This is a genomic window from Mycolicibacterium arabiense, assembly GCF_010731815.2.
GTDB classification, from domain to species: domain Bacteria; phylum Actinomycetota; class Actinomycetes; order Mycobacteriales; family Mycobacteriaceae; genus Mycobacterium; species Mycobacterium arabiense.
The window spans coordinates 4,131,434-4,189,104 of sequence record NZ_AP022593.1 but is presented as its reverse complement, the minus strand read 5'-3'; the positions used below and the strand labels follow the sequence as shown (position 1 = coordinate 4,189,104).

The window sequence follows — 57,671 nt, the reverse complement described above, 5'->3', positions numbered from 1 at the left end:
ATCCGGCCGTCGACGCCCCGGCGTTCGGCGAGGTCGAGCAGTTCGTGAAAACCATCGAGAGCTGACCGCCAGCTCGTGAGTGCGCCCGAAGGGATTCGAACCCCTAACCTTCTGATCCGTAGTCAGATGCTCTATCCGTTGAGCTACGGGCGCTTGCATATTCAGTTGTCACGCTGGCGCGGGCCAGTGTGGCGGAGGCGAGAGGATTTGAACCTCCGGTCCGCTTTAAGGCGGACAACTCATTAGCAGTGAGTCCCATTCGGCCGCTCTGGCACGCCTCCCGAACGATCCGAGGGGCAAGCGTACACAGGCCAGCCAGACGAAGGCAAAGCCGGTAGAGCGAAGCCGATATCGGCGTTCCCTAGACTGACCGGGTGACCGCCCGCCTGCGCCCCTTGCTGGCCGATCTGCCCGCCTACACGCCGGGCCGAACGGTGCCGGGTGCCATCAAGATCGCGAGCAACGAGACCACCGACGGTCCGCTGCCCAGCGTGCGGGCTGCCGTCGCCGCCGCGATGGACACCATCAACCGCTATCCGGACAACGGCTACCTCGAACTACGCGACGTCCTCGCCAAGACGCTCGACGGCGGATCGTTCGCCCCGGAGCACATCGCGGTCGGCTGCGGATCGGTCAGCCTGTGCCAGCAGCTCATCCAGATCACGTCCTCGGTGGGCGACGAGGTGCTGTTCGGCTGGCGCAGCTTCGAGATCTATCCCCTGCAGGTGCGGACCGCGGGTGCGACCCCGGTGCAGGTGCCGCTGCGCGACCACACCTTCGACCTCGACGCCATGCTCGCCGCGGTCACCGACCGCACCCGGCTCATCTTCGTCTGCAACCCGAACAACCCCACCAGCACGGTCGTCGACCCCGCGGCCCTGGCCCGGTTCGTCGCCGCGGTACCCAGCGACATCCTGATCGCGATCGACGAGGCCTACGTCGAGTACATCCGCGACGACATGCTGCCCGACAGCTTCGGCCTGGCCCGCGAGCACTCGAACGTCGTCGTGCTCCGCACCTTCTCGAAGGCCTACGGCCTGGCAGGCCTCCGCGTCGGCTACGCCGTCGGCGATCCGGACGTCATCACCGCGCTCGGCAAGGTCTACGTGCCGTTCACGGCGACCAGCGTGTCCCAGGCCGCGGCCATCGCCTCGCTGGAGGCGGCCGACGAGCTACTGGCCCGCACCGACGTCGTGGTGGCCGAACGGAGCCGCGTGACGGCGACGCTGCGCGAGGCCGGTTTCGAGGTGCCGCCGTCGCAGGCCAACTTCGTCTGGTTGCCACTGGCCGAGCGGACCGACGACTTCGTCAACAGCGCCGCCGACAACCGTCTGCTGGTCCGGCCGTACGGCCAGGACGGCGTGCGGGTGACGGTCGCCGCGAAGCACGAGAACGACGCGTTCCTGGAGTTCGCCACCCACTGGATAGGACGAGAATGAGCCCCGCGCAGAAGACCTTCGCCGACTTCGTCGGACGTACCGACGAGATCGACGACACCGACCTCGACGCCTTCTGGGACACCCTGGAACCGACCACCATCGACTTCATGATCGGCGAGTGGCAGGGCGGCGAGTTCCAGACGGGACACCGCGCCAACGGCTTCATGAAGCGGCTCAACTGGTTCGGCAAGACGTTCGTCTCGGCGGCCGAGGCCAAGCCGCTGGTGTGCCTCGACGCCGACGGCAACAAGTTCTCCAACACCGAGGCGATGAACGGCGAGGCGAGCCTCTGGCTCGAGGAGTTCCGCGGCGAGGTGACGGCGTCGATGGTCTACGACGGCAAGCCCGTTCACGACCACTTCAAGAAGGTCGACGACGACACCGTGCTGGGCATCATGAACGGCAAGGGAGCCATCGACACGTCGTCGGGCGCCCCTCGCCACCTGTACTTCTACCTGCGTCGCGTCTAGCGCCTATCGTGGTCCAGATGAGGACCCGAGTTCAGGTTGCGGCGGCGGCAGTGCTCGTCGCCGGCGTGGTCGGCGGCTGTAGCCAGACCGTGCCGGGCACCGTCGCGATGACGACCGAACCCGGGGCCAGCACCAGCACCCGCGAATCGTCGCCTTCGACGTCACCGCGCACCACGACGCCCCGCACGCCAGGTACGCCGGGCGCACCGGGTGTGGCTCAGACCATCACGTGCGGCGAGTTCATGGACCTGTCGGCCGAGGAACAGGCCGCCGTCATCGGCGAGATCTTCGGAAACTACGGCGACATGGTCGGCACCGAAGAGATGGACACCATGCGGATGGCCGCCGATGCGATGTGCCAGTTCCTGCCGAAGGACATCGCGCTCAACGACATCCTGCTGGGCGGCTCGCCTCCGTAACGGGTTAGCCTCCCAGCCATGGCCGACACCTACGAATCCCTGACCGTCGACGTCGACGAGCACGTCGCCCGGGTCACCCTGACCGGCCCCGGCAAGGGCAACGCGATGGGCCCGGAGTTCTGGGCCGAACTGCCAACGGCGTTCGCGGCGCTGGACGCCGACCCGGACGTGCGCGCGATCGTGCTGACCGGGTCGGGCCGCAACTTCAGCTACGGCCTGGACCTGACGTCGATGGGCGGCACGCTCGCGCCGGTTCTCGCCGAGGGCGCGTTGGCGCGGCCCCGCGCCGAGTTCCACCGGGACCTGAAGAAGATGCAGGGCGCGATCACCGCGGTCGCGGACTGTCGCACGCCGGTCATCGCCTCGGTGCACGGGTGGTGCATCGGCGGTGGTGTCGACCTCATCTCGGCGGTCGACATCCGCTACGCCAGCGCCGATGCCAAGTTCTCGGTGCGCGAGATCAAGCTGGCCATGGTCGCCGACGTCGGCTCGCTCGCACGCCTGCCGCTGATCCTCAACGACGGGCACCTGCGCGAGTTGGCGCTGACGGGCAAGGACATCGACGCGGCCAGGGCGGAGAAGATCGGTCTGGTCAACGACGTCTTCGGTGATGCCGAGGCGTCGCTGGCCGCCGCGCACCAGACGGCTCGCGAGATTGCGGCCAACCCACCACTGGTGGTCCAGGGCGTCAAGGACGTCCTCGACGAGCAGCGCACGGCGCAGGTCGCCGCCAGCCTGCGCTACGTCGCAGCGTGGAACTCGGCCTTCCTCCCCAGCAAGGACCTCACCGAGGGCATCACGGCGATGTTCGCCAAGCGCCCACCCGAGTTCACCGGCGAGTAGCCGAAACGCACGTAGCGTGCTGTGCGCTCGCTTAGCATCGCTGGGTGCAGGTACAGCCCGCTGCGTTCTTTCGAACCACGCTGCCCATCGACCTCGAAGCTCTCGCGCGGGTCGACGACGGCAGGTACCACTCGGTCTGGCTGCCCGACCACATGGTCAGCTTCTGGCCCGACTCGATCTGGACGCCTGAGTTCACCGACCTCGCCGAGGCGTCGCCGTCCCCGCATCGCCACCTCGACGGCATGGCCGTCGCGGCCGCGGCCGCCGTCCTGACCCAGCGGGTCCCGCTCGCCACCAGCGTCGTCGACACCGTCCGGCGCCACCCCGTGATGCTGGCGCAGTCCGCGCTGACGATCGACCACCTCGCCAAGGGCCGGTTCATCCTGGGCCTCGGCAGTGGCGAGACCGAGAACGTCGTGCCGTACGGTTTCGACTTCGCCGCGCCCGTCAGTCGTTTCGAGGAGGCGCTGCAGGTGATCCGCCTGCTCTGGGAGAGCCACGGGCCGGTCGACTTCTCCGGCCGGTTCTACCAACTCCGACACGCCCGCCTCGACACCGAACCGTACGACGGGCACTTCCCCGAGATCTGGATCGGGGCGAGCGGGCCGCGGATGCTCGAGATCACCGGCCGCTACGCCGACGGGTGGTGGCCGGCGGGCGCCTGGACGCCCGACCACTACGCCGAGATGCTCGGGGCGGTGCGCACGTCGGCCGAACGCGCGGGCCGCGACCCTATGGCGATCACGCCGTGCTTCATCCAGGTTTGTCTGATCGGCGACGACGACGAACTCGCCGAGATCGTCGCGGCGCCGCTGGTTCGGGCCTTCCTGCTGCAGGTGTCGGCGAAGACGTTGGCGGACTTCGGTTTCGAGCACCCCTGCGGCGACCAGTGGCGAGGATTCCAGGACATCGACCCCGCCACCATGCCCCGCGAGCGCATCGTCGACTTCCTCGACCGGGTCGACCCCGCCGCCATCCTCGCCGTCGTGCCGCACGGCTCGCCGCGTCAGGTCGCCACTCGGATCAAGGAGTTCGTCGACGCCGGACTGCGCGTACCGAAGATCCTCGACTACGGTGCCATGGCCGGACGCCGCCACGCCGCGGCGTCGGCCGAACGCGTCCGCGCCACCGAGGACGCCCTGCTCGAACTGTGCGGGCAGTCATGAGCACCGCACTCGACGCCGCGGAGCTGCTGACCGCCGCCCAGGCCGCCACGGGTCTCGCCGACTTCGGTGATCCGACTCTCCCGCAGCGCTTCTCGCTGGCCGTCGAGCTTCTCGACGCCATCCCGATGGACGACGACGGCAGGCGCCGGGCGGCCGAGACGTGCCACTGGCTGCTGACGTCGCGCCTTCGATTCTTCGGCGATCGCAGTCGACTGCCGATCTCCGACGAGGTGATCGACCGGCCGATGTTCGCCACCGGCGAGCCGCGGTCGGGCACGACGCTCGCCCACGCGCTGATGGCCGCCGACCCGGAGTCCCGTGCCTTGCGGTTCTGGGAGGTGATGTACCCGTCGCCGCCACCGGGCACTACCGACGGCGCCGCCGACGACCGCCGAACGCGGGCCGACGACGACTGGCGCGAGATCAACGCGAAGATGCCGAAGTGGTTGCACAGCCACCCCTACAACGACATGCTCGGCGACGGACTGCCCGAGGACGAACGGACGTGGGCGTTCGACTTCAGGGTCATGACGCCGACCGCATGGTGGCGGGTACCGATGCCGACCGTCGTCGGCGGTCTGCCCACCGACGCCGCGGCGCAGTACCGGATCCATCGCGCGATGCTGCAGCAGTTCCAGTTCGGCAGGGCGCCCAAGCGGTGGGTGTGCAAGGGCTTTCACGGTTTTCGCCTCGCCGAGTTCTTCGAGGCCTACCCCGACGCCACCCTGATGTGGCTGCACCGCGATCCGGTGCAGGTCGCCGCATCCCGGACCATGATGATGGCCGACATCCTCGACGGCATCGTCGGACCGATCGACCTGCACGTGGAGACCCGAAAGCACCTCGAGATGACCAGGGCGGGCGTCACCAACACGATGACCAATCCCCTGGTCGACGATCCGCGGATCTTGCACGTGCGCTACACCGACTTCATCGCCGATCCGGTCGGCACCGTCGAGCGGTTCTACGCCTTCAGTGACCGGACGCTCACCTCCGACGGGGAGGCGGCCATGCGCCACTACCTCGCCAACAATCGCGGCGACCGGCACGGCAAGTTCCGCTACTCCACCTCGCTGCTCACCGACATCGGGGAGGATCTCGCGGCACTGCACGAGGAGTTCCGCCCGTTCCGCGAGAGGTTCGGCGTCGCGATCGAGAACCGTGGCTGACTTCGGGCGGCTCTCGGTGCACGGCGTCGGCATGCTCGGCGCCGCACCCGCCGAGTACGACGCCTACTGGCAGACACTGGGCCTCGGCCGGGTGAGCCTGGTCGACGACCAACTCCGCGACCCCGCCCTGGTGCCACTGGTCGCCCGCCGGGGCTACGTCGTCGACACCGTCTTCCACCTGTTCCGCACCCCGGAGGCGCTCGACGCCGTCCTCGATGCCGCCGCGGCGATCGGCGCCCGCTGCGTGTACATGCTGACCGGCGGTCGCGACGGTCTGACCTGGGAGCAGGCCGCCGAGCGGTTCTGCGACGCGGTCGCGCCGTGCCGCGACCATGCCAGGAAGGTCGGTGTCGCGCTGGCGATCGAGAACGCCTCCGCCCTCTACGCCGACATCCACATCGCCCACTCCCTGCGCGACACTGCGACACTGGCCGAGATGGCCGATCTGGACGTCGTCGTAGACCTGTTCCACTGCTGGGCGGAGGCGGACCTCACCGCACTGGTCGAGCGGGTCCTGCCGCGCACGCAGTCGATTCAGCTCAGCGACTACGTGCTGGGCGACCGATCGCTACCCGCCCGCGCCGTACCCGGAGACGGCGCGATCCCCATCGAACGATTCGTCCGGCACGCGATCGAGCACGGCTACCGCCACGGGTTCGACCTGGAACTCATCGGCCCACGCATCGACCGCGAGGGACCACTGGACGCGGCGCGGCGCGCCTGCGTGACCGTCGCGGCCATGCTGACACGGATCGGCTGAGGCGCAATGGCATTCGGCGACGGTGAGGACGACCTGGCACTGCACGACGCCTGGGCGGCGTTCTGCGACCGCCTCAAGGCGGCAGGCGAGCAGGCGTTCAAGGACCACAACCCGGGTTCGGGGCCGCACCGCGCCGACGCCTTCCGATTCCTGGCCCAAAACCTGGGTCAAGCCTTCGATCTCGGATTCGAGACCAGGGATTCCCGGTATCCGTTGCTGCACGCGTTCAGCCACCCGACCCGCAAGCTCGGCGGCGATTGCGGCGACTTCACCTACCATCAGGCCTGGATCGACGGCCGGTCGAGCTACCGCATCACCGGCACGCGGGGCACCGCCCCGTTCTTCAACGTCACTGTCCAGGGCGCCCGCCCCGACGGGCCGGGCGTCCTGCACGAGCCGTTCGGCGACGTCCCCGAGGCCAACCTGACCGGCGAGCGGCTGACGACGGTAAACGGCGAACTCGACTTGTTCATCGGCGGCCCGCACCGCAGCGCCAACTGGCTGCCCACCACGGCTCGGTCGCGAAAGTTGTTCATTCGACAGGGTTTCGACGACTGGGACGAGACACCGGCGCGGCTGACGATCGAACGCATCGACATGGACGCCCCCAGACCGGTACCCACTCCCGCGGCGATGATCGACGCCATGGAGTGGGCAGGCGACTTCGTCACCGGCGTGATGCGGGACTGGCCGGAGTTCCCGTTCGCCTACGGCGGCGTCGACGAGCACCGGCCGAACGCGTTTCCCGCGCTCGAGTCCGCCGACGGTGACGAAAAGCGCGGCCGCGCAGCGACGAACATGCACTGGGTACTCGGCCCAGACGAGGCCCTGATCGTCGAGTTCGACGCTCACGACGGGCTATGGATGCTGACGAACATGGGACCGTTCTTCACCAGCATGGACTACCTCTACCGGCCGGTGACCTACACGCCGAGCAGGACCGCGGTCGACGCGGACGGCAAGGTTCGGATCGTGCTCGCCCACGACGACCCCGGCGTGCACAACTGGATGGACACCCAGCGCTTCGAACGCGGCAACCTGACCTACCGGCACATGCTGAGCGGCAGCCCCGTGCCACTGCACACCCGCCTGGTGCGCGCGGCTGATCTAGACGCCGCCCTGCCCACCGACACCGTGCGCGTCAGTCCCCGCGAGCGCGTCGCACAGATGTGGCAGCGATTCGACGGCATTCGCCGGCGCTACGCGATGTAGCCGTCACCGTCCGGACTGACGGCGACTTGGCAGGTGATGCTCGGGCAACTGCCAGAGTCGTTGTGCCACTGCTTATTCCCCGATTCGGCGAATGTCTACATTCTCACTTCGAGGCATGTTTCCAGACTCGGCGCGGATCATCCGATTCCATGACCAATACAACGCACCGCACCACCACCGAACCGCCCGCCCGACACGGAACGGGCTCGCCGCGCATAGCGGGCACCGCCGTGGCCTTCACGCAGAACCGGCACACCCAGGACGACGTCGCACGCGAACTGATCGGCGTCGCCCCGCCGGGATTCGAACGCTTCGTGCGCACCAGCGGAGTAGACACCCGCAACCTCGCGTTGCCACTGGCGCGGTACCCAGAGATGAACGGCTTCACCGCCGCGAACGACGCCTACATCGAGGTGGCGGTGGACCTCGGAACACAGGCGGTGCGGGCCGCTCTCGACGCAGCGCACGTCGATCCCCGCGAGGTCGACGCCATCGTCTCGGTGTCGAGTACCGGCGTCGCGGTGCCCACGATCGACGCGCGACTGGCGTCGATGGTGGGCCTGCGCCGAGACGTCAAGCGCATCCCCCTGTTCGGACTCGGTTGCGTCGCAGGCGCGGCGGGCATGTCGCGCGTGCACGACTACCTCCGTGGCTATCCGGGCCACGTCGCCGTGCTGCTGTCGGTCGAACTGTGCTCGCTCACGCTGCAACGCGACGATTCCTCGATCCCCGCACTCATCGGGGTGTGTCTGTTCGGCGACGGGGCGGCAGCCGTGGTCGCCACGGGCGCCGATCGCGTTCCGACCTACGCCATCGCGCCGACCGGCCCCGCCGTCCTCGCTACCCGGAGCGCACTGTTCCCCGACACGGTGGACGTGATGGGCTGGAAGGTGGGCACCGGCGGCTTCGGTCTGGTGATGTCACGCGACGTTCCCCGCATGGCCGACGATCACCTCCGCGGCGAGGTCGATCGGTTCCTCGCCGACCACGGTCTCACCACCGCCGACATCTCGACCTGGATCTGTCACCCCGGCGGACCCAAGGTCATCGACGCGATCCAGCACGCGATCGAGTTGCCGCCCGCCGCGCTCGCGCACAGCAGGCAGTCCATGCGCGAACACGGCAACGTGTCGTCGGTCTCGGTGCTCGACGTCCTGGGGCGGACCCTCGCGCAGCCACCTGCGGCAGGCGATCTCGGCGTCATGCTCGCAATGGGCCCCGGGTTCAGCTTCGAACTCCTGCTCCTGAGCTGGTGAGCACGACCGTGTACTACCTGTTCATCCTGGCCGTCGGCGCCGAACGGCTCGTCGAGCTAATGGTGTCGAGGCGCAACACCGCGTGGTCGATCAGCAACGGCGGCAGGGAGTTCGGCCGCGGACACTATCCGGCCATGGTGGCCATGCACGGGCTGCTGCTGGCCGGTTGTGTGATCGAGGTCGCCGTCGCGCACCGGCCGTTCATCGGGTGGCTGGGTTGGCCGATGGTGGTCCTCGTCGCGCTCAGCACCGCGATGCGGTGGTGGTGCGTCGCCACGCTCGGGAAGCACTGGAACCCACGGATCATCGTCATCCCCGGTGCTCCGCTCGTCGACCGCGGACCGTACCGCTGGCTGCACCACCCGAACTACACCGCAGTCGCCGTAGAAGTCGCGGCCCTGCCGCTGGTGCACTCGGCGTGGGTCACCGCGATCGTGTTCAGCGCGGCCAACGCCGCCATGCTGAACGTGCGCATCCGCACCGAGAACACCGCACTGGGTTACGCCTGACGGCGTGCGACGGGCCGGGTCGACTGGCGGTGGCGGAGGGATTTGAACCCCCGGTCGGTGTTAGCCGACTCTCGCTTTCAAGGCGAGTGCATTAGGCCGCTCTGCCACGCCACCGTGGGACAGCCTAAGGCCTTCAGACCCGACCCATCCTCGCGGGCGGCGCGGCGTCGCGAAGCCCAGCGCCGATGCGTCGGCAGTTCTCCCCCATGGCGGCGATCTGCGTGCGGGACAACCTGCCGAGGAAGTGGGTGCGCACCCCATCCCCGTAGGTCACCAACGCGTCCTTCAGCAGTGCCCGGCCCTCCGGCGTGATGGTCGCCAGCACGCCACGGCCGTCGTCGGGACTCGAACAGCGACCGACCAGGTTCTGCGATTCGAGCCGGTGAATCTGACGGGTCACCCGGCTGGGCAACGACATCAGTTCCTCGGCGAGATCCCCCATCCGCGCCGAGCCCGTCGGTGACCGGTCGAGCAGGTCGAGTAGTCGCACGTCGTTGAGCGTCAGGTGGTGCGACTCCACCAGTTGTTTGTTCAACGTCGCATACAGCCGCAACGCGGCATCCAGAAAGTTTTGCCAAGATCGTTCCTCGGCAATGTCGAGCCCAGGCATGGCGCTCGCGGTTCGCCCTGCAATCATCCCCTCCATGGCGCCATAGTAGAACTCCCGACCGCAAGTAGTAGCGTTATTGACATGCGTGCTATTACAGCTGTCTCAGCCGACGATCTGCGCTGGGATGAGGTACCGGACGTCGCAGCTCAGCCCGGTGAAGTGATCATCGAAGTGGTGACCGCAGGCGTGAACCGAGCCGATGTCCTACAGGCTGCGGGCAACTATCCGCCGCCACCCGGCGCCAGTGACGTCATGGGCCTGGAAGTGTCCGGGCGGATCGCCGAGGTGGGCGAGAACGTTGCCGAGTGGTCGGTCGGCGACCAGGTTTGCGCTTTGCTGGCCGGCGGAGGATATGCCGAGCGGGTCGCCGTTCCCGCCGCCCAGGTGATGCCCGTGCCCGACGGTGTCGACCTGCACAGCGCGGCGGCCCTGCCGGAGGTGGCATGCACCGTCTGGTCCAACCTCGTCATGACCGCGGGGCTGACCGAAGGCCACCTCCTGCTCGTCCACGGCGGCGCGAGCGGCATCGGCACCCACGCGATCCAGGTGGCGCGTGCGCTCGGCTGCCGCGTCGCCGTCACCGCGGGCTCGGCGGAGAAGCTCGCGTTCTGTGGGGAACTCGGCGTCGACGTCGCGATCAACTACCGCGAGGACGACTTCGTCGAGGCGATCAAGCGCGAACCCGACAGCCAGGGGGCCGACGTGATCCTCGACATCATGGGCGCCTCCTACCTCGACCGGAACATCGATGCACTCGCTCCGGACGGGCGCCTCGTGGTCATCGGATTCCAGGGTGGCGTGAAGGCCGAACTCAACATCGGCAAGCTCCTCGCCAAGCGCGCCGGCGTCATCGCGACCGCACTGCGCTCACGTCCGGTGGACGGCCCATCCGGCAAGGGCGCCATCGTCGACGAGGTGGTGGCCAACGTGTGGCCGATGATCGCCGCAGGCAAGGTGCGCCCGATCGTCGGCGCCGAGCTGCCGATCACCGACGCGGCGGCGGCCCACCGCATGCTGACGGCCAGCGAGGTGACCGGGAAAGTGCTTCTGCGCGTACGGGACTGACGCTAGCCGAGCGAGGCCAACGCGCGGACCAACTGGTCCACCTCGGCCATCGTCGTGTAGTGCGCGAGGCCGACCGTGACCGCGCCGCCGATGTCGCTGACCCCGATCACGTCGAGCACCCGCGACGTCGTGTTGGACACCGCCAGCACGCCGTTGTCGGTGAGACGCTGGATCACCCGCTCCGCCGGGACGCCGTGCACGGCGAGGCTGAGCACGGGAATCCGGGCCTCGGGTGCTCCGATCACCATCACCAGCGGCAGCGAGCGCAGCGCCGCCAGCAGGTACTCGAACAGCCGGTCCATGTAGGCGCCTGCGGATTGCATTGACAGCGCCAGTCTTTCGCGGCGGGTGCCGGACGCAGCCTCGTCGAGGTTCGCCAGGTACTCGACGCTGGCGACCACGCCGGCGAGCATGCCGTACTGGTGCGCGCCGACCTCTAGGCGCGCGGCGCCGGTGGCCAACGGATCCAGCGCCACCGACCCGAAGGTGTCGATGAGCGAGGGGTCACGGAAGACCAGTGCGCCGATCGGAGGGCCGCCCCACGCCACCGCGTTCACCGCGACGACGTCGGCCTCGACCTCGTCGATGTCGATCAGGCGGTAGGGAGCCGCGGCCGAGTGATCGACGACGACCAAACCGTTGTTCTCGTGGACGAGCTTCGTCACGGGGCGCAGGTCGGTCACGGTGCCCAGCGACGACGACGCCGACGTCAGCGCCACCAACCTCGTGGGCTTGGTGATCAGGCTCTCCCACTGCCACGCGGGGACGTCGCCGGTCTCGATGTCGACCTCGGCCCACTTCACCTTGGCGCCATACCGATTCGCGGCGCGCAGCCACGGTGAGATGTTGGCCTCGTCGTCGAGGCGGCTGACCACGACCTCGTACCCGAGGCCCACCCGCGACGAGGACGCGTCCGCCAGCGAGGCGAGCAGGATCGCGCGATCGGCGCCCAGCACGACGCCGCGGGGATCGGCACCGACGAGATCGGCAACGGCCTGACGCGCGGCGGCGAGCACCGCGGCACTGCGCTTGGCGGCGGGGTGCGGGCCCACGTCGGTGGTCATCGAGCCGCGGAAGGCGGTCGACACGGTCGTCGCGACCGAGTCGGGAAGCAGCATGCCGTAGGGGGCGTCGAAGTGGACCCAGCCGTCGCCCAGCGACGGGTGTAGACCACGCACCCGGGCGACGTCGTATGCCATGCCACCCACCTTCGAGCGAATGAAAACCGCAATTTCCAACGATCTCGGGTGACCGACGGCATCTTCCGACGCCCGTGCCTTGATCAGACGGGGCCACCTCGGCAGCCATACTAGTGCAGTGAGCTTGGCCTTCGGCGTGCTAGTGGCGTGGTCGTTGCTAGTCATCCCGGGAGCAATCGTCGCCCGCACGGCCCAGCTAACTTGGCCCGTCGCCATCGCGGTCGGAGCGCCGCTCACCTACGGCGTGGTGGGTCTCGCCATCCTGCCGCTGGGTGCCGTGGGCGTTCCATGGAATGGCTGGACCGCGCTGGGGTCGCTGCTCGTGATCGTGACCGCCATCACAGCGCTGCAGGTTTCGCTCTCACGGTTCCGCGAGCGCCCCGCGCCGGGGAGCGCCATGTCGACCGGGCCCGCACTCGTCGTCGCGGCCGGAGTGATGCTGGGCGCGGTACTCATCGGGTACGCCGCCGCGCGCGGTCTTCCGCAGTGGCAATCGGTGCCGAGCAACTGGGACTCCGTGTGGCACGCGAACACCATCCGGTTCATCCTCGACACCGGCCAGGCCTCACCCACCCACATGGGCGAGCTACGCAACGTCGAGACTCAGGCGACGCTCTTCTACCCGTCGGCGTTCCACGCGCTGGCCGCCGTGCAGTGCCAGCTCACCGGCATCGCGGCAACCAGCGCATACACGCTGTCCTCACTGGTCGCCGCCATCTGGCTGTTCCCGGTCAGCGCCGCCGCACTGACGTGGTTCCTGCTGCGCGAACACGACCGGTGGCGGGCGGCGGGCTGCGCGGCCGCCGCCGCGGCGCTCACCGCGTCGTTCACCGCGGTGCCCTACGTCGAGTTCGACACGGCCTCGATGCCCAACCTCGCTGCGTTCGGACTGGCGGCGCCGACCGCCGTCCTGGTCGTCTCCGCCGTGCGGCACCGCGCCCTCATCCCGATCGCCGTCCTCGCCCTCGTGGGCATCTTCTCGGTGCACATCACCGGCGGCGTGGTCGCGGTGACGTTCGTCGCGGCGTGGTGGCTGATCGAGGGACTCTGGCGGCCGGTCCGGGGCCGGGGCGCCGACGCCGTGACCCTCGCCCTCGTCGCTGTACCCGCCGTGCTGCTGCTGCTCCCCCAGTTCCTGGGCGTCCTCGCCCAAGCCGAGATCATCGCCGGCCATGCCTACGTCACCCATCAGAGCCGCAAGCGGGTGCTGTTCGAGGCCGTGGTGCAGCACACCCGTCACCTCAACGACTACCCCATCCAGAACGCGATCCTGCTGCTGGCAGCCCTCGGCTTCCTGTATCTCCTCATCCGGCGGATCTGGTGGCCGCTGGCGGTGTGGTCGCTGCTGATCGTCTCGATCGTGCACTCCGCCGCCCCGTTCGGCGGCCCCCTCGGCGCAGTCACCGGGATCTACAGCGACCTCTTCTACAGCGACCCACGGCGGTTGTCGGCGGTCGTCACGATGCTGCTGGCGCCGATGGCCGGCATCGCACTGTTCATCGCAACGGCCTTCGTCGTGGAGCGCGGCCGAAGGCTCGCCCCCCACGTGCCGTCGCGGGCGTGGCACGCCGTGACCGCCGTCGTGCTCGTCGGCGTGACGGTCGGCCTGGCGTGGCACTACCTGCCCCGGCACCGTTACCTGATCGGCGAGAAGTACGACTCGGTGATGATCGACGCCAAGGACCTGCAGGCGTTCGCCCACCTCGCGACCCTGCCCGACGCCCGAGACACCGTGATCGGCAACGCCAACACCGACGGCACGGCGTGGATGTACGCCGTTGCGGGATTGCACCCGCTGTGGACCCACTACGACTTTCCACAGCAGCAGGGCCCGGGGTATCAGCGGTTCAACTTCTGGGCGTACGCCGATCAGGCCGACACCGATCCCCGGGTCGCCGAGGCGGTGCGGGCGCTCGACATCCGCTACGTCCTGACCAGCACACCGGTCGTGCGCGGGTTCGTAATGCCCGACGGACTAGTGTCGCTAGACGAGTCACGGTCGTGGAAGAAGATCTACGACAACGGCGAGGACCGCATCTACGAATGGCAGGGTTCCGGTGGGGCCGGCAAGCAGTAGGTCGCGGCTGAGAGGGAATGCAGAGGGCATGACACAGGACGACAGCGACTTCGAGATCATCAGCAACATCTCCGACCAGGAGGGTGAGGGCGAAGGCGGCGGCGACGGCAAGTCGCTGACCGACCTGGTCGAGCAACCCGCCAAGGTGATGCGCATCGGCACGATGATCAAGCAGCTCCTCGAAGAGGTGCGCGCCGCTCCGCTCGACGAAGCCAGCCGCACCAAGCTGCGCGACGTGCACCGCACCAGCATCGCCGAACTCGAGGACGGGCTCGCTCCGGAACTCCGCGAGGAACTCGAACGCCTCACGCTGCCGTTCGGCGACGACACCGTTCCCTCGGACGCCGAACTGCGCATCGCCCAGGCCCAGCTCGTCGGCTGGCTCGAGGGTCTGTTCCATGGCATCCAGACCGCGCTGTTCGCCCAGCAGATGGCCGCCCGTCAGCAGCTCGAGCAGATGCGCCAGGGCGCGCTGCCGCCTGGCGTCGGAGCGCCGGGCCCACGCGGCCCCGGACACTCCAGCGGGACCGGTCAGTACCTCTAGGCGCTGAGCGGACCGACACAGGTGGAACCACACATCTCGACCCAGAACGCCTGGGTCGAGTTCCCGATCTTCGACGCCAAGTCGCGGTCGCTGAAGAAGGCCTTCCTGGGCAAGGCGGGCGGCACCATCGGCCGCAATGCCTCCAACGTCGTCGTCATCGAAGCGCTGCGTGACATCACGCTCTCGCTGAAGATGGGCGACCGCGTCGGGCTCGTCGGGCACAACGGAGCGGGCAAGTCGACGCTGCTGCGGCTGCTGTCGGGGATCTACGAACCGACCCGCGGCTCGGCGACCGTCACCGGCCGGGTGGCGCCGGTGTTCGACCTCGGCGTCGGGATGGATCCCGAGATCTCGGGCTTCGAGAACATCATCATCCGCGGGCTCTTCCTCGGGCAGACCCGCAAGCAGATGATGGCGAAGGTCGACGAGATCGCCGACTTCACCGAACTCGGCGAATACCTGTCGATGCCGCTACGCACGTACTCGACCGGCATGCGCGTGCGCTTGGCGATGGGCGTGGTCACCAGCATCGACCCCGAGATCCTGCTGCTCGACGAGGGCATCGGCGCCGTCGACGCCGAGTTCATGAAGAAGGCCCGGACCCGGCTGCAGGACCTGGTGGCCCGCTCGGGAATCCTGGTGTTCGCCAGTCACTCCAACGAATTCCTGGCCCAGCTCTGCGACACCGCCATGTGGATCGACCACGGCACCGTCCGGATGGCCGGCGAGATCGAAGACGTCGTGCGCGCCTACGAGGGTGAGGACGCGGCACGGCACGTGCGCGAGGTCATCGACGAGCACGATCGCTGGGACACCCCGGGTGCCTGACGCGGTGATCGCGGTGGTGGTCACGCACCGCCGCGTCGACGCCCTCGCACGCTCGCTGACGGTGGTGGCCGGGCAGACCCGGGCGCCGGACCACCTGATCGTCGTGGACAACGACTTTTCCGACGGCAAGGGCGACCCTCGCGTCCGCGAACTCGTCGACGCGCTGCCGGTGCCGACGACTTATCTCGGCTCCCGGCGGAACCTCGGCGGCGCAGGCGGTTTCGCGCTCGGCATCCTGCACGCACTGGCCCTCGGAGCCGACTGGGTGTGGCTCGCCGACGACGACGGCCGCCCCGCCGACGAGGCCGTGCTGGAAACCCTGTTGGCTTGCGCCGCCTGGCATTCGCTCGCCGAGGTCTCGCCGATGGTGTGCGACATGGACGACCCCGCGCGCCTGGCGTTCCCGCTGCGGCGCGGTCTGGTGTGGCGGCGACTCGTGTCCGAGCTGCGCGTGGACGGCGCAGGCGACCTGCTGCCCGGCATCGCGTCGCTGTTCAACGGCGCCCTGTTCCGCGCCTCCACGCTGGAAGCCGTTGGCGTACCGGACATTCGGTTGTTCATCAGGGGGGACGAGGTCGAGGTGCATCGCAGGCTGGTGCGCTCCGGCCTCCCGTTCGGCACGTGCCTGGACACCGTGTACCTGCATCCGCAGGGCTCCGACGAATTCAAGCCGATCCTCGGCGGCCGCATGCACACCCAGTATCCCGCCGACGAGACCAAGCGCTTCTTCACCTACCGCAACCGCGGGTACCTGCAGTCTCAGCCCGGGCTGCGCAAGCTGATTCCCCAGGAGTGGGTGCGATTCGGCTGGTTCTTCCTGGTGTCACGCCGGGACCCGGCCGGCTTGCGGGAGTGGATCAGGTTGCGACGGTTGGGTAGACGCGAGAGATTCGGGAGGAAAAGCCGAGCATGACCTTCACCGACGCCGCCGCGCAGTCGAAGACGATGTCGCGCGCGTGGGGCGACCTGACGGCGGGCTTCGCCAAGCGCGAGCTGTGGCTGCACCTGGGCTGGCAGGACATCAAGCAGCGTTACCGACGCTCGGTGCTCGGCCCCATCTGGATCACCATCGCCACCGGCACCATGGCCGTGGCACTGGGCGGCCTGTACTCCAAGCTGTTCAACCTCGAACTGTCCGAGCATCTGCCCTACGTCACGCTCGGGCTGATCATCTGGAATCTGATCAACGCGGCCATCCTCGAGGGCGCGGACGTGTTCGTCGCCAACGAGGGACTGATCAAGCAACTCCCGACGCCACTTTCGGTGCACGTGTACCGCCTGGTGTGGCGGCAGGTGCTGCTGTTCGGGCACAACATCGTCATCTTCGTCGTCATCGCGATCATCTATCCGCAGCCGTGGAAGTGGACCGATCTGATGTTCATCCCGGCACTGGCGCTGATCGTCCTCAACTGCGTGTGGGTCGCGCTGTGCTTCGGCATCCTGGCCACGCGCTACCGCGACATCAGCCCGCTGCTGTTCAGCCTGGTCCAGCTGCTGTTCTACATGACCCCGATCATCTGGAACGACCAGACGCTGCGCGAACAGGGAGCCGGCGGCTGGGCGAAGATCATCGAGTTCAATCCACTGCTGCACTACTTGGACATCGTGCGCGCCCCGCTCCTGGGCGCCGACCAGGAACTGCACCACTGGGTGATCGTGATCGCGCTGACCATCGTCGGCTGGATCGTCACCGCGTTCGCGATGAAGCAGTACCGTGCGCGCGTGCCGTACTGGGTGTGACCCGGCGCCTCCCGCTAGCGGCGCGGCGCCTTCATCCGCGTCGCCACGTTGAACCGGTTCCAGGTGTTGATGGTGACCGCCATCGCGATCACCTGAGCCAGCTCCTTCTCGCTGAACACCTCGGCGGCCCTGGCGTAGACGTCGTCGGAGACGTGCCCGTGGTGCAGTTCGGTGATGGCCTCGGTCAGTTCCAGCGCGGCGCGCTCCCGGGCGCTGAACAGATCGCCGGCCTCCTCCCACGCGGCGATCAGCGCGAGGCGCTGCTCGGTCTCGCCGTGCTTGCGCGCGTCGGCGACGTGCATGTCGAGGCAGAACGCGCAGTGGTTGATCTGGCTGGCGCGGATCTTGATCAGTTCGCCGATGGTCGGATCGACGTCCTTGGCCGAGGCGTTGGACAGCTTCATCATCGCGTCGTACAGCTCGGGTGAGACCTTGTAGATGCTGAGCCGGTCGATCGCGGTGGGGTGTTCGAGTGTCTGCGTCATGACAACGACGCTAGGCGGCAAAGAACCGCTGCGATGGACTAATTCGAGGCAGGGTTCGTGGGCCAATCAGGACTGAGCGCTGCGGCCAGTCACCGCGTCCAGCGCTCGCTCCAAGGTGGGGTGCAGGCCGATGTGCTCCGTGACGCCGGTCGTCTCGAGCTGCCTGCTCGTGGCGGGGCCGTCGGCCGCCACTGCGAACCCGACGTCGGGTCCGAGCATCCGCATGGTGGTGATCAGCACCTGAATGCCCGCCGAGGTCAGCAGCTCGACCGTGGTGAAGTCGAAGACGAAGCCCTCGGGATCCTTCTTCACGGCCACCGCGGCGGCGCCGTAGAGCGCCGGCGCCGTCGTGGAGTCGATGACGCCCGTCGCAGTGAGCACCACCACCTGGCCATACCAGGTTTCCGATACCGAAAAGTCGCTGATCGCTCCTCCTCGAGTCGGCGGCCCAGCCCCGCGTTAGTTTCGCAGAGCCGCCAAGCGAAGGGACCGGCCGAAAGGCAATTGGAACCCTTCGGTGACCCGCTTGAGGCCACCCCGAGCCGCGACCGGAGTGCTTCAATTCGACGGTGACTTCATGGGCCAATACCGGCGCCCGCGACCTGCACCTCGAACTGCGCGGTGCCATCACCCCGGGCACCCGGGGCGTCCGTGAGCTGCTGCTCGATGCGCTGCGTGACACGGTGCGCAGCGGTCGCCTGGCTCCCGGCACCATGCTGCCGCCGTCGCGCACGCTCGCTGCCGACCTCGGATTGGCCCGCAACACCGTCGCCGAGGCGTACGCCGATCTGGTCGCAGAGGGCCTGCTCGGGTCACGGCAGGGCGCGGGCACGTGGGTGCTCGACGGCCGTCCCACGCCGCTGCCCGCCCGACCGCGCGGAGCACCGGGCACGCCGACGCACAACCTGATGCCCGGCTCGCCCGACGTCGCCGCGTTCCCCCGCAGCGCCTGGCTGGCCTCGACCCGGCGGGCGCTGTCGGCCGCCCCCACCGAGGCGCTGCGCATGGGCGACCCCCGGGGGCGCATCGAGCTGCGCGAGGCACTCGCCGAATACCTCGGCCGCGTACGCGGCGTCCGCACTTCGCCCGAGGAGATCGTGATCTGCGCAGGCACGCGGCACGCCGTCGAGATCCTGGGGCGCGCGCTCGGCGGGCCGTTCGCCGTGGAGGGCTACGGCCTGTTCCTGTTCCGCGACGCGCTGGCGGCCATGGACATCGGGACCGTCCCGATCGGCGTCGACGACCACGGTGCCGTCGTCTCCGACCTCGACCGAGTCTCGGCGACGGCGGCGCTGCTGACGCCGGCACACCACTTCCCCCACGGCGTCCCCCTGCATCCCGCTCGTCGCACCGCGGTCGTCGAGTGGGCGCACCGCACCGGCGGATACCTGCTCGAGGACGACTACGACGGCGAGTTCCGCTACGACCGGCAGCCCATCGGCGCCGTACAGGGCCTGGACCCCGACCGCGTCGTGTACCTGGGGTCGGCCAGCAAGAGCTTGTCCCCCGCCCTGCGCATCGGCTGGATGGTGCTGCCCGACCACCTGGTCGACCGCGTGGTCGCCGCGCTCGGCGGCCAGCAGTTCTACGTCAACGCCATCGCGCAACTCACCATGGCCGACTTCATCTCGACGGGCATGTACGACAAGCACATTCGTCGCGCCAGGCTGGCCTACCGGCGCCGGCGCGACCACTTGGTGGAGGCACTGGCCCCCTTCGACGTCGGCATCAGCGGCATGTCGGCGGGACTGCACCTGATGCTGACCCTGCCCGACGGCACCGAGGGAGAGGTCCTGCGCCGCGCCGGAGAGGCCGGCATCGGGCTGTCCGGGCTGGCGCTGCTCCGGCACCCCGACGCGAGAGCAGAGACACCGCGCACCGACGGGATCGTGGTCAGCTTCGGCACACCGGCCGAGCACGCGTTCACCGCTGCCGTCGACGCGCTGTGCGGTGTGCTGGCGAGCGTCGGAGCCGCCCGCAGACCCACTGGCTAAGCTCCACGCGTGGCCGAGCCCCCGATGTCGCCGAACCTGAGCCTGACCACCCAGATCTGGCGGTTCCTGGTCACCGGCGGGCTGTCCGCGATCGTCGACTTCGGCTTGTACGTGCTGTTCCTGCGGCTGGGGCTGCACGTCAACGTGGCCAAGACGCTGAGCTTCATCGCGGGCACCACCACCGCGTATCTGATCAACCGGCGCTGGACGTTCCAGGCGCCGCCCAGCCGGTCGCGATTCATCGCGGTCTGCGTGCTGTACGCCGTCACCTACGCCGTTCAGGTCGGCATCAACTACGCGCTGTACACGCTCTGGGACGACGAGCCGTGGCGGGTGCCGGTCGCCTTCGTCATCGCCCAGGGCACGGCCACGGTGATCAACTTCGTGGTGCAGCGTGCGGTGATCTTCCGGTGGGCAGGAGCGTAGCGACCGGGGAGTGATCCGGTTGAAGTAAGCGACGATCGGCAGGCGGTACCCTCGTCACGATGTTGGAGACCACGACCCGCCGGCTGACCGGCTGGGCCCGCACTGCGCCGACCGTGGCCCGGGTGTTGTCGACGCCCGACCCCGAGGTGATCGTCAAGGCCGTCACCGAGGCCGACGGCCGCGGCGTGATCGCGCGCGGGCTCGGCCGCTCCTACGGCGACAACGCGCAGAACGGCGGCGGGGTGGTCGTCGACATGACCGCGCTGCACCAGATCCACTCGATGAACCGCGACAGCCACCTGGTCGACGTCGACGCCGGCGTCAACCTCGATCAGCTGATGCGCGCCGCCCTGCCGCTGGGTCTGTGGGTGCCCGTCCTTCCCGGCACCCGCCAGGTCACCGTCGGCGGTGCCATCGCGTGCGACATCCACGGCAAGAACCACCACAGCTCCGGCAGCTTCGGCAACCACGTCCGCGCCATGGACCTGCTCACCGCCGACGGCAACGTGCACCACCTCACACCGGACGGCGACGAGGCGCAGCTGTTCTGGGCGACCGTCGGCGGCAATGGCCTGACCGGCATCATCCTGCGCGCCACGATCGCGATGACGCCGACCGAGACGGCCTACTTCATCGCCGACGGCGACGTCACGTCCGGCCTCGACGAGACCATCGCGTTCCACAGTGACGGCACCGAGTCGAACTACACCTACTCGAGTGCCTGGTTCGACGCGATGAGCGCGCCGCCGAAGCTGGGCCGCGCGGTCATCTCCCGCGGCTCGCTGGCCACCCTCGACCAGCTCCCGCCGAAGCTCCGGAAGGATCCGCTGAGATTCGATGCGCCGCAGTTCTTCACCGCGCCCGACGTGTTCCCGAACGGCTTGGCCAGCAAGCTGACGTTCGGCCCCATGACCGAAGTCTGGTACCGCCTGGGCAAGACCTACCGCGGCAAGACGCAGAATCTGACGCAGTTCTACCACCCGCTCGACATGGTCGGGGAATGGAACCGCGCCTACGGTTCCGACGGTTTCACCCAGTACCAGTTCGTGGTCCCCGTCGAGGCGGTCGACGAGTTCAAGCGGCTGCTGGTCGACATCCAGCGCTCCGGACACGTCTCGTTCCTCAACGTGTTCAAGCTCTTCGGGCCCGGTAACCAAGCGCCGCTGAGCTTCCCCATCCCCGGATGGAACGTCTGCGTCGACTTCCCGATCCGGCCGGGACTCAACGAACTGCTCAACGGCCTGGATCGCCGGGTGCTCGAGTTCGGCGGAAGGCTTTACACCGCCAAGGACGCGCGCACCACGGCCGACATGTTCCACGCCATGTACCCACGCATCGACGAGTGGATCGCCGTGCGCCGCAAGGTCGATCCGGACGGCGTCTTCGCCTCCGACATGGCCCGACGTCTGGAGCTTCTGTAAATGGTCTTCGATGCCACGGGCAACCCCCAAACCATCCTGCTGCTGGGCGGCACCTCCGAGATCGGTCTCGCGATCTGCGAGCGCTACCTGCGTGACGCGTCGGCACGGGTCATCCTGGCCGACCTGCCGGGCCACCCGCGCAAGGACGCCGCCATCGCCGCGATGACCGCGGCGGGGGCGAAGTCCGTCGAGTGGGTCGACTTCGACGCCGTCGACACCGACGCGCACCCCGCGGTGATGGACGCCGCGTGGGGCGAAGGTGCCGCCAAGCGGGACGTCGACGTCGCCATCGTCGCGTTCGGACTGCTCGGCGACGCCGAGGAACTGTGGCAGAACCAGCGCAAGGCCGTGCAGATCGCCGAGATCAACTACACGGCAGCGATTTCCGTCGGCGTACTGCTCGGCGAGCGGATGCGTGCTCAGGGGTCGGGCCGGATCATCGCGATGAGTTCGGCCGCCGGTGAGCGCGTGCGGCGGTCCAACTTCGTCTACGGCTCCACCAAGGCCGGTCTCGACGGCTTCTATCTCGGGCTCGGAGAAGCATTGCGCGAGTTCGGCGTTCGGGTGCTCGTCATCAGGCCCGGTCAGGTGCGGACGTCGACGACGATCGCGCACTGGGAGGCGACCGGCGCCAAGGAGGCACCGTTCACCGTCGACAAGGAGTACGTCGCCGAACTCGCCGTGAGCGCCTCGGCCAAGGGCAAGGAGTTGGTGTGGGCACCCGGCGCCTTCCGCTACGTGATGATGGTGCTCCGCCACGTGCCACGGCCGATCTTCCGGAAGCTGCCGATCTGACGTCACGGCGGGCAGGAGCGCAGCGACCCGGGGAGTTGAAATGCTAGTCGTAGCCGGCCGGGCGGCGGCCGCGATGGTCGGTGCCGCAGCCGTCGCGGTGGTCGTCGCCGTCGTCGCGTTGGCGGCGATCGCCAGGGTGGAATGGCCCGCGTTCAACTCCAGCAACCAGCTGCACGCACTGACCACCGTCGGCCAGTTCGGCGCCTTGGCAGGCATCTTCGCCGCGGGCTGGCTGTGGCGCCGGGGCAGGCAGTGGCTGGCCCGCGCCGCCGGCGTGACGTTCCTGGCCGCGTTCGCCGTCGTCACCCTCGCCATGCCGCTCGGAGCCACCAAGCTGTACCTGTTCGGCGTCTCGGTGGATCAGCAGTTCCGCACCGAGTACCTCACGCGGCTCACCGATTCCGCCGTTCCGCACGACATGACCTACATCGGCCTGCCGCCCTACTACCCGCCCGGCTGGTTCTGGCTGGGCGGGCGCATGGCCGCGCTGACGGGCATGCCCGGCTGGGAGGCGTTCAAGCCCTGGGCCATCATCTCGATCACCGCCGCAGTCGCCGTCGCACTGGCGCTGTGGGCGTTCATGATTCGCTTCGAGTACGCACTCGCCGTGGCGACCGCCACCACCGCGACCACGCTGGCCTACTCGTCGACCGAGCCCTACGCCGCCATCATCTCCGTGCTGCTGCCACCGGTGTTCGTGCTGGCGTGGTCGGGATTGCGGGGGCGGGCCAGGACCGGGCCCGGGTCGCGGGGGTGGGCGGCCGTGATCGGGGTCGGGCTGTTCCTGGGCTTCGCCGCACTCTTCTACACCCTGCTGCTGGGCTACGCGGCGTTCACGATCGTGCTCATGGCGCTGGTCCTCGTCCTGGCCGGCAAGGGTCGCGCACGATGGGACTCGCTGCTGCGGCTGGGCGTCATTGCCGTGATCTCCGGTGCGATCGCCCTGATCGGCTGGGGGCCGTACCTGCTTGCCGCCGCCAGGGGCGCACCCGCCGACCGCGGGACCGCTCAGCACTACCTCCCCGACGACGGTGCGCAGCTGACGTTCCCGATGCTGTCGTTCACGCTGCTCGGCGCGCTCTGCCTCCTGGGAACGCTGTGGCTGGTGGTCTACGCCCGCAGCTCCACCCGCGCGGGTGGCCTGGCGATCGGCGTAATCGCCGTCTACGCGTGGTCGCTGCTGTCGATGCTGACCACGCTCGCGGGCACCACGCTGCTCTCCTTCCGGCTGCAGCCGACGCTGACCGTGCTGCTGACTGCCGCGGGCGTGTTCGGGTTCATCGCGACCGCCCGGATGCTCGCCGCCCGCGTCACGCCGACGACGGGCAGGCGCGTGCTCGCTGGCGCCACCGTGGTCGGCGCCATCGGGGCGATGACGTTCAGCCAGGACATCCCCAACGTGCTGCGCGGCGACATCGCCGTGGCCTACACCGACACCGACGGCTACGGCCAGCGGGCCGACCGGCGCCCGCCCGGCGCCGAGCGCTACTACGCCGACGTCGACGCACGCATCACCGCGGCGACCGGTAGGCCGCGCAACGAGACCGTCGTCATGACCGCGGACTTCGGCTTCCTCGCCTACTACCCCTACTACGGCTTCCAGGGGCTGACGTCGCACTACGCGAACCCGCTCGCCCAGTTCGAGGAGCGGTCGGCCGTCATCGAGGGCTGGGCCACGCTGACCGACGCCGACGACCTAATTGCCTCACTCGACGGGCTGCCGTGGCAGCCACCGACGGTCTTCCTGATGCGGCACGGCGCCAACGACACCTACACGCTGCGGCTGGCCAGTGACGTCTACCCCAATCAGCCGAACGTCCGGCGCTACCAGGTCGCGCTGGACGCCGCGCTGTTCGACGATCCGCGCTGGAACACCGCCGACGTCGGCCCGTTCGTGCTGGCGATCCGCAAGTGAGCGACGAGCGCGAGACGCCTGCGGAATCCAGACCACTAACATCTAGCCCCGTGAGCCGACAGGGTGCCGCGGGGGTGTCGAACCACCGGACCGTGCGACTCATCGCCATCGTCGCCGGCCTCCTCGGCGCGCTGCTCGCCGTGGCCACTCCGCTGCTGCCGGTCGAGCAGACCACCGCAGAACTGAACTGGCCGCAAAACGGCGTCCTGACCAGCGTCGACGCGCCGCTGATCGGCTACGTGCCGACGTCGATGGACGTCAGCATCCCCTGCAGCGCCGCCGCGGGCCTCACGACTGGGCGCAACGTGCTGCTGTCCACGGTGCCCAAGCAGGCGCCGAAGGCCATCGACCGCGGCCTGCTGATCGAGCGCGTCGGCGACGACGTGCTGATGATCGTGCGCAACACCCCGGTCGTCAGCGCGCCGCTGGACGAGGTGCTCAGCCCCGCGTGCGAGCGGCTGACGTTCACCGCGCAGGCCGACGAGGTCACCGGCGAGTTCGTGGGCCTCGAGAAGGGGCCCGAGTCCGACGACCCGGGCGCACCGCTGCGCGGCGAGCGCGGCGGTTACGACTTCCGGCCGCAGATCGTCGGCGTCTTCACCGACCTGTCCGGCCCCGCCCCGCCGGGCCTGACGTTCACCGCCACGATCGACTCCCGCTACAGCACGTCGCCGACCCTGTTCAAGACGCTCGCGATGGTGATCGGCGTCGTGATGACGCTCATCGCGCTCGGCGCCCTGCACCGCCTCGACGTCGCCGACGGCGTCCGGCACCGTCGCTTCCTGCCGCCGCGCTGGTGGTCGCTGACGCCGCTGGACGGACTGGTCACGGCGGTCATGGTGTGGTGGCACATCGTCGGCGCCAACACCGCCGACGACGGCTACATCCTGACCATGGCCCGGCTGTCCGACAACGCCGGCTACATGGCCAACTACTACCGCTGGTTCGGCACACCGGAATCACCGTTCGGCTGGTACTACGACCTACTCGCCCTGTGGGCGCACGTGAGCACCGCGAGCGTCTGGATGCGGCTGCCCACCCTGCTGATGGGGCTGGCCTGCTGGTGGGTGATCAGCCGCGAGGTCATCCCTCGGCTCGGGCACGCCGTCAAGCACTCCCGCGTGGCGGCCTGGACCGCCGCCGGCCTATTCCTCGCGTTCTGGCTGCCGCTCAACAACGGACTGCGCCCCGAGCCGATCATCGCGCTCGGCATCCTGCTCACGTGGTGCTCGGTGGAACGCGGCGTCGCCACCAGCCGCCTGCTCCCGGTGGCGATCGCCGTCATCATCGGAGCGCTGACGCTGTTCTCCGGACCCACCGGCATCGCGGCGATTGGCGCACTGCTGGTGGCCATCGGTCCACTGAAGACCATTGTCGGCCAACACGTCTCGCGGTTCGGCTACCTGGCGCTGCTGGCCCCGGTGCTCGCCGCCTGCACGGTCACCATCATCCTGATCTTCCGCGATCAGACGTTGACGGCGGAACTGCAGGCGAGCGCGTTCAAGTCGGCAGTGGGCCCCAGCCTGAGCTGGTTCGACGAACACATCCGCTACGAACGGCTGTTCACCACCAGCCCCGACGGCTCGGTAGCCCGGCGCTTCGCGGTACTGACCCTGTTGCTCGCCCTCGCGGTGTCGGTGGCGATGTCGTTGCGCAAGGGCCGGATCCCGGGCACCGCACTCGGCCCGAGCCGCCGCATCATCGGCATCACCATCATCTCGTTCCTCGCGATGATGTTCACCCCCACCAAGTGGACGCACCACTTCGGCGTGTTCGCCGGCCTCGCAGGGTCGCTGGGCGCCCTGGCCGCCGTCGCCGTCACCGCCGCCGCCATGAAGTCGCGGCGCAACCGCACGGTGTTCACCGCCATCGTGCTGTTCGTCGCCGCGCTGTCGTTCGCGACCGTCAACGGCTGGTGGTACGTGTCGAACTTTGGCGTGCCGTGGTCGAACTCGTTCCCGGAGTGGCAGTTCGGCTTCACCACGATGCTGCTCGGACTGTCGGTGCTGGCGCTCCTCGTCGCGGCCTGGCTGCACTTCTCCGGTCGATCGGACACCGCACCCAGCAAGCCGCGACGATGGTCGCGGGTCGGGCAGGCGCCGCTCGCGATCGCCGTGTGGCTCGTCGTCATGTTCGAGGTCGTCTCGCTGACGCTGGCGATGATCGACCAGTACCCCGCATGGTCGGTCGGCCGGTCCAACCTCGACGCGCTCACCGGGAAGACCTGCGGACTCGCCAATGACGTCCTCGTCGAACAGGATCCGAACGGCGGTCTGCTCGAGCCGATCGGCGTTCCCGCCGCCGCCGCACTGGGTGCGACGACCACGCAGGGCTTCAGTCCCAACGGAATTCCCACCGACGTGTCGGCCGACCCGGTGATGGAGCCCCAGGGCAGCGACAACTTCGCCGACACCGACGACTCCGCGGCCAGCGGTAGCGAGCCCGGCACCGAGGGCGGCACCACGACCGCCGCGGGCATCAACGGCTCACGCGCCCGGCTGCCCTACGGCCTGAACCCGCGCCTGGTGCCCGTGATGGGCAGCTGGCGGTCGGGCAACCAGCAGCCGTCCCGGCTCCGGTCGGCGTGGTACCGGCTGCCGCCCGCCGACGAGCGCGGACCCCTGCTCGTCGTGGCCGCGGCAGGCCGCTTCGACCCGGGCGAGCTGACGGTCCAGTGGGCCACCGACGAACAGGCAGCCGACGACGAGCCCGGCGGCGGGCTCGGCCTCGCCGACGTGGGCGCGGTGCCCGCATGGCGCAACCTGCGCGCCCCGATGACGGCGATCCCCGACGACGCCACCCAGGTCCGCATCGTCGCCTCCGACGAGGACCTCGCACCCAACCACTGGATGGCGATCACGCCGCCACGCATCCCCGAACTGCGCACGCTGCAGGACGTGGTCGGCTCGACCGACCCCGTGCTCCTCGACTGGCTGGTGGGCCTCGCCTTCCCGTGCCAGCGGCCGTTCGGGCACAACAACGGCGTCACCGAAGTACCAAAGTGGCGCATCCTGCCCGACCGGTTCGGCGCAGAGGCCAACTCCCCGGTGATGGACTACATCGGCGGCGGACCGCTCGGCATCACCGAACTCCTGGTGCGCGCCAACCCCGTGCCGACGTACCTCGAGAACGACTGGTTCCGCGACTGGGGTGCGCTCCAGTCGCTGACGCCCTGGTACCCGAACGCGGAACCGGCGCGCATCGATCTTGGCAACGAGACCCGCAGCGGGCTGTGGAGCCCGGGACCGCTCAGATTGTCGTGACCCCGCCACCCGCATGGCGGCGCGGAGCACACGAGTGCGTCCCTTACCCTTGAGCGTCGTGCCCGCCCGGACCATTCGACTCATCGCGATCATCGCGGGCATCAGCGGGATCCTGCTCTGCGCACTGACCCCGCTGCTCCCCGTTCGCCAGACCACCGCGACCATCCTGTGGCCGCAGGCCCCCGGCGCCGACGGCCTCGTCACCGACGTCACCGCGCCGCTGGTGTCCGGTGCACCCCTGTCGCTCGACGCGTCGATCCCCTGCCGGGCGGTGGCCACGCTCCCCGCGGCGGGCGGCGTCGTCTTCTCCACGATTCCCGCGGGCGGCATCGACGCGGGCCGCAACGGGCTGTTCGTACGGGCCGACGCCGAGTCGGTCATCGTGGCGTTCCGGGACCAGGTGGCCACCGTCGCGCCGCGGCCCGCCGTCGAGAGCGGCGCCTGCAGCACGCTGCACGTCTGGGCCGACCCGGGCGGCGTCGGCGCCGACTTTATCGGCATCCCCGGTGCGACCGGCACCGTCCCGATCGAGAAGAAGCCCCAGGTGGCCGGCGTCTTCACCGACCTCGAGGTGGCCGCGCAGCCCGGGCTGAGCGCGCGCATCGACGTCGACACCCGCTTCATCACCACGCCCACGCCGATGAAGACCGTGCTGATGGTCCTCGGCGTGCTCGCGACCCTGGCGTCGATCGCCGCGCTGGTGCTGCTGGACCGCACCGCGGGCAGGCGCATCCCGCGGGCCGGACGGCGGTTCTGGCGGGCAGGTCTGGCCACCTGGATCGCCGACGTCATCGTGGTCGGCACGCTGCTGCTGTGGCACGTCATCGGCGCGACGTCCTCCGACGACGGCTACAACCTCACCGTCGCGCGGGTCGCCGACGAAGCCGGCTACGCCGCCAACTACTTCCGCTTCTTCGGCACCACGGAGGCGCCGTTCGACTGGTACCAGTCTGTGCTCGCCCACCTCGCCGCCGTCAGCACCGCGGGCGTATGGATGCGGCTGCCCGCCACGCTCGCGGGCCTCGGGACGTGGCTGCTGCTCTCCCGCTGGGTGCTGCCCCGCCTCGGGCGCCGGCTCAACCGCAACCGGGTGGCGGTGTGGACCGCTGGCGCGGTATTCCTCGCGGCGTGGTTGCCGTTCAACAATGGCCTGCGACCGGAACCGCTGATCGCGTTCGGCGTAGTCGCGGTGTGGATGCTGATGGAGACCGCGATCAGCACCCGCCGGCTGTGGCCGGTGGCGCTGGCCGTGGTCATCGTCGTGTTCAGCGTGACGCTCGCACCCCAGGGGCTGGTGGTGCTGGCGCCGCTGCTGGTGGGTTCGCGCGCGGTGTCGCGCATCATCTCCGCCCGTCGCCCCGTGGACGGACTGCTGGCCCAGCTCGTCCCGCTGATCGCCGCCGCCTCCCTGATCTTCGTGGTCGTGTTCCGCGATCAGACGCTGGCGACGGTCGCCGAATCGGTCCGCATCAAGTACGTCATCGGCCCCACCATCCCCTGGTACCAGGAATTCCTGCGCTACTACTTCCTCACGGTCGAGGACAGCGTGGACGGGTCGCTGCCCCGCCGCTTCGCCGTGCTGATCCTGCTGCTGTGCCTGATCGGCCTACTGATGGTGCTGCTGCGGCGCAGGGGCGTACCCGGCACCGTCAACGGACCCGTGTGGCGGCTGGCCGGATCGACCGTCATCGGCCTGTTCGTGCTCGTCCTCACCCCGACGAAGTGGGCAGCGCAGTTCGGCGCCTTCGCAGGCCTGACCGGCGCGCTGGGCGGGGTCACCGCGTTCGCGTTCGCCCGCGTCGGGCTGCACAGCCGACGCAACCTCGCGCTCTACGTCACCGCGCTGCTGTTCGTGCTCGCGTGGTCGACGTCGGCGATCAACGGCTGGTTCTACGTCGGCAACTACGGGGTGCCGTGGTTCGACAAACAACCCGTGATCTTCGGCCAGCCCGTGACGACGCTGTTCCTGGTACTGGCCATCGCCTGCGGCCTGCTCTCGGCCTGGCTGCACTTCCGCATGGACTACGCCGGGCACACCGAGGTCGCCGACACCGGACGCAACCGGGCACTGGCGTCCACCCCACTGCTCGTGGTGGCCATCATCATGGTGCTGCTCGAGGTGGGATCGATGGCCAAGGCAGGCGCCGGCCGCTACCCCGCGTACACCACCGCCAAGGCCAACGCCGACGCGCTCGTCTCGGGACTGTCCCGCGACAGCTGCGCCATGGCCGACGACGTGCTCGTCGAGGCCGACACCAACGCCGGGATGCTGCAACCGGTCCCGGGTCAACGCTTCGGCGAGTACGGACCACTCGGCGGCGAGGACCCCGTCGGATTCACGCCCAACGGCGTGAGCGACACCCTCGAGCCCGCCGAACCCGTGGCAGCCAACCCCGGGCTGGCCAACTCCGACGGACCCGTCGACAAGCCCAACATCGGCATCGGCTACGCGGCAGGCACCGGCGGCGGCTACGGACCCGAGGGCGTCAACGGCTCCCGCGTCTACCTGCCGTTCGGCCTCGACCCCGCCCGGACCCCGGTGATGGGCAGCTTCGACGAGAACACCGTCGCCGCCGAGGCGACCTCGGCGTGGTACCAGCTGCCGCCGCGTACGCCCGACCGGCCGATCGTCACCGTCGCCGCCGCAGGGGCCATCTGGTACTACGAGGAAGACGGCGCGTTCAGCTACGGCCAGTCCCTCAAGTTGCAGTGGGGGGTGCACCGTCCCGACGGCTCGTACCAGGCCTTGAACGAGGTGCAGCCGATCGACATCTTCGAGCAGAAGGCATGGCGCAACCTGAGATTCCCGTTGACCACGGCACCCCCGGAGGCGAACGTGGCACGGATCGTCGCCGACGACCCGAACCTGTCCGAAGACCAGTGGTTCGGCTTCACGCCTCCACGCGTCCCGGTGCTCACCACCGCGCAGGAGTTCCTCGGTACGCAGACCCCGGTCCTGATGGACATCGCCACGGCAGCCAACTTCCCGTGCCAGCGACCGTTCACCGAGCACCTCGGCGTCGCGGAGCTGCCCGAGTACCGCGTGCTGCCGAACTTCAAGCAGATGGTGTCCTCGTCCAACCAGTGGCAGTCGGCCGACGACGGCGGACCGTTCCTGTTCATCCAGGCGCTGCTGCGCACGTCGGCGATCCCGACCTACCTGCGTGACGACTGGTACCGCGACTGGGGATCCATCGAGCGCTACATCCGGGTGGTCCCGCGCGACGACGCGCCGAACGCATCGATCGAGGAAGGCTCCACCCAGGTGTTCGGCTGGAACCGCCGCGGCCCGATCAGGGCGCTGAAGTGACCATGGTGAAGGACGGCGAACGAGCCGCCGAAGTGCACTCGGCGAACGACACGAAGGTGGCCCGATGGGTCGCCGCGATCGCCGGTCTCATCGGCTTCGTGCTGGCCGTCGCGACCCCACTGCTCCCGGTCACCCAGACCACCGCCACCCTGAACTGGCCCCAGCAGGGCCAATTCGAGGACGTGACGGCACCGCTGATCTCGCTCGCCCCGGTCAGCCTCACCGCATCGGTGCCGTGCTCGGTGATCGCGTCGATGCCCCCCGAAGGGGGCCTGGTGTTCGGCACCGCGCCGCCCACCGGCCGCGACGCGGCGCTCAACGCCATGCTCGTCAACGTCACCTCCGGCAGGGGCCAAGGCAGCGGCCCGGCGAGCGGAAACGCCCGCGTCGACGTGATCGTCCGCAACGTCGTGGTCGCCAGCGTGAACCGCGACCGCATGGCCGGCTGCAGTCGCCTCGACATCACGTCGTCGCTGGACGGCACGTTCGCCGACTTCGTCGGCCTGACCCAGCTCACCGGTGATGACAAGGGCAAGCCGCAGCGCACCGGCTTCGCCGACCCGAACCTGCGGCCTGCCATCGTCGGCGTGTTCACCGACCTGACCGGACCCGCGCCGCCCGGCATGCAGTTCTCGGCGACCATCGATACGCGCTTCACCACGCACCCGACCGCGCTGAAGCTGACCGCCATGCTGCTGGCGATGGTCTCGACCGTCATCGCGCTCCTGGCCCTGTGGCGCCTCGACCGCGCCGACGGGCACCGGATGCACCGGCTCATCCCGTCGCGCTGGCGCACCCTGTCCGCGGTGGACGGCGTGGTCGTCGGCGGCTTCGGTCTCTGGTACGTCATCGGCGCCAACTCGTCCGACGACGGCTACATCCTCGGCATGGCCCGCGTCGCCGACCACGCCGGCTACATGTCCAACTACTTCCGCTGGTTCGGCAGCCCCGAGGACCCGTTCGGCTGGTACTACAACGTCCTCGCGCTCATGACGAGGATCAGCGACGCCAGCATCTGGATCCGGCTACCCGACCTCATCTGCGCGCTGGTCTGCTGGCTGCTGCTGTCCCGGGAAGTTGTGCCCCGGCTCGGACCGGCCGTGACGGCGAGCCGCCCTGCGCTGTGGGCGGCGGGACTGGTGCTGCTGGCGGCGTGGATGCCGTTCAACAACGGCCTACGCCCCGAAGGCCAGATCGCCACCGGCGCACTGATCACCTACGTCCTGATCGAGCGGGCCATCACCTCGGGGCGGCTGACCCCGGCCGCGCTCGCGATCATCACTGCGGCGTTCACGCTCGGCATCCAGCCCACCGGTCTCATCGCGGTCGCCGCGCTGGTCGCCGGCGGCCGCCCCATCCTGCGGATCCTCATGCGCAGGCGCCAGCTCTTCGGCACCTGGCCGCTGATCCTGCCGCTGCTGGCCGCAGGCACCGTCGTCCTGACCGTGGTCTTCGCGGATCAGACACTGGCAACGGTGCTGGAGGCCACCAGGATTCGCACCGCCATCGGCCCGAGCCAGGAGTGGTACACCGAGATCCTGCGCTACTACTACCTGATCCTGCCGACCACCGACGCGGCCATCTCGCGTCGCGTCGCGTTCCTGTTCACGGTGCTGTGCCTGTTCCCGTCGCTGTTCCTGATGTTGCGGCGCAAGCGGGTCCCTGGCGTCGCGCGCGGGCCTGCCTGGCGTCTGATGGGCGTCATCTTCGCCACGATCTTCTTCCTGATGTTCACCCCCACCAAGTGGATTCACCACTTCGGGTTGTTCGCCGCCGTGGGCGGTGCGATGGCGGCGCTGGCGACCGTGCTGATGTCGCCGATCGTGCTGCGCTCGGCCCGCAACCGGATGGCGTTCCTCGCCCTGGTCATGTTCGTGCTGGCGATGTGCTTCGCCTCCACCAACGGCTGGTGGTACGTCTCGAACTTCGGTGCGCCGTACAACAACTCCGTACCGCAGCTCGGTGGTATCACCGTCAGCGCGGTGTTCTTCGCACTGTTCGCCGTCGCGGCACTGTGGGCGTTCTGGCTGCACCTGTCGTCGCGGCACTCCTCACCCATCGTCGACGAGCTGACTGCGGCGCCGATCCCGATCGCGGCCGGTCTGATGGTCCTGGTGGGCGTGGCCTCCATGGTGATCGGCGTGGTGCGGCAGTACCCCACGTACTCCAACGGCTGGGCCAACGTCCGGGCCTTCGCAGGCGGCTGCGGGATGGCCGACGACGTACTCGTCGAACCCGACTCCAACGCCGGCTTCCTCAATCCGCTGCCCGGCGAGTTCGGTGATCTCGGACCGCTGGGCGGCACCGGGCCAACCGGCTTCTCCCCCAACGGGGTTCCGGACCGGATCATCGCCGAGGCCATCAGGCTGAACAACCCACAGCCGGGCACCGACGCCGACTGGAACCGGTCGGTGCGGCTGCCCCGGCCGGGTGTCAACGGGTCGAGAGTGCCGCTGCCCTACGGACTCGATCCGCGGCGCGTACCGGTCGCCGGCACGTATTCGACTGGGGCACAGCAGGAGAGCCGGCTCGCCTCCGCTTGGTACGGCCTGCCCGCCGCCGACGACGCACACCCGCTCGTCGTCATCACCGCAGCGGGAACGATCACCGGGCGCAGCGTCGCCGACGGCGTCGACACCGGCCAGAAGGTCGAACTCGAGTACGCGACGGCAGGGCCCGACGGCGCGCCGGTGCCCGCGGGCCGGGTCAGCCCGTACGACGTCGGGCCCACCCCGGCGTGGCGCAACCTGCGCTTCCCGCGCGAGCAGATCCCCGCCGACGCCGTCGCCGTACGGGTCATCGCCGAGGATCTCTCACTGGGACAGGGCGACTGGATCGCCGTCACCCCGCCCCGCGTGCCGGAGGTGCGGTCGGTGCAGGAGTACGTCGGCTCCGAACAACCGGTCCTGATGGACTGGGCGGTCGGGCTCGCGTTCCCATGCCAGCAGCCGATGCTGCACGCCAACGGCGTCACGGACGTGCCCAAGTTCCGCATCTCACCGGACTACTACGCCAAGCTGCAGAGCACCGACACCTGGCAGGACGGCCTCAACGGCGGCCTGCTCGGCATCACCGACCTGCTGCTGCGGGCGTCGGTGATGTCGACCTACCTGTCCAACGACTGGGGTCAGGACTGGGGCTCGCTGCGCCGCTTCGACACCATCGTCGACGCCTCGCCCGCCCAGATCGATCTCGGCAGTGAGACGCACAGCGGGCTCTACAGCCCGGGTCAGATCCGGATCGCACCCTAGAGTCGCCCCATGGTGGATCGGGTGCGGTTCGGCGACGCCACGGTGACGCGCGTGCCCGAGTGGGAGTTCGACGTCGCCACGGCGATGTTCGGCCAGACGCCACCGCAGGCGTGGGACGAGCACGCCGACCTCCTGGTGCCGTCGTTCTACGACCCCGCCGCCGGGCGGTGGCGCGTGGTGATGCAGACCTGGGTGATCGAGGTGGACGGGTTGACGGTGCTCGTCGACACCGGCGTCGGCGACGGGCGCGAGCGGCCCGGCATCCCGGTGCTGAACGATCTGGAGACCGGGTTCCTGGCCGCACTGGCCGACGCGGGATTCCACCCCGACGACGTCGACGTGGTGGTCAACACCCATCTGCACACCGATCACGTCGGGTGGAACACCCGGTCACGCGACGGCCAGTGGGTGCCGACGTTCCCCAACGCGCAGTACGTCATGCCCGAGGCCGACTACCGGTTCTTCGCGCCCGACGGCGACGGCGCCACCGATGCCATGCGAATCGTGTTCTCCGACAGCATCCTTCCCGTCGCCGACCAGACCCGGCTGTGGGCCGACGACATGGAACTCAGCGCGTCACTGCGGCTGCGACCCGCGCCCGGCCACACGCCCGGCTCGTCGGTGCTGTGGCTCGACGCCGGCAGGTCCGCGGTGTTCGTCGGGGACCTGACCCACTGCCCCATCCAGATTCCGCGACCGGCCGATCCGTGCGCGTTCGACGTCGACGCCGCAGCCGCCGCGGTGACGCGCAAGCGGGTGTTCACCGAGGCCGCGCGCGCTCGCGCCGCCGTGATCCCGGCCCACTACCCCGGCCACGGCGGAGTGACCATCGTGGCTCGCGGCGACGGGTTCGCCGTCGACGACTGGCTGGACCTGCCCGCGCGTTAGCGGGGCGGCTCCCCAACCCCTACGCGAGCGTGCGCAAAGTCGTGTTCTGCCTCGGCGTGTCGCCCGCAGACACGCACGCTCGCCGGAAGAGGTGAGGCTTAGATCGGGGTGAGGCCGTGCTTGCGGAGCACCTTGTTGGCCTGCTGCTTGTCGCGCAGCAGACGCAGCGAACTGCGCAGCAGCAGCCGCGTCTCGTGCGGCTCGATGACGCCGTCGATGTAGCCACGCTCGGCGGCGATCCACGGCACGGCGAGGTTGGCGTTGTAGCCCTCGATGAAGTCGGCGCGGATCTTCTGCACCTCGGGCGCATTGGGATCCGGGAAACGCTTGACCAACAGCTGGGCCGCACCCTCGGCGCCGATCACGGCGATGCGCGCGGTCGGCCAGGCGAAGTTGAGGTCCGCGGACAGCTGCTTGGAGCCCATCACCGCATACCCGCCGCCGTAGGCCTTGCGGACGACGATCGTCACCTTCGGCACGTCGGCCTCGACGATGGCGTTGAAGAAGCGACCGCCCCGCTTGATGATGCCGTCCTTCTCCTGCTCGACGCCCGGCATCGCACCGGGGGTGTCCACCACGAACACCAGCGGCAGGTTGAACGAGTCGCAGAACCGGATGAAGCTGGCCGCCTTGTCGGAGGCGTTGGTGTCGACCACGCCGGACAGGTGCATCGGCTGGTTGGCGATCACGCCCACCGGCCGCCCGTCCACCCGAGCGAAAGCCGTGATCATCGCCGGTCCGCGCTGCTCGGCGATCTCGAAGACGTCGCCGTCGTCAAAGATGCGCAGCAGGATCTCGTGCATGTCGTAGGCCTGGTTGTCCGAGTCCGGCACGATCGAGTCCAGCTCGAAGTCGTGTGGCGTGAGTTCGGGCTCGAGTCCTGGATTGACGATCGGGGCGTCGTCGAAGTGGTTCGACGGTAGGAAGCTCAGGTATTCGCGCACGTACTGGTACGCCGCGGCCTCACTCTCCACCACCTGGTGGATGTTGCCGCGCTGCGCCTGCACGTCCGCGCCGCCGAGTTCGTCGAACGTCACGTCCTCGCCGGTGACGTCCTTGATGACGTCGGGTCCGGTGATGAACATGTAGCCCTGGTCGCGGACGGCGACGACGAGGTCGGTCTGGATCGGCGAGTAGACGGCGCCACCGGCGCACTTGCCGAAGATCAGCGAGATCTCCGGGACCAGGCCACGCAGCATCTCGTGCCTGCGCCCGAGTTCGGCGTACCAGGCCAGCGAGGTCACGGCGTCCTGGATCCGCGCGCCTGCGGAGTCGTTGATGCCGATGATCGGGCAGCCGACCATGGCCACCCACTCCATCAGCTTGGCCACCTTGCGGCCGAACATCTCGCCGACCGACCCCTGGAACACGGTCTGGTCGTGACTGAACACGCCGACCGGACGGCCGTCGATCATGCCGTGCCCGGTGACGACGCCATCGCCGAACAGGGCGTTCGGATCACCGGGCGTCTTGGCCAGCGCGCCGATCTCGAAGAACGTGCCCGGATCGAGCAGCGCGTGGATGCGCGCGCGGGCCGACGGAATGCCCTTGCGGTCGCGACGGCTCTTGGCCTTCTCGTCGCCGGGATCCTTGGCCAGTTCCAGCTTTTCGCGCAGTTCGGCGAGTTTCTCCGCCGTCGTGTGCGCCCGGACCGGAGTGGGTGCTGCTGCGTCTGCCGTCACGTCGCTACGACCTCTTCTCGTCCCTGCGTCCCGCCTGAATGCGGTTGAGCGCCTCGCTCATGTGCGCTCCGACCTTCGCAATGTACGGCTCGTCGATCGCCTGGATGTGCTCGCCCCCGATCGGCACGATCTCGAGGTCCGACGCGAACTCGCCCCAGCCGCCATCGGGCTTGCGGGTCGCGTACGCGGGCTCGAACGTGATCGCGTCGTCGTGGTAACGGTCGGCCATGTAGAGCACCACGTGGCCGTCGTACGGCTGGATGTCCACGGTGTCGAGCGCGCGGTTGTCGAGGTACGACGTCCGCTGGTGCTCGATGATGCCGCCCGGGATCTGCACGCCTGCCTGGCTGACGATGTCGAGCACGTACTGCACCTGCTCGCCGTCGTCGAGCTTCTCGAGTTCCTCGTAGGGGATCTCGGGGATCTCCACGTTGAACGTCTTCTCGGCGAAGCGGGCGTAGCGGTCCCAGCGCTTCCGGGTCTCCTCCTTGGTGTGCAGGATCGGCTCACCCGGGCGCACGCAGTCGATGAGGCCGACGAACGGGACGTCGGCACCCGCCTGCTTCAGCCCGATCGCGCAGGCGTACGCCAGCGCACCGCCGAGCGACCAGCCGGCCAGCACGAACGGCTTGCCCGTGCGGCCGTCGGTCCAGCCGTTGATCTCGAGCAGCTTCGGCACGTACACCGCCGCGCGCTCCTCGATCGACCCCTCGACGCGCTCCAGCCCGATCATCGGGGTCGCCCCGGGCAGTCGCTTGAGCAGCGGCTCGTAGACCACCGTCGAGCCGCCCGCGGCGTGGAACACGAACACCGGCACGTCGCGGTCGTCGTCGGCCTTGCGCAGGGACCGCACGAAGCCGTCGAGTTCACCGGCCTCGAGGTACTCGCGCACCGTGGTGGCGAGTTCCTCGATGGTCTGCGCCTTGCGGACGTCGTCGGCGGTGATCGTGCCCTCGGCGCGTTCGGTCAGGCGCTGCGCCATCTTCTCGGCCGCCGCGTCGTCCAGTGCGGGCAGCGAGTTGAAGATGCCGCCCGGAGACTTGCCCGTGACGATGGCCCACGTCGCGAACGCCACCCGCTCGGCCGCATCGCGTGGCGGCACGTCGGAGTTCAGCGCCGCGGCGACGGCCTGCTGGTTCAGCACGCCCGCCGCGGCAGCCGCAGCGGACTGAGCAGGCTTGGCAGGGCCGGACGGGTTGGTCGGGGGTGCAGGCACGGCCGGGCCGGACGGGTTGGTCGGGGGCGGGGGCACTGCTGGGCCGGACGGGGTCGTGGACTTCGGCGGGACCAGCGCGGCGTCGGTCGCGATGGCGTCCGGCGTGATCTCCTGCACGGCCGCGTGCTCGGTGGCGATCGGATGCCCCGCCTCGGCCAGCTTGGCCTCCAGTTCGGCGACCGTGGACGCACCGCCCAGCAGTTCGGACTGCGCTGCGGCGATCTCCTCTGCCGTCTTGCCCTTCTGGTCCTCGGCGATCTGGTCGACCTCGTCGCGGTGCTCGATCGCGTACTGGATCAGCTTCTCCACCGCATACAGGTTGGCGTCGCGCACGGCGGTCAGCTGGATCGGCGGCAGGTCGAAGTCGTACTCGACCCGGTTCTTGATCCGCACCGCCATCAGCGAGTCGAGACCCAGCTCGATCAGCGGTACCTCCCACGGCAGGTCCTCGGGCTCGTAGCCCATGGCGCTGCCGACGATGGTGCCCAGTCGCTCGCCGATGGTCTCACCGGACTCGGGCGACCACTTCTTGAATCCGGCGGCCAGCCCCGCACCCGCGGTGAGGTTGTCCTGCAGGATCGCGGCGTCGTCCTCCTCGGGTTCGGCAGGCGCCTGCGCCACCGCGGAATCCGTTGCGACGGAACCGAGGTCGAGCTTTGCCCCGGCACCGACGGCTGCAGGCAGCGCACTGGCCGCACCGCCGCGGGACACGATGGCGTCGTAGACCAGGGTGAAGGACTCGTCGATGCGGGCGTGCACCTGGATCGTCGCGCCACCGGGATGGCGCGACAGCGTGGTGACCAGCTTCGCACCCTCGGCCGGGACCGCGCGCTGCTCGAACGCCGTCAGCTGCGCGTCCGGAAGCACCTGCGTCGCAGCAGCCTTCACCAGGGCCGCCAGCGCAGCGGCGTCGACCGCGCCGCGCGCCTGGTACTCCCACACGTGCCTGCCGTCGGGGGTCGCGACGTGGTTGCCGGGGATCACCGCGGAGCTGTCGCCGGTGAAGTGGGCGTCGAGCCAGTGCGGCTTGCGCTTGAAGCGGGTCGGCGGGATGTTCGCGAATCCACCCTTGCCGAACAAGGTGCGGAAGTCGAGGTCGTGGCCGTACACGAAGAGGTTGGCCATCGCCGAGGTCATCGAGTCGACCTCGTCCTGCTTGCGGGCCAGCGTGGGGATCAGCTGACCGTCGTGCAGTCCGGCACTGGCCGTCGTGAGACCAACCTGCATGAGCGCCACCGGGTTCGGTGCCAACTCCAGGAACGTCGTGTGCCCGTTGTCGACGGCGTTGCGGATGCCGTGCGTGAAGTACACGCTGTGCCGCAACCCCTTCTTCCAGTACTCGACGTCGTGGATCGGGTCGGCACCGGCGCGAACCAGGCTGCCCTCGTGGACGGTCGAGTAGTACGCGACGTCCAGCGGGCGGGGCTCGATGCCCTGGATCTCGGCCGCCAGCTCCCCGAGCAGGGGATCCATCTGCTGGGTGTGGCTGGCGCCCTTGGTCTGGAACTTGCGGGCGAACTTCCCTTCCGACTCGGCGCGGGCGATGATCGCGTCGACCTGCTCGGGCGGGCCACCGATCACCGTCTGCGTGGGTGCGGCGTAGACGCACACCTCGAGGTCCGGGAAGTCGGAGAACACGGTCTTGATCTCCTCGGCCGAGTACTCGACCAGTGCCATCAGGCGGATGTACTCCCCGAACAGCATCGCCTCGCCCTCACCCATGAGGTGTGCGCGCGAGCAGATGGTCCTGGTGGCGTCCTCGAGCGACAGTCCACCGGAGAAGTAGGCGGCCGCGGCCTCACCTAGCGACTGACCGACCAGCGCACCGGGTTTCGCGCCGTGCGCCTTGAGCGTCTCGCCCAGGGCGACCTGGATCGCGAAGATCACCGTCTGGGTGGTCTCTATGCCGTAGTCCTGCGAGTCGTCGAGGATCAGTTCGACCACCGAGTAGCCGCGCTCGTCCTGGACGTAGGCGTCGACCTTGTTGATCCACTCGGCGAAGATCTCATCGCGCAGGTACAGGCTCTTGCCCATCTTGCGGTGCTGCGCACCGAAACCGGCGAGCACCCACACCGGGCCGTTGGTCACGGGACCGTCGGACGAGATGACCAGGGGGCTCTGCTTGCCCTCGGCGACGGCCCGCAGGCCCTTCACCGCTTCATCCTTGTCGTGTGCCAACACCACCGAGCGCGACCGGCCGTGGTTGCGCCGCGACAGCGAGCGGCCGATGTCCTCCAGCGACGACGCCTGCCCCTCGGGGCTCTCGATCCAGTCGGCCAGTTCGGCGGCCGTCGCACGCTTGCGCGACGTCAGGAATCCCGAAACCGCAAGCGGCACGATGGGAGTGGGCGGGTTCTCGGCCTCGGCGGCCTCGAGTTCCTCGCGGGCGATCTCGAGCAGGCGCAGGGCCTCGTCGGTCAGCCCGGGCAGCTCTGGTTCGACCTCGCCGTTGCTCGCGGTGACGCTGAACTCGTCCTCGCCGGGTTCGTCGTCGTGGATGAACTCGCCGTACTCGTCCATCCGCACCCCGCCGACGTAGACGACGTCGGCTTCGTCGGTAGCCGGCTTGACCACGACGACGTCGGGCTCGGCCTCCGGCTCGACCAGATCGCTGGGTAACACCTCGCGCACCACGAGGTGCGCGTTGGCGCCGCCGAAGCCGAAGCCGGAGACACCTGCCACGGCGTAGCCGCCGTATCGCGGCCAGTCACTGACGGTGTCGACGACCTTGAGGTGCTCGCGGTCGAAGTCGATGTAGGGGTTGGGGCCCGCGTAGTTGATCGACGGCGGCAGCTTGTCGTTCTTGAGCGACAGCGCGACCTTCGCGAGGCTCGCGGCGCCCGCAGCCGACTCCAGGTGACCCACGTTGGACTTCACTGCGCCGAGCAACGCCGGACGGTCGGCCGCGCGGCCACGGCCGATGACGCGGCCGAGGGCGTCGGCCTCGATCGGGTCGCCGAGGATGGTGCCCGTGCCGTGCGCCTCGACGTAGTCGACGGTCTTCGGGTCGATGCCTGCGTCGTGATATGCCTTGCGCAGCACTGCTTCCTGCGCGTCGGGGTTGGGCGCGAGCATGCCGTTGGATCGGCCGTCGTGGTTGACCGCGCCGCCGGCGATGACCGCCAGGATGTCGTCGCCGTCGCGGCGGGCATCCTCGAGCCGCTTGAGCACGACCATGCCGCCGCCCTCGGAGCGCGCGTATCCGTCCGCGTCGGAGGAGAAGGACTTGATCCGGCCGTCGGGCGCCAGCACGCCGCCGACCTCGTCGAAGCCCAGCGTCACCAGCGGAGTGATCAGCGCGTTGACGCCACCTGCCACCACGACGTCGGCGTCGCCTGCGCGCAGGGCCTTGATGCCCTCCTGTACGGCGACGAGCGACGACGAGCATGCGGTGTCGATGGCCATCGAGGGCCCGCGGAAGTCGTAGAAGTACGACACCCGGTTGGCGATGACGGCGCTCGAGTTACCGGTGATGGCGTACGGATGCGCGACCGCGGGATCGGCGACCGACATGAACATGTAGTCGTTGACCGAGCTGCCGACGAACACGCCGACGTTGGCGCCGCGCAGGCTGGACGCGGGAATCCTGGCGTGCTCCAACGCCTCCCAGGTCAGCTCGAGCGCCATCCGCTGCTGCGGGTCGATGTTGTCGGCTTCCATCTTCGACAGGGCGAAGAACTCGGCGTCGAAACCCTTGATGTCCGACAGGTAGCCGCCCCGGGTGCGGGCCTTGGCCACGCGCTCGGCGATCCGCGGTTCGGACGTGAACTCCGACCAGCGTCCCTCCGGCAGATCGGTGATCGCGTCGCGGCCCTCGAGCAGCGCCTCCCACATCTCGTCCGGGGTGTTCATGTCGCCCGGGAACCGCGTGCCGACGCCGACGATCGCGATGTTCGTCCGGCCCTCGTCGACCTGACGGGACCAGTCCTCGTCGCTGGCCTCCTCCATCTCGGGTTCGCCCTCGACGATCAACGTGGCGAGGGCCTCGATCGTGGGATGCCGGAAGGCCATCGTGGCCGTCAGCGTCACCCCGCAGTAGTCCTCGATGTCGCTGGCCATCGCCACCGCATCGCGCGAGGCCAGGCCCAGCTCGATGAGCGGCGCGTTCTCGTTGATGCTGTCGGGCGACTGACCCGTCGCGTTGGCCACCCAGTTGCGCAGCCACTCACGCATCTCGGGCACCGAGACGTCGACGCGGTTCGGCTGGTCCTTGTCGGCCGCGACGGCCTCGGAGAGGACCGGCGAGGGTTCGACTACCGCGTCCGGCGACGTCGGTTCGACTGCCGCCTCCGGCGAAGGAACGGAGGCGTCCTGGGATTCAGACATGTGCACTGTTCACTTTCGCCGTCGGGCGGCCGAGGAGGCCGCCGGTGTTCGCGTTACTCGGTCGCGTCCGGGAAGTCGTTGGCGACCTTCCCGGCGCGCAGGCTGCCGTCGAGGTAGGCAGCCCGGCAGGCGCGCCTGCCGATCTTGCCGCTGGAGGTCCGGGGGATGGCCCCGGCCGGGGTGAGGAGCACGTCGCGGACCGTCACGCCGTGCCGCACGGCGATCGCCGCGCGGATGTCGTCGATGACGGGTCCGGGATCGAGCTTGTGGGCACCCGGTGCCCGCTCCCCCACGATCACCAACTGCTCGCTGGAGTCGTCCGGGTCGCGCTTGAGACCCGCGTGCGCGTTGTCGAAGACGTGGTCGGGCAGTTGGTTGGCTGGCACCGAGAACGCCGCGACGTAGCCGGTACGCAGCGCCTTCGTGGCTTCCTGCGCCGAGTACTCGAGGTCCTGCGGGTAGTGGTTGCGGCCGTCGATGATCACCAGGTCCTTGACGCGGCCGGTGATGAACAGCTCGCCGTCGTGGAAGGCGCCGTAGTCACCGGTGCGCACCCACGTCGCGTCGTCCGCCGCACCTTGGGCGTGCGAGGGGGTGGTGCGCGACTTGAGGATGTTGTGGAACGTCTCGACCGTCTCCTGGGGCTTGCCCCAGTAGCCCTGACCCATGTTCTGTCCGCTGATCCAGACCTCGCCGATCTGCCCGTCGGGCAGCTCGGTTGCGGTCTCGGCGTCGACGATGACGGCCCATTCGGCGATGCCGACCTTGCCTGCACCCGCCTGCGCGACGGCGGTGGGCGAGTCGTCCGGCACCTCGACGAACGTGCCCGTGTTCAGCGCCTCGCGGTCCACCGACACGATCTTCGGGTGGTCGCCCATCGGCGTCGTCGACACGAACAGCGTCGCCTCGGCCAGGCCGTAGGACGGCTTGATGGCCTGGGGCTTGAAGCCGTACGGGGCGAACGCCTCGTTGAACCTGCGCACGGTGGCGGCCGAGATCGGCTCGCTGCCGTTGAGGACCGCCTTGACCTTGGACAGGTCCAGCGGCGGCTCGTCGTCCTTGGGCAGGCCGCGCGCGGCAGCGTGATCGAAGGCGAAGTTGGGCGCCACCGAGATGACACCGCCGGTGTCGTCGGGGCGGGCCGACATCTCGCGCAGCCACCGGCTGGGCCTGCGGACGAACGCGGCCGGGGTCATGAACGTGAAGTAGTGCCCGATCATCGGTGCCAGCAGCGTGGTGATCAGACCCATGTCGTGGAAGAACGGCAGCCAGCAGCAACCGCGGTCGCCCTCTTCACCGTCGAGTGCCTCGATGATCTGCACCACGTTGGTGGCCAGGTTGATGTGGGTGATCTGCACGCCGGTCGGGACGCGCGTCGAACCGGAGGTGTACTGCAGGTAGGCGACCGTGTCGAAGTCGACGTCGGTCTGCACCCAGGTGGCGCCGACCTCGTCCGGGATGGCGTCGACGGCGATGACGCGGGGACGCTCCTTGGCGGGGCGGCTACGGAAGAACTTGCGGACGCCCTCGGCGGCCTCGGTCGTCGTGAGGATCGCCGACGGCTGGCAGTCGTCGAGCACGGCGTGCAGACGGCCGACGTGGCCGGGTTCGGACGGGTCGAACAGCGGCACTGCGATGCGGCCCGAGTACAGCGCGCCGAAGAACGCGACGATGTAGTTCAGGTTCTGCGGGCACAGGATCGCGACCCGGTCACCGGGCTCGGTCACCTGCTGCAGGCGCGCACCCACGGCACGATTGCGCGTGCCGAAGTCGGCCCAGTTGAGTTCGCGGGCGATGCCGTCACGCTCGGTCGAGAAGTCCAGGAAGCGGTAGGCGAGCTTGTCGCCACGCACCTTCGCCCACTTCTCGACGTGCTTGACCAAGCTGCCGTTGTCCGGGAACTTGATCAGCCCGTCCTTGAGGAACGGATTGTGGAATCCCATCAAACTCTCCTGTCAGACCGCATGGTCGCGAAGTGCCGTGTCTCGCAGCGGCTCGTCCGCGGGCGGCCATCGACCGATCGTCGAAACACAGCCAGGCCCCGCAGATGCCAAACCTTGGAAATCCTACCGGGCTTTACCGGTCGGTTCCCCGATCGACGGATCGACACGGGCGCAGTTCGGCGAACCGCTTGTTTCTTACGTTTCTCTTAATGTTAGGTGACCTGCGGGACGCTGGCCAAATCCCCCGACCGATGGTGCCCGATCGTGACTCAACCGTGCTTGGGCCGCGGAGCGTTCTCGATGAGATTCCGAGCCCAGTTCTGCGTCCATTGGGTGGACGTCTGGCCGTCGAGCTGCCAGAAGTCCGGGGTGTTGTAGAGCGCGTGGACCGGGCGGCCTGCGGCGCCGATCAGCGTCTCGAGCGTCTTGGGCAGGTTGAAGACCGAGAACGCCTCGGAGGGCGCGGCGCAGATCAGGTCACCCTTGGCGCAGATCTCGTTCGTGCGGTCGTTGAGCGCACCGAAGCCACCCGGCCGCGGCCCGGTCATCTCCAGCCCGAGGCCGTCCAGGATCGGCACCTCGTGCAGCGTGATCTCCGCTCCGTGCCCCGGCGGGTTCGGACCGATCTCCTTGCCGACCCCCTCCTGGCGCCTGCCGTCGGCGATCAGCGTCACGCCGAGCACCAAGTCCTGGTCGATGGGTCCGCGGCCGTTACCGATGTCACTGGCGATGTCACCGGCGATGATCGCGCCCTGGGAGAACCCGACCAGCACGAAGCTGGTCAGCGGGCAGGCCTCGTTGACCCGCTTGATCTCGTCGACGGTGACCCGCATGCCCTCGGCACGGCTGTCGTCGTAGCTCATCTGTCCGTCGCGGGAGAACGGGTTGTGGAACTGCGCGGTGTACGGCGTGGTCCACACCGAAAGCCTGCCGTCGTCGAACGCACCCCGGACTGGGTTGCTCACGTTGAGCAGCAGCGCGATCGGGAACTGCACCGGGTTCAGCGGATCCATCTGCGGTGACGACTCCCACGTCCCTGGCACCGAGATCATCTGCACGTCGGGGCAGCTGGCGTCCTGGAACTCCGGCCGCGGCTTGGACGGGTTGGACGGCGCGCCGGTGGGCGGGACCCCCGTGGGCGGAACCGCGGTGGGTGGGGTGTCGGGCGCGCGTAGCCACACGACGACGGCGGCGATGACGACTGCGACGAGCACGGCGACGGCGCCTGCTGCCGCCAGGGCGAGGATGCGGTGGCGGTTACGACGGGGGGCGGCCATGAGGTGGTGGATTCTCCTGCTAGCAGAGGCGTTCGGTGGCGATGCGAATGTAGTCGGCGGTCACGGTGTCGACTTGGCCGGCGGGTGGCGCCTCGTCACCCGGCAGCGAATCGTGCACGTCGTCGCGCACCATCGGCAGGACGAAGTCCCACACCGCCTGATCGCTTTGCTCGGCCGCATGGGCCTGACAGACGTAGGAACCGATGCTCAGCGCCACCAGCTCGTTGGAGGTGTGCACGCCTGCGTCGTCGAGCGCGTCCAGATACCCGCGCTGCTCCGGGGTGACGTGCATCGCCGTCGCGGAACCATCGGCGCGTGGCAGCCGGGGTGGGAGCCCCTGCACCTCCGCGTCCGGGCCGGCAGTCTCCGTGGACGGCAGCCCGATGGTCGCGATCACGTCGTCGCTGGTCATCCCACACGCACCCGTCGAGACGGCAGCGAAGGCGACCATCAGCGACATCGGGAGCGCAGCACGCGACCGCGGATGACGCCGAGAACGGCATCGTCGCTTAGCCGGACCCGTGATCGGGCCTACCGAGGGAGGCACGGATTCCAAGGTACCGGCTACCCGACCGGCCCCCACCGAACCGTTTGCCGGCGCCGGTCCTACCGGATGGTGGCGACCAGCTCGCCCGACATCGCGGCGAGCTGCGGCGCCCAGGTGCCCCAGTCGTGCTGACCGTCGGGCGGGAAGTCGAAGTGGGCGTTGTGCCCACCGTTGGAGCGGTAGCTCTGGTAGAAGAACCGGTTGCTGCCCTGGGCCAGGCTGCAGTGGCCGATCATCGCGGCGGGGTCACTGCATTCCTGCGTCGCCGGGCTGAAGATCCACAGCCGAGTGTTGTTGTTGGCCAACAGTTGTGAGTGCACGTTCGGCGAGTGCCACTTCCACCGGCCGAGCTGCGGCAGTCCCCACATGTTGCGGATGTCGACGCCGCCGAAGCGGGCCAGCCCGTCGGTGATCGCGCCGTCGTAGCCGGTGCGCTCCGGGGAGAGGAAGCCCGACAGGGAACCCGCGTAGCGGTACCGGTCGGGGTGGAACGTCGCCAGCGCCACCGCGCCGTAGCCGCCCTGGGCGGCACCGACCACACCGTGACCGCTGGGCGCCAGACCCTTGTTGGCGGCCAGCCAGTTCGGCAGCTCGTCGGCCAGGAAGGTCTCCCACTGCCTGCTGCCGTCCTGCTCCCAGTTGGTGTACATGCTCCAGGCGCCGCCCGCGGGCGCGACCACGGAGATGCCCTTGCCCGCGAGGGTGTTCATCGCGTTGCCCGCGGTGACCCAGTTGCTCACGTCGGGTGCGGCGTTGAACGCGTCCAGCAGCACCACCGCGTGCGGGCCGCCACCCTGGAACGCCACGGGGATGTCACGGCCCATCGCGCCCGAGGGCACCATCAGCATCTCGACGCCCTCGGCCCTGGCGACCTGCGGGCCCGCCATCCAGAGGCCCGCCGTCAGCGTCACGGCGCACATCGCGCGGAACAGGACAGAAAGGACCCTCATGCCAACCTCGTCTTCGTTCGTCTGCTGTGCTTTGCCACACCCCGCTGACCCGGGTTGTAGTGAATCACATCACGACAGGCGCTGGCGCCGGATCACGGTCCCGTCGCCGGTAGGCCGGTGTACGGCGGCGCCTTCAGCGGCGGCACCGGCAAGTCGCAGCGTGCCAGCTCGTACAGCGGCACGCGGTCGATCCGGTAGGAGTTGAACTCGAAGGAGTTCGCGACGTTCGACAGGAACCGGCGCGGCCCCATCGGCGCGCGCACCGACGTCAGCATCGCCTCGGTCTCCGGGCACTTCAGCGCCGCCACGGCCTGGATGATCCAGTCTTCGTCGAGGTAGGACGGGATGAAGGGGCGCTCCTTGAGGAACGGCCCCTCGGCCACCACCCAGTCGGGGTACAGGTTCTTGTCGTGCCCGATCCGGCCGTCCTCGATGCGCGCGGTGTGTGCGGCCAGCGGATTGGCCAGCCCGATCTGGTCGATCACGCGGACGTCGAGCCCGACGTTCATCCCGACCATGCCCAGGTTGGTGAAGTACACCCACTGCGGGCCGCGGTAGTCCCGCAGCGGGGGTTCCCCTGGCGGCGGGGGCGGCGGCGGAATCGCAGGTACCACGTCCCACTGGTCGTAGTTGCCGGACGGCAGCCACAGCGCCCCGTCGGGCGTGTTCTCGATCGCCTTGAGCACGGCGCGCATGCGCGGATAGTCGAGGTAGTCGGACGCGGTCAGCGGGTGCGCGTGGCCGGTCGCCTGGGCGTAGAAGCGGCGCTCGTCGACGATCCCGGTCGCCGTGACGCGGGTGGCGTCGGAGCCCATGCCCGACGAGTTGGCCGCCCACAGCGACCATCCCACGACGGCCAGCCACATCGCGGTGGTGGAGCCGGCGAGCAGGTAACCGCCGACCCGGGTGAACCGGGTGCCGTCGGGCAGCACCACGGGGATCACCGCGATCGGGATGAGGAGGCAGAACAGCGGGGTGAGTAGCACCCTGCCGTGCATGAAGTCGCCGCCCTGGCGCACCCAGTAGACGGCTTGGAGCGCGCCGCTGACGAGCATGAAGACGACGACCGCGGGCGGGCTCTGCACCGTACGGGCGAGCCGGCTCACGCCTTGGGGCGGCTGGTGGGTGGTCCACCACGGCATGGTCCTCGTGGCGAACATCACCAGCCCGACCGCGGCGAGCAGCATCAGTGGAATGAACAGCAGGTAGGGCTGATTGAAGTTGCCGAGGTAGGTCAGGCCCTGACCCCACTTGGCGCCCGTGGCGTCCTTCGCGATCGCGGTGTTCGGGACCAGCAGCCCGTAGTAGCCCATCCGGAACACCTGGTAGCCGACCGGGACCAGACCGCCGGCCACGACGATCAGCGTTCGCCGTCGCCAGTCGGGTGCGGCCACCAGCATCATCACCAGCGCCACGCCGCCGATCAGCGCCAGCTCTGGGCGCACCAGCACGCTGAGCCCGGCGACGAACGCCAGTGCCAGCTCGAACGGCCTCCCGATGGTGCTGACGTGGGGCCTGCCCGGTTTGGGCTGTGCCCGCCAGCCTTGCGACCAGTAGACCATCATCCACCAGAGCAGGCCGAGATAGGCCAGCACCAAACCGTTCTCGAGGCCGGACGTGGCGAAGTCGCGTGCGGGTGGGATGGCGATGTAGACCAGCACCCCGGCGGGCAGGAGCAGCGCGCGCCGGCCGCGCAACCCCGGCGCGTAGAGCCGCCCGGTGCCGAGCATCGCGAACACCACGCCGAGCACGCTCAACGTCAGCGCCAGTCCGAGTGCGACGTACTCCAGTTGCACCGAGCCGCCGACCCAGGCGAACAGCGTCACCAGGTAGCTCCACACCGTCGAGGTGTTGGCCTCGACCCGCTCGCCTGCGTTGAACACCGGGCCGTTGCCCGCCAACAGGTTCCGCACGGTGCGCAGGACGATCAGGCCGTCGTCGGCGATCCACCGGCGCTGCCACCCGCCCCAGGCGAACAACGTGGCCACGACGATCACGCCGAGCCACAGGCTGAACCGCACGCCGGGGCCGTAGGGAAAGGCCGCTCCCCGCGTCAGTCTGTCCGCGACGCCGGTGATGCGGCCGTCAACTGAAGATGACTGCCGCACCGATGGTTCCGATCCAAGCCACGGCGAGCAGTTGCAGGACGCGGTCGCCGAACGCTATCTCCTCCGGCTCGCCTGCCAGGCCGCCGTCGACGTCGACCGCGTAGCGCAGGATCGCGATGGTGAACGGGATCATCGAGACCGCGAACCAGGATCCGCCCGCGGGTCCGTCGCGGTAGAAGGCCCACAGCCCGTAGCAGACCACCACCGCGGTGGCCGATAGCGTCCACACGAAGCGCAGGTAGGTGCTGGTGTAGCGCTCCAAGGACTTTCGGATCCTGGCGCCGGTGCGCTCGGCCAGCTGCAACTCGGCGTACCGCTTGCCGGCGGCCATGAACAGCGACCCGAACGCCATCATCAGCAGGAACCACTGCGACAGCGGGATGCCCGCCGCGACGCCGCCGGCGATGGCGCGGATCAGGAAGCCCGAAGACACGATGCAGATGTCGAGGACGGCTTGATGCTTGAGGCCGAAGCAGTACGCCAGCTGGATCGCGATGTAGATCGCCATCACGATCGCCAGGTTCGGGGTGGACAGGAACGACACGCCGAGCGAGGCCAGCGCCAGCACGACGGCCAGCGAGTAGGCCATGGTCACCGGCACCACGCCCGCGGCGATGGGCCGGAAGCGCTTGGTGGGGTGCTGGCGGTCGGCCTCGACGTCGCGGGCGTCGTTGATCAGGTAGATCGACGACGCCGCGAGGCAGAACGCGACGAACGCGATGCCGACGTTGCGCAGCACCTCCGGGTAGTCGAGGTCGGCCTCGACGCCGAGCGCTGCCAACGGCGCGGCCAGCACCAGCAGGTTCTTCACCCACTGCCGGGGGCGTACCGCCTTGACCAGTCCGCTGGCGAGGCTCTTGGGCGGGCCTGCGACTTCTTGGGCTTCCTCGCTCACGCAGTCGTCTCCTTCGACGCCATGGCTGGGTCGACGCGGTCCGCGACGACGCCGACGGTCTTGGCGACCGCGGCACCGACCACGACACCGGTCAGCACGTCGGTCGGGTAGTGCACGCCGAGCACCAGTCGTGACAGCGCCATCGGCGGGACCACGAGCAACGGCAGGCGCGACCCCGTGGCACGGGCCAGCAGCAGTGCGGCCGCGGCGGTGGAGGTGGCGTGCGCGGACGGGAAGCTCAGCTTGCTGGGGGTGCCGACGTTGACCGCGATGGCCGGGTGGTGCGGGCGCTTGCGCCGCACTACCCGCTTGATGACGACGGCGGCCGCGTGGGCGACGAACGCTCCTGCTCCTGCGGTCAACCACTCCCGGCGGCGGCGCGGGTCGACCAGGGCGCCGAGCAGTGCGAGCCCGACCCAGCCCGCGCTGTGCTCACCGAAGTGCGACAGCGCCCGCGCGCCGGGCAGGACGCCCGCGCGCCCGGCGATGCCGTGCTGCACTGCGACCAGCACCGCGTCCTCGCCGCGCGGCGGCTGGTAGGTGTCGAGATTCATCGGGCAGGTCTGCTCATCGGCCACATGCTCTTCGCGCAAGCGCTCATCGCGAAACGACTTCTGCCGTCGGCAGCAGGACGGTCTCCCACTTTTGCTTGCTGGTGAGCACCGGCATGGCCTCGCGGTACACGCGGCGCATGCGCTTGAACTTGCGGGCCAGCGTCAGGTGCTGGCGCAGCGACGTACGCAGCAGGTCGAACATCTGCGCCCGGTCGCGCTGGCGGTACACGACGCCGCGCCCGTCGGCCGTGGTGACGGTGACGCCGTCGACCCGGCACAGCAGGAACCAGCGCGCATCCTGGGTGGCCACGTTGAGCTGCGGCCGCTGATGGTGCGCGGGATCCTCCTTGCGCAGTTGGTGGACCACGCCGCGTGCCAGGCGAATGCCGATGGCGGGCAACGACACCGGTGGCTTGTGCACCTTGCGCCTGCCCGACGGGGTGGGCAGCGAGGTGGCACCGGGCAGTACGACGGCATCGGGGAACTCGGCACGCATGGCGCGTACCTCCGGCAGCGCGCTCTCCAGGATCGAGAAGATGTGCTCGGGCCCGGCGAGGAAGTCGGCGATCGCCTTGTTCTGGATGGCCACCGTCGAATACTCGAGACACAGCAGGTGTTTGACGGTTGCCTTCAGCGAACTGCGCAGCAGGCCCTTGGTGTCACCGTCCCAATGCATCGCCGAGACGACCAGCCGGTTGCGCAGGTGGAAGTACGCCTGCCAGTCGATGGCGTCGTCCTTGTCGCTCCACGCCATGTGCCAGATGGCCGTGCCCGGCATGGTGACCGTGCCGTAGCCGTGCTCGGCGGCGCGCAGACCGTACTCGCAGTCGTCCCACTTGATGAACAACGGAAGCGGCTGCCCGAGTTCCTCTGCAACGGCGCGAGGGATCATGCACATCCACCAGCCGTTGAACTCGGCGTCGATGCGGCGGTGCAAGATCGTGCTCCGCGGATTGTCGTCCGCCAGTGGGTACTTGGCGAAGTCGTGGTCGTACTCGGTGTACGGGGCGTTGGTCCACATGAAGTCGTCGCGGTCGACGACCTCGCCCATCACGTGCAGGTGCGAGGGCTCCTGCAGGTTCAGCATCTGACCGCCGATCAGCGTCGGCGTCTTGGCGAACCTGTTGAGCGCCAACGCCCGCAGGATCGAGTCCGGCTCGATGCGGATGTCGTCGTCCATGAACAGGATCTGTTCGCAGTCGGTGTTCTTCAGCGCCTCGTACATGACCCGGCTGTAGCCGCCGGAACCGCCGAGGTTGGGCTGATCGTGGATCGACAGGCGGTTGCCCAGAGGTGCTGCCGCAGCGGCGAAGTCGGCGTGGTCGCGTGCCTTCTTGTTGCCCTGGTCGGAGACGATGACCGCACCGACCACCTCGTCGACCAACGGGTCGGACGTGAGTGCCGCGAGCGCGTTGACGCAGTCGGACGGGCGGTTGAAGGTGGGGATGCCGACCGCGATGTTGGCCCGGCCCGGCGCCGGCTGCGGGGCGTACCAGCCCGCGCTGTGCACCGTCACCTTGGAGTCGGTGGTGATGTCGAACCAGATCCAGCCACCGTCCTCGAACGGATCGAGGCCGATCTCGAACTCCGCCACCGCGGTGCTCGACGCGTCATTGCTGGAGACCTCGTCGCCGCTGACGGTGATCCGCGCACCGGTGGCCTTCGACCGGTAGACGTCGACCCGGGCGCTGCCGGTGAGTTCCACCCGCAGCACCACCGAGTCGAGTATCGACCAGCGCCGCCAGTAGCTGGCGGGGAACGCATTGAAGTAGGTGGCGAACGACACCTCGGACTCGGCGCCGATCTCGAGGGTGGTCCTGGTCGGCGCGTGCGCGCGCCGGGCGTTGGTCGTCGACTCCTCGATGTAGAGCTTGCGCACGTCAAGCGGCTCGCCTGGCCGCGGCAGGATCACGCGCGACAGCAGGCTGACCGCTCTGGTCTGGCCGGCGTCGAGCGCTCCGGACGGAATGTCACTCATGCTCGGTCGCTTTCGTCTCGCGTCAGGGGCGCACCGTCTCGCAGGTGCGGCGCCAGGGTGTTGTCGTACGTGTTCAGCGCACTGGCGATCGCCATGTGCATGTCCAGGTACTGATAGGTGCCGAGCCGTCCACCGAACAGCACCTTGGCCGAGGCGGTCTCGGCCTTCGCGCGGGCCCGGTAGTCCGCGAGGGTCTGCCGGTCGGCCTCGGTGTTGATCGGATAGTAGGGCTCGTCGTCGTTCTCGGCGAAGCGCGAGAACTCACGCATGATGACGGTCTTGTCCGTCGGATACGCCCGCTCCGGGTGGAAGTGCCGGAACTCGTGGATGCGGGTGTAGGGCACCTCGGCGTCGTTGTAGTTCATGACCGGCGTGCCCTGGAAGTCACCGGTGTCGAGCACCTCGAGTTCGAAGTCGAGCGTGCGCCAGCCGAGCCTGCCGTCGGCGTAGTCGAAGTAGCGGTCGAGCGGCCCGGTGTAGACGACCGGCGCGTCGGGGCTCTGCGCCCGCAGTTCGTCGCGCACGTCGAACCAGTCGGTGTCCAGACGGACCTCGATGCGGTCGTCGGCCGCCATGTTCTCCAGCCACGCGGTGTAACCGTGGACCGGCAGACCCTCGTAGGTGTCGTTGAAGTAGCGGTTGTCGAACGTGTAGCGGACCGGCAGCCGGGCGATGTTGGCCGCGGGCAGTTCCTTGGGGTCGGTCTGCCACTGCTTGGCCGTGTAGTCCTTGACGAAGGCCTCGTAGAGGGGGCGGCCGATCAGGGAGATCGCCTTCTCCTCGAGGTTCTGCGCGTCCTCGGTCTTGATCTCGGCGGCCTGCTCGGCGATCAGCGCCCTGGCCTCCTCGGGCGTGAAGTACCTGCCGAAGAACTGCGACACCAGGCCGAGGCCCATCGGGAACTGGTAGGCCTGCCCGGCGTGCATCGCGAAGACGCGATGCTGATAGCCGGTGAAGTCGGTGAACTGCCGCACGTAGTCCCACACCCGCTGGTTGGACGTGTGGAAGAGGTGGGCGCCGTAGCGGTGCACCTCTATACCCGTCGTGGGTTCGGGTTCGGAGTAGGCGTTGCCCCCGATGTGGGGCCGCTTCTCGACGACGAGGACGCGCTTGTTCAGTTGCGTCGCCGCGCGCTCGGCGATCGTCAGGCCGAAGAATCCGGAGCCGACGACGAAGAGGTCGAACGAGCCGGAAGCGACCTGGGGATCAGGCGCTCCGGAGGGCTGGAGCGGAGCGACCGGGGAATTAGACGAGGTCATCGGCAGCAAGGGTATCCGACGGGGACGCCGTGACCCGCATTCGGCTGCGTGCCGGGTGAGCCGTCCGACGGCGCTGCGCAGCACGCTGGGAGACCGCACGGCAGGTCGCGATTAGCTCACGATTGCGCATCGTCACTCCAGTCTCACCTGTCACGTACGTACCATCGACCTCGTCGGTATTGGCGTATTCGAACCCGAGTTCAGCCGCCGCCGACAGACCGAAGACCTAACACACGTACTTGATGTAGCGGCATTACTTCGAATGGAGACTTCAGTGCCAAACCGACGTCGACGCAAGCTATCGACGGCCATGAGCGCAGTCGCCGCCTTGGCCGTCACGGGTCCTGTTGCAGTGGCCGCCATGTCCGATGTGGCCACCCAGGACGCGCAGCCCCAACAGCGTGAGTTCGTCCAGGCCGCGCTGGTCACCGACCTACCCAACGAGCTGATGTCCGCGCTGTCGCAAGGCCTCTCGCAGTTCGGCGTCAACCTGCCGCCGCTGCCCACGGGCCTGCTGACCGGGTCGGGCGCCGCGCCGTCGGCGCTGACGGCACCCGGCCTCACCTCGCCCGGGCTCACCCCCGGACTCGGAGCACCGGGCCTGACCTCGCCAGGTCTGACCGCTCCCGGGCTCACCCCAGGGCTGACCACCCCGGGGCTGACGCCGCCGAGCGGCCTGACCACTCCTGGGCTGACCGCTCCCGGACTGACGCCGGCGACCGCCACCACTCCGGGCCTGACGGCGCCGGGCCTGACCGTGCCGGGAGCCACCGCGACCACGCCGTCGCTGACCGACGCCGGCCTGACCAGCCCTTCGCTGACCACGCCGGGCCTCACGACGCCGGGCCTGACGACGCCGGGTCTGACCACACCGGGTCTGACCACACCGGGCCTCACGACACCAGGTCTCACCACTCCCGGCCTCACGACGCCAGGCCTGAGCACGCCGGGGCTGACCCCGGCGTCGAGCAGCACGGGACTGGGCCTACCGGGTGAGATCCCGATCGCCGATCCGATCGGGCTCGATCCCATGGGCGGCACCTACCCGATCCTCGGCGACCCGTCGCTCGGCCTGCCCGCCGCGGCCCCGGCCAGCGGAGGGTTGCTCGGCGATCTGTCGAGCGCCGCGGAGACGCTCGGTGCTGGCCAGGCCATCGACCTCCTCAAGGGCATGGTGATGCCCGCGATCATGTCCGCCGTCCAGAAGGCAGGCCCGGCGGCAGCAGCCGCAGCGCCCGCCGCCGCGGCGGCCGCACCCACCCCCTAGTCCCTCAACGAAACGGCACCGCAGAAGCACTCGAGGCTCTGCGGTGCCGTTGCGTGACGACGACCCGCGCATTGCTCGACGTGTTTAGTGTGTCGAAACACTGGTAACACCCGACTCATACGTAACATCGGGCCGTGCCGAGTCTCGGGTCTGTGCCGTCGCTGCTGTTTTCAGCGGTGCTAGCCACGATCATCGTGTTGCCGTGGGCCGTCGACGGCTCACTCGACGGATCGCCCGATCAGCCGCGGACCCAGGCCGTCGATCCACTCCTGCTCGTCGAGAAGCCCCTCGACGACGTCGGTGGCGGCGAGACCGTCCGCGACGTCCGTCAGGACACCCCCTTCTCCATGGTCGCCCTGACCGCGACCGACCTCGCCGGAACGTCCGCCCGGGTCCGGGCGCAGAAGGCCGACGGTTCGTGGGGCCCCTGGTACGAGGCCGATCCCCTCGAGGGCGAGGGTGACGGATCGTCGTCCACGCACGGCACCGAACCCGTGTTCGTCGGACAGACCACGCACGTGCAGATCGCCGTGACCCGACCGGTCGGGGCCAGCCCCACCGGCATCCGGACCGAGGGCAAGGGCAAGACCGGGCTGGGCTACGTCCCCGCCAACGTCGAGGCGCCGACGGTACCCAACTTCAATGCCATCCTGATCAGCCCGCCGGAAGCCCCCGTCGACGTGCAATTGCCCGCCGCCGCAGCCGCGCCCGGCCAGGCTCCCGCCATCATCGACCGAGGGCTGTGGGGCGCCGACGAGAGCCTCAAGTGCGGAAGCACGCGGTACGACAACGGAGTTCGCGCCGGGGTCGTGCACCACACGGCAGGCAGCAATGACTACCGCCCGGAGGATTCGGCAGGCATCGTCAGGTCGATCTACGAGTACCACACCCGCACACTGGGCTGGTGCGACATGGCCTACAACGCACTGGTCGACAAGTACGGCCAGGTCTTCGAGGGCCGCGCCGGAGGCATCGACCGGCCGGTGCAGGGCGCACACACGGGAGGATTCAACGAAAACACTTGGGGCGTCGCGATGATGGGCGACTTCGGGACCGTCCCGCCGACCCCCATCCAGCTACGCACCACGGGCCGGCTGCTCGGCTGGCGGCTCGGTCTCGACCACGTCAACCCCAAGGGCACCGTCGTGCTGACGTCCGAAGGCGGCCACTTCACGAACTTCCCCCGAGGCGCCGCACCCACGCTGCCCACGATCTTCAGCCATCGCGACGTCGGCAACACCGAGTGCCCCGGCAACGCCGCCTACGCCGAGATGGACCTGCTGCGCGACACCGCCGCGCGGTTCAGCGCTCCCCCGGGACCGCAGACGCTCGTCGACACACTGCGGGGCGGCGCGATCTTCGCCAAGTGGTCCTCGATCGGCGGCGACGCCAGCGCGCTCGGATCACCGAGGTCGCCCGAGGCATCGGGCGCAGGCAGCTCGCGGTACGTCAACTTCGCCAACGGCGCCATGTACTGGTCGCCCGAAAGCGGCGCGGAGCCCGTGACCGGGGCGATCTACGAGGCGTGGGCTGGACTCGGATTCGAGCGCGGCGCGCTGGGACTGCCGACCAGCGGCGAGATCCAGGAACCCCTGTGGATCGTGCAGAACTTCCAGCACGGCACGCTGAACTTCGACCGGGAGAAGGGCACCGTCACCCGCGTAATCGACGGCGTGCCAATCGAACTGCCCAAGCCCGAGCACTCCGGCACGCCGGTTCAGCTGGAGCGGTTCACGCCCATCGGGCTCGCCCGCTGAATTGCTACATCCCCCGTCGCTTCGCTCGCCCCTACACATCCCCCGTCGCTTCGCTCGCCCCTACAGCCACCACCGCTCGATCACGCGCGCCAAGCCGTCGTCGGTGTTCGGCGCCGTCACCTCGTCGGCAGCCTCGATGGCCTCTGGGTGCGCGTTGCCCATCGCCACTCCGAGTCCGGCCCACCGCAGCATCGGCACGTCGTTGGGCATGTCCCCGAAGGTCACGACGTCTTGGGCGGTGATGCCGAGTGGCTCGGCCACCTCGGCGATACCGGTCGCCTTGCTGATCCCGATCGGCACCACCTCGATCAAACCGTTGTTCGTCGAGTACGTGAGATCGCCGAGCAGCCCCACGTGCGGGGCGAGCGCGGCCAGCATCTCCGAACTGCGACCACCCGCCTTGCGGATCAGCAGCTTCACCGCAGGCGCGCTCAGCAGGTCCACCAGCGACACCTCGGTGTTGTCCGGGTTCAGCCACGCATGTTCGTAACCGGGTGAGCTGACGAACTGCGGGGTTGCGGCATCGTGTGCGCTGCGGCCCACCCGCTCGACTGCCAGCCCCGAGCCGGGAATGACGCGAGCGGCGATCTCGGCCAGCTCACCGAGCTGGTCGGCGGTGAGCGTGCGGGCCGACACGATCCGATCGGTGGCGGCGTCGTACACCACTGCGCCGTTGGCGCACACCGCCATCGGCGCCAGCCCGAGCGCGTCGACCACCGGCGAGATCCAGCGCGGCGGCCGCCCGGTCGCGAGGATGAACTGGGTGCCGGCGTCGACGGCCGCGAGCACCGCGGCACGGGTTCGGGGGGTGACGTTCTCGTCGTCGTCGAGCAGGGTGCCGTCGACGTCGGTCGCGAT

The 57,671-nt window shown here is 69.1% G+C and carries 43 protein-coding genes, 3 tRNA genes and 1 pseudogene (2 of these 47 running past the window's edge); 28 read left to right on the top strand and 19 right to left on the bottom strand.

Annotation, left to right across the window (positions count from 1 at the left end; genetic code table 11):
- Positions 1-65, top strand: the final stretch of a protein-coding gene (locus tag G6N61_RS21760) for a hypothetical protein (protein ID WP_163920903.1). 253 nt of this gene lie to the left of the window's left edge; 65 of the gene's 318 nt are visible here — the last part of the coding sequence; the start codon falls outside the window, past its left edge; it ends in the stop codon at positions 63-65.
- Positions 66-80: 15 nt separating this feature from the next.
- Here G6N61_RS21760 and G6N61_RS21755 read toward each other — a convergent pair.
- Both G6N61_RS21755 and G6N61_RS21750 read right to left on the bottom strand, forming a co-directional pair.
- Positions 81-153: transfer RNA gene (locus G6N61_RS21755), tRNA-Arg, on the bottom strand.
- Positions 154-189: 36 nt separating this feature from the next.
- Positions 190-281, bottom strand: a tRNA-Ser gene (locus tag G6N61_RS21750).
- Positions 282-374: 93 nt separating this feature from the next.
- Here G6N61_RS21750 and G6N61_RS21745 point away from each other — a divergent pair.
- From G6N61_RS21745 to G6N61_RS21700, 10 genes are all read left to right on the top strand, one after another.
- Entirely contained in the window at positions 375-1,439 is a 1,065-nt protein-coding gene (locus G6N61_RS21745) for a pyridoxal phosphate-dependent aminotransferase (protein WP_163920901.1), read from the top strand.
- Positions 1,436-1,909 (top strand): DUF4334 domain-containing protein, encoded by a 474-nt coding sequence (locus tag G6N61_RS21740; protein WP_163920898.1) that lies wholly within the window; start codon positions 1,436-1,438, stop codon positions 1,907-1,909. Before G6N61_RS21745 ends, G6N61_RS21740 begins: the two co-directional genes overlap by 4 nt.
- 17 nt (positions 1,910-1,926) lie before the next feature.
- On the top strand, positions 1,927-2,328 hold the full coding sequence (locus G6N61_RS21735; RefSeq protein WP_163920894.1) for a hypothetical protein: 402 nt from the start codon (positions 1,927-1,929) through the stop codon (positions 2,326-2,328).
- Positions 2,329-2,346: 18 nt separating this feature from the next.
- Entirely contained in the window at positions 2,347-3,171 is an 825-nt protein-coding gene (locus tag G6N61_RS21730; protein WP_163920891.1) for a crotonase/enoyl-CoA hydratase family protein, read from the top strand.
- Positions 3,172-3,215: 44 nt separating this feature from the next.
- Positions 3,216-4,337 carry an LLM class flavin-dependent oxidoreductase gene (locus G6N61_RS21725; protein WP_163920888.1) on the top strand — a complete coding sequence of 374 codons (1,122 nt, stop codon included), beginning with the start codon at positions 3,216-3,218 and terminating at the stop codon, positions 4,335-4,337.
- Positions 4,334-5,506, top strand: coding sequence for a sulfotransferase family protein (locus tag G6N61_RS21720; protein WP_163920885.1), 1,173 nt, complete (start codon positions 4,334-4,336; stop codon positions 5,504-5,506). Before G6N61_RS21725 ends, G6N61_RS21720 begins: the two co-directional genes overlap by 4 nt.
- A 31-nt stretch (positions 5,507-5,537) precedes the next feature.
- Complete coding sequence (locus tag G6N61_RS21715) at positions 5,538-6,266, top strand: sugar phosphate isomerase/epimerase family protein (RefSeq protein WP_163925006.1); 729 nt, start codon at positions 5,538-5,540, stop codon at positions 6,264-6,266.
- Between the two features lie 6 nt (positions 6,267-6,272).
- Positions 6,273-7,478, top strand: coding sequence for a hypothetical protein (locus G6N61_RS21710; RefSeq protein ID WP_163920883.1), 1,206 nt, complete (start codon positions 6,273-6,275; stop codon positions 7,476-7,478).
- Between the two features lie 149 nt (positions 7,479-7,627).
- Complete coding sequence (locus G6N61_RS21705) at positions 7,628-8,734, top strand: type III polyketide synthase (RefSeq protein ID WP_163920881.1); 1,107 nt, start codon at positions 7,628-7,630, stop codon at positions 8,732-8,734.
- Between the two features lie 8 nt (positions 8,735-8,742).
- Positions 8,743-9,243 carry an isoprenylcysteine carboxyl methyltransferase family protein gene (locus G6N61_RS21700; protein WP_163925005.1) on the top strand — a complete coding sequence of 167 codons (501 nt, stop codon included), beginning with the start codon at positions 8,743-8,745 and terminating at the stop codon, positions 9,241-9,243.
- Positions 9,244-9,267: 24 nt separating this feature from the next.
- On the opposite strand, the gene G6N61_RS21695 is transcribed toward G6N61_RS21700, so the two are convergent.
- A tRNA-Ser gene (locus G6N61_RS21695) sits at positions 9,268-9,357 on the bottom strand.
- 19 nt (positions 9,358-9,376) lie between these two features.
- Positions 9,377-9,889 carry a MarR family winged helix-turn-helix transcriptional regulator gene (locus G6N61_RS21690; protein ID WP_163920879.1) on the bottom strand — a complete coding sequence of 171 codons (513 nt, stop codon included), beginning with the start codon at positions 9,887-9,889 and terminating at the stop codon, positions 9,377-9,379.
- A 45-nt stretch (positions 9,890-9,934) separates the two neighbouring features.
- On the opposite strand from G6N61_RS21690, the gene G6N61_RS21685 reads away from it, so the two are divergent.
- A complete protein-coding gene (locus G6N61_RS21685; protein WP_163920878.1) occupies positions 9,935-10,918 on the top strand; it encodes an NAD(P)H-quinone oxidoreductase in 984 nt (327 codons plus the stop codon).
- Between the two features lie 2 nt (positions 10,919-10,920).
- On the opposite strand, the gene G6N61_RS21680 is transcribed toward G6N61_RS21685, so the two are convergent.
- Complete coding sequence (locus G6N61_RS21680; RefSeq protein WP_163920877.1) at positions 10,921-12,117, bottom strand: cysteine desulfurase-like protein; 1,197 nt, start codon at positions 12,115-12,117, stop codon at positions 10,921-10,923.
- 118 nt (positions 12,118-12,235) lie between these two features.
- On the opposite strand from G6N61_RS21680, the gene G6N61_RS21675 reads away from it, so the two are divergent.
- From G6N61_RS21675 to wzm, 5 genes are read left to right on the top strand one after another with little or no spacing between them, the layout of a single operon-like run.
- Positions 12,236-14,194 carry a DUF6541 family protein gene (locus G6N61_RS21675; RefSeq protein WP_163920876.1) on the top strand — a complete coding sequence of 653 codons (1,959 nt, stop codon included), beginning with the start codon at positions 12,236-12,238 and terminating at the stop codon, positions 14,192-14,194.
- Positions 14,195-14,222: 28 nt separating this feature from the next.
- Entirely contained in the window at positions 14,223-14,738 is a 516-nt protein-coding gene (locus tag G6N61_RS21670; protein WP_163920875.1) for a bacterial proteasome activator family protein, read from the top strand.
- A 21-nt stretch (positions 14,739-14,759) separates the two neighbouring features.
- Entirely contained in the window at positions 14,760-15,566 is an 807-nt protein-coding gene (gene wzt, locus G6N61_RS21665) for a galactan export ABC transporter ATP-binding subunit Wzt/RfbE (RefSeq protein WP_163920872.1), read from the top strand.
- Entirely contained in the window at positions 15,559-16,479 is a 921-nt protein-coding gene (glfT1, locus tag G6N61_RS21660; RefSeq protein ID WP_163920870.1) for a galactofuranosyltransferase GlfT1, read from the top strand. The genes wzt and glfT1 overlap by 8 nt, the downstream gene beginning before the upstream one ends.
- Positions 16,476-17,306 (top strand): galactan export ABC transporter permease subunit Wzm/RfbD, encoded by an 831-nt coding sequence (gene wzm / locus G6N61_RS21655; protein ID WP_163920868.1) that lies wholly within the window; start codon positions 16,476-16,478, stop codon positions 17,304-17,306. The genes glfT1 and wzm overlap by 4 nt, the downstream gene beginning before the upstream one ends.
- A 14-nt stretch (positions 17,307-17,320) precedes the next feature.
- Here wzm and G6N61_RS21650 read toward each other — a convergent pair whose 3' ends face one another.
- Together G6N61_RS21650 and G6N61_RS21645 are read right to left on the bottom strand one after the other, a co-directional pair.
- On the bottom strand, positions 17,321-17,791 hold the full coding sequence (locus G6N61_RS21650; protein WP_163920865.1) for a carboxymuconolactone decarboxylase family protein: 471 nt from the start codon (positions 17,789-17,791) through the stop codon (positions 17,321-17,323).
- Between the two features lie 66 nt (positions 17,792-17,857).
- Positions 17,858-18,178: an STAS domain-containing protein gene (locus tag G6N61_RS21645; RefSeq protein WP_163920862.1), complete on the bottom strand. Its 321-nt coding sequence runs from the start codon at positions 18,176-18,178 to the stop codon at positions 17,858-17,860.
- Positions 18,179-18,360: 182 nt separating this feature from the next.
- On the opposite strand from G6N61_RS21645, the gene pdxR reads away from it, so the two are divergent.
- The 9 genes from pdxR to G6N61_RS21600 are packed head-to-tail and all read left to right on the top strand — an operon-like array spanning position 18,361 to position 35,054.
- A complete protein-coding gene (gene pdxR / locus G6N61_RS21640; protein WP_163920859.1) occupies positions 18,361-19,785 on the top strand; it encodes a MocR-like pyridoxine biosynthesis transcription factor PdxR in 1,425 nt (474 codons plus the stop codon).
- A gap of 24 nt (positions 19,786-19,809) precedes the next feature.
- Positions 19,810-20,211, top strand: a complete 402-nt coding sequence (locus tag G6N61_RS21635) for a GtrA family protein (RefSeq protein ID WP_163925004.1) — start codon at positions 19,810-19,812, stop codon at positions 20,209-20,211.
- Positions 20,212-20,270: 59 nt separating this feature from the next.
- Positions 20,271-21,632, top strand: coding sequence for a decaprenylphosphoryl-beta-D-ribose oxidase (locus G6N61_RS21630; RefSeq protein ID WP_163920856.1), 1,362 nt, complete (start codon positions 20,271-20,273; stop codon positions 21,630-21,632).
- A complete protein-coding gene (locus tag G6N61_RS21625) occupies positions 21,633-22,427 on the top strand; it encodes a decaprenylphospho-beta-D-erythro-pentofuranosid-2-ulose 2-reductase (RefSeq protein WP_163920853.1) in 795 nt (264 codons plus the stop codon).
- A gap of 40 nt (positions 22,428-22,467) precedes the next feature.
- Positions 22,468-24,342 carry a galactan 5-O-arabinofuranosyltransferase gene (locus G6N61_RS21620; protein WP_198339311.1) on the top strand — a complete coding sequence of 625 codons (1,875 nt, stop codon included), beginning with the start codon at positions 22,468-22,470 and terminating at the stop codon, positions 24,340-24,342.
- Positions 24,339-27,605, top strand: coding sequence for an arabinosyltransferase domain-containing protein (locus G6N61_RS21615; RefSeq protein WP_407666283.1), 3,267 nt, complete (start codon positions 24,339-24,341; stop codon positions 27,603-27,605). The genes G6N61_RS21620 and G6N61_RS21615 overlap by 4 nt, the downstream gene beginning before the upstream one ends.
- Before the next feature lie 58 nt (positions 27,606-27,663).
- Positions 27,664-30,915, top strand: coding sequence for an arabinosyltransferase domain-containing protein (locus G6N61_RS21610; protein ID WP_235887241.1), 3,252 nt, complete (start codon positions 27,664-27,666; stop codon positions 30,913-30,915).
- Positions 30,916-30,917: 2 nt separating this feature from the next.
- Positions 30,918-34,166, top strand: coding sequence for an arabinosyltransferase domain-containing protein (locus tag G6N61_RS21605; RefSeq protein ID WP_163925002.1), 3,249 nt, complete (start codon positions 30,918-30,920; stop codon positions 34,164-34,166).
- 9 nt (positions 34,167-34,175) lie between these two features.
- On the top strand, positions 34,176-35,054 hold the full coding sequence (locus G6N61_RS21600; protein ID WP_163920844.1) for an MBL fold metallo-hydrolase: 879 nt from the start codon (positions 34,176-34,178) through the stop codon (positions 35,052-35,054).
- A gap of 98 nt (positions 35,055-35,152) precedes the next feature.
- Here G6N61_RS21600 and G6N61_RS21595 read toward each other — a convergent pair whose 3' ends face one another.
- The 11 genes and pseudogenes from G6N61_RS21595 to glf all read right to left on the bottom strand — a co-directional run bounded on the left by G6N61_RS21595 (position 35,153) and on the right by glf (position 53,789).
- Positions 35,153-36,736: an acyl-CoA carboxylase subunit beta gene (locus tag G6N61_RS21595; protein WP_163920841.1), complete on the bottom strand. Its 1,584-nt coding sequence runs from the start codon at positions 36,734-36,736 to the stop codon at positions 35,153-35,155.
- 4 nt (positions 36,737-36,740) lie between these two features.
- Positions 36,741-42,278: a polyketide synthase Pks13 gene (pks13, locus tag G6N61_RS21590; protein ID WP_163920838.1), complete on the bottom strand. Its 5,538-nt coding sequence runs from the start codon at positions 42,276-42,278 to the stop codon at positions 36,741-36,743.
- A 53-nt stretch (positions 42,279-42,331) separates the two neighbouring features.
- Complete coding sequence (gene fadD32 / locus G6N61_RS21585; protein ID WP_163920835.1) at positions 42,332-44,221, bottom strand: long-chain-fatty-acid--AMP ligase FadD32; 1,890 nt, start codon at positions 44,219-44,221, stop codon at positions 42,332-42,334.
- Between the two features lie 269 nt (positions 44,222-44,490).
- Positions 44,491-45,498 carry a carboxylesterase Culp6 gene (gene culp6 / locus G6N61_RS21580; RefSeq protein ID WP_163920832.1) on the bottom strand — a complete coding sequence of 336 codons (1,008 nt, stop codon included), beginning with the start codon at positions 45,496-45,498 and terminating at the stop codon, positions 44,491-44,493.
- A gap of 19 nt (positions 45,499-45,517) precedes the next feature.
- Positions 45,518-45,910 carry a DUF732 domain-containing protein gene (locus G6N61_RS21575; RefSeq protein WP_235887240.1) on the bottom strand — a complete coding sequence of 131 codons (393 nt, stop codon included), beginning with the start codon at positions 45,908-45,910 and terminating at the stop codon, positions 45,518-45,520.
- A gap of 194 nt (positions 45,911-46,104) precedes the next feature.
- Complete coding sequence (locus tag G6N61_RS21570) at positions 46,105-46,995, bottom strand: alpha/beta hydrolase-fold protein (RefSeq protein ID WP_163920825.1); 891 nt, start codon at positions 46,993-46,995, stop codon at positions 46,105-46,107.
- 92 nt (positions 46,996-47,087) lie between these two features.
- Positions 47,088-49,103, bottom strand: a complete 2,016-nt coding sequence (gene zomB, locus G6N61_RS21565) for a terminal beta-(1->2)-arabinofuranosyltransferase (RefSeq protein WP_308215018.1) — start codon at positions 49,101-49,103, stop codon at positions 47,088-47,090.
- Complete coding sequence (locus G6N61_RS21560) at positions 49,081-49,998, bottom strand: decaprenyl-phosphate phosphoribosyltransferase (RefSeq protein WP_163920819.1); 918 nt, start codon at positions 49,996-49,998, stop codon at positions 49,081-49,083. Before G6N61_RS21560 ends, zomB begins: the two co-directional genes overlap by 23 nt.
- A gap of 3 nt (positions 49,999-50,001) precedes the next feature.
- A pseudogene (locus tag G6N61_RS21555) lies at positions 50,002-50,552 on the bottom strand (phosphatase PAP2 family protein); the annotation flags it as partial.
- A 43-nt stretch (positions 50,553-50,595) separates the two neighbouring features.
- On the bottom strand, positions 50,596-52,530 hold the full coding sequence (locus G6N61_RS21550; RefSeq protein ID WP_163920811.1) for a glycosyltransferase: 1,935 nt from the start codon (positions 52,528-52,530) through the stop codon (positions 50,596-50,598).
- Entirely contained in the window at positions 52,527-53,789 is a 1,263-nt protein-coding gene (glf, locus tag G6N61_RS21545; protein ID WP_163920808.1) for a UDP-galactopyranose mutase, read from the bottom strand. The genes G6N61_RS21550 and glf overlap by 4 nt, the downstream gene beginning before the upstream one ends.
- A 274-nt stretch (positions 53,790-54,063) precedes the next feature.
- On the opposite strand from glf, the gene G6N61_RS21540 reads away from it, so the two are divergent.
- Together G6N61_RS21540 and G6N61_RS21535 are read left to right on the top strand one after the other, a co-directional pair.
- Complete coding sequence (locus G6N61_RS21540) at positions 54,064-55,056, top strand: hypothetical protein (protein ID WP_163920804.1); 993 nt, start codon at positions 54,064-54,066, stop codon at positions 55,054-55,056.
- A gap of 134 nt (positions 55,057-55,190) precedes the next feature.
- Positions 55,191-56,813 carry an N-acetylmuramoyl-L-alanine amidase gene (locus G6N61_RS21535; RefSeq protein WP_163920801.1) on the top strand — a complete coding sequence of 541 codons (1,623 nt, stop codon included), beginning with the start codon at positions 55,191-55,193 and terminating at the stop codon, positions 56,811-56,813.
- A 60-nt stretch (positions 56,814-56,873) separates the two neighbouring features.
- Here G6N61_RS21535 and G6N61_RS21530 read toward each other — a convergent pair whose 3' ends face one another.
- Positions 56,874-57,671, bottom strand: partial view of an HAD family hydrolase gene (locus G6N61_RS21530; RefSeq protein ID WP_163920797.1) — the 3' portion only. The gene runs 15 nt beyond the window's last position; 798 of the gene's 813 nt are visible here — the last part of the coding sequence; its start codon lies off the right edge, out of view — the gene reads right to left on this strand; the stop codon is at positions 56,874-56,876.

Bases quoted from the DNA above. Each gene is read 5' to 3' on its own strand.
- G6N61_RS21635 (WP_163925004.1), top strand. From the start codon at position 19,810: ATGTCGCCGAACCTGAGCCTGACCACCCAGATCTGGCGGTTCCTGGTC.
- G6N61_RS21740 (WP_163920898.1), top strand. From the start codon at position 1,436: ATGAGCCCCGCGCAGAAGACCTTCGCCGACTTCGTCGGACGTACCGAC.
- G6N61_RS21620 (WP_198339311.1), top strand. From the start codon at position 22,468: ATGCTAGTCGTAGCCGGCCGGGCGGCGGCCGCGATGGTCGGTGCCGCA.
- wzm (WP_163920868.1), top strand. From the start codon at position 16,476: ATGACCTTCACCGACGCCGCCGCGCAGTCGAAGACGATGTCGCGCGCG.
- G6N61_RS21715 (WP_163925006.1), top strand. From the start codon at position 5,538: ATGCTCGGCGCCGCACCCGCCGAGTACGACGCCTACTGGCAGACACTG.
- glf (WP_163920808.1), bottom strand. From the start codon at position 53,789: ATGACCTCGTCTAATTCCCCGGTCGCTCCGCTCCAGCCCTCCGGAGCG.
- G6N61_RS21720 (WP_163920885.1), top strand. From the start codon at position 4,334: ATGAGCACCGCACTCGACGCCGCGGAGCTGCTGACCGCCGCCCAGGCC.
- G6N61_RS21630 (WP_163920856.1), top strand. From the start codon at position 20,271: ATGTTGGAGACCACGACCCGCCGGCTGACCGGCTGGGCCCGCACTGCG.
- fadD32 (WP_163920835.1), bottom strand. From the start codon at position 44,221: ATGGGATTCCACAATCCGTTCCTCAAGGACGGGCTGATCAAGTTCCCG.
- G6N61_RS21710 (WP_163920883.1), top strand. From the start codon at position 6,273: ATGGCATTCGGCGACGGTGAGGACGACCTGGCACTGCACGACGCCTGG.
- G6N61_RS21600 (WP_163920844.1), top strand. From the start codon at position 34,176: ATGGTGGATCGGGTGCGGTTCGGCGACGCCACGGTGACGCGCGTGCCC.
- G6N61_RS21575 (WP_235887240.1), bottom strand. From the start codon at position 45,910: ATGACCAGCGACGACGTGATCGCGACCATCGGGCTGCCGTCCACGGAG.
- G6N61_RS21735 (WP_163920894.1), top strand. From the start codon at position 1,927: ATGAGGACCCGAGTTCAGGTTGCGGCGGCGGCAGTGCTCGTCGCCGGC.
- G6N61_RS21625 (WP_163920853.1), top strand. From the start codon at position 21,633: ATGGTCTTCGATGCCACGGGCAACCCCCAAACCATCCTGCTGCTGGGC.
- G6N61_RS21685 (WP_163920878.1), top strand. From the start codon at position 9,935: ATGCGTGCTATTACAGCTGTCTCAGCCGACGATCTGCGCTGGGATGAG.
- G6N61_RS21550 (WP_163920811.1), bottom strand. From the start codon at position 52,530: ATGAGTGACATTCCGTCCGGAGCGCTCGACGCCGGCCAGACCAGAGCG.
- G6N61_RS21670 (WP_163920875.1), top strand. From the start codon at position 14,223: ATGACACAGGACGACAGCGACTTCGAGATCATCAGCAACATCTCCGAC.
- G6N61_RS21705 (WP_163920881.1), top strand. From the start codon at position 7,628: ATGACCAATACAACGCACCGCACCACCACCGAACCGCCCGCCCGACAC.
- G6N61_RS21680 (WP_163920877.1), bottom strand. From the start codon at position 12,117: ATGGCATACGACGTCGCCCGGGTGCGTGGTCTACACCCGTCGCTGGGC.
- G6N61_RS21730 (WP_163920891.1), top strand. From the start codon at position 2,347: ATGGCCGACACCTACGAATCCCTGACCGTCGACGTCGACGAGCACGTC.
- culp6 (WP_163920832.1), bottom strand. From the start codon at position 45,498: ATGGCCGCCCCCCGTCGTAACCGCCACCGCATCCTCGCCCTGGCGGCA.
- G6N61_RS21690 (WP_163920879.1), bottom strand. From the start codon at position 9,889: ATGGAGGGGATGATTGCAGGGCGAACCGCGAGCGCCATGCCTGGGCTC.
- G6N61_RS21650 (WP_163920865.1), bottom strand. From the start codon at position 17,791: ATGACGCAGACACTCGAACACCCCACCGCGATCGACCGGCTCAGCATC.
- G6N61_RS21605 (WP_163925002.1), top strand. From the start codon at position 30,918: ATGGTGAAGGACGGCGAACGAGCCGCCGAAGTGCACTCGGCGAACGAC.
- G6N61_RS21570 (WP_163920825.1), bottom strand. From the start codon at position 46,995: ATGAGGGTCCTTTCTGTCCTGTTCCGCGCGATGTGCGCCGTGACGCTG.
- pks13 (WP_163920838.1), bottom strand. From the start codon at position 42,278: ATGTCTGAATCCCAGGACGCCTCCGTTCCTTCGCCGGAGGCGGCAGTC.